At 39.3% G+C, this 57,671-nt stretch carries 48 protein-coding genes (2 of these 48 only partly in view); 33 read left to right on the top strand and 15 right to left on the bottom strand.

The window, feature by feature from the left end; translation table 11 throughout:
- Positions 1-2,010, bottom strand: partial view of an HD family phosphohydrolase gene (locus HME9304_RS13595; RefSeq protein ID WP_112379102.1) — the 5' portion only. 27 nt of this gene lie to the left of the window's left edge; only the first 2,010 of its 2,037 coding nucleotides appear in the window; the start codon lies at positions 2,008-2,010; its stop codon lies off the left edge, out of view.
- 112 nt (positions 2,011-2,122) lie between these two features.
- On the opposite strand from HME9304_RS13595, the gene HME9304_RS13590 reads away from it, so the two are divergent.
- Both HME9304_RS13590 and HME9304_RS13585 read left to right on the top strand, forming a co-directional pair.
- Positions 2,123-3,298, top strand: coding sequence for an acetyl-CoA C-acyltransferase (locus HME9304_RS13590; RefSeq protein ID WP_112379101.1), 1,176 nt, complete (start codon positions 2,123-2,125; stop codon positions 3,296-3,298).
- A 21-nt stretch (positions 3,299-3,319) separates the two neighbouring features.
- Positions 3,320-4,072: a C40 family peptidase gene (locus tag HME9304_RS13585; RefSeq protein ID WP_112379100.1), complete on the top strand. Its 753-nt coding sequence runs from the start codon at positions 3,320-3,322 to the stop codon at positions 4,070-4,072.
- 54 nt (positions 4,073-4,126) lie between these two features.
- Here the strand turns inward: HME9304_RS13585 and HME9304_RS13580 are convergent, their stop codons facing one another.
- Positions 4,127-5,395, bottom strand: coding sequence for a tetratricopeptide repeat protein (locus HME9304_RS13580; RefSeq protein WP_112379099.1), 1,269 nt, complete (start codon positions 5,393-5,395; stop codon positions 4,127-4,129).
- Positions 5,396-5,430: 35 nt separating this feature from the next.
- A complete protein-coding gene (gyrA, locus tag HME9304_RS13575) occupies positions 5,431-7,962 on the bottom strand; it encodes a DNA gyrase subunit A (RefSeq protein ID WP_112379098.1) in 2,532 nt (843 codons plus the stop codon).
- A gap of 260 nt (positions 7,963-8,222) precedes the next feature.
- On the opposite strand from gyrA, the gene HME9304_RS13570 reads away from it, so the two are divergent.
- A complete protein-coding gene (locus HME9304_RS13570; RefSeq protein WP_112379097.1) occupies positions 8,223-10,775 on the top strand; it encodes an ATP-dependent Clp protease ATP-binding subunit in 2,553 nt (850 codons plus the stop codon).
- 118 nt (positions 10,776-10,893) lie between these two features.
- Positions 10,894-11,358, top strand: coding sequence for an STAS/SEC14 domain-containing protein (locus tag HME9304_RS13565; RefSeq protein ID WP_417935234.1), 465 nt, complete (start codon positions 10,894-10,896; stop codon positions 11,356-11,358).
- Here HME9304_RS13565 and HME9304_RS13560 read toward each other — a convergent pair.
- Positions 11,355-12,893 carry an NAD(P)H-hydrate dehydratase gene (locus HME9304_RS13560; RefSeq protein ID WP_112379095.1) on the bottom strand — a complete coding sequence of 513 codons (1,539 nt, stop codon included), beginning with the start codon at positions 12,891-12,893 and terminating at the stop codon, positions 11,355-11,357. The two genes, HME9304_RS13565 and HME9304_RS13560, sit on opposite strands and share 4 nt — an antisense overlap.
- A 248-nt stretch (positions 12,894-13,141) precedes the next feature.
- Between HME9304_RS13560 and thrA the strand changes: the two genes are divergently transcribed.
- The 9 genes from thrA to HME9304_RS13515 all read left to right on the top strand — a co-directional run bounded on the left by thrA (position 13,142) and on the right by HME9304_RS13515 (position 22,469).
- Positions 13,142-15,586, top strand: coding sequence for a bifunctional aspartate kinase/homoserine dehydrogenase I (gene thrA, locus HME9304_RS13555; RefSeq protein ID WP_112379094.1), 2,445 nt, complete (start codon positions 13,142-13,144; stop codon positions 15,584-15,586).
- 2 nt (positions 15,587-15,588) lie between these two features.
- Positions 15,589-16,521, top strand: a complete 933-nt coding sequence (locus HME9304_RS13550) for a homoserine kinase (protein ID WP_112379093.1) — start codon at positions 15,589-15,591, stop codon at positions 16,519-16,521.
- Between the two features lie 78 nt (positions 16,522-16,599).
- A complete protein-coding gene (locus HME9304_RS13545) occupies positions 16,600-16,956 on the top strand; it encodes a four helix bundle protein (RefSeq protein ID WP_112379092.1) in 357 nt (118 codons plus the stop codon).
- Between the two features lie 56 nt (positions 16,957-17,012).
- Positions 17,013-18,308, top strand: a complete 1,296-nt coding sequence (gene thrC / locus HME9304_RS13540; protein ID WP_112379091.1) for a threonine synthase — start codon at positions 17,013-17,015, stop codon at positions 18,306-18,308.
- A 104-nt stretch (positions 18,309-18,412) separates the two neighbouring features.
- Entirely contained in the window at positions 18,413-19,498 is a 1,086-nt protein-coding gene (gene gcvT / locus HME9304_RS13535) for a glycine cleavage system aminomethyltransferase GcvT (protein WP_112379833.1), read from the top strand.
- Positions 19,499-20,413, top strand: a complete 915-nt coding sequence (locus HME9304_RS13530; RefSeq protein WP_112379090.1) for a glutaminase — start codon at positions 19,499-19,501, stop codon at positions 20,411-20,413.
- Positions 20,414-20,416: 3 nt separating this feature from the next.
- Positions 20,417-21,238, top strand: a complete 822-nt coding sequence (locus HME9304_RS13525; protein WP_112379089.1) for a sugar nucleotide-binding protein — start codon at positions 20,417-20,419, stop codon at positions 21,236-21,238.
- Between the two features lie 54 nt (positions 21,239-21,292).
- Positions 21,293-21,580, top strand: a complete 288-nt coding sequence (locus HME9304_RS13520; RefSeq protein ID WP_112379088.1) for a 4a-hydroxytetrahydrobiopterin dehydratase — start codon at positions 21,293-21,295, stop codon at positions 21,578-21,580.
- A gap of 178 nt (positions 21,581-21,758) precedes the next feature.
- Positions 21,759-22,469 carry a YebC/PmpR family DNA-binding transcriptional regulator gene (locus tag HME9304_RS13515; protein WP_112379087.1) on the top strand — a complete coding sequence of 237 codons (711 nt, stop codon included), beginning with the start codon at positions 21,759-21,761 and terminating at the stop codon, positions 22,467-22,469.
- Positions 22,470-22,578: 109 nt separating this feature from the next.
- On the opposite strand, the gene HME9304_RS13510 is transcribed toward HME9304_RS13515, so the two are convergent.
- The 6 genes from HME9304_RS13510 to HME9304_RS13485 are packed head-to-tail and all read right to left on the bottom strand — an operon-like array spanning position 22,579 to position 28,763.
- Positions 22,579-23,091, bottom strand: coding sequence for a hypothetical protein (locus HME9304_RS13510; protein ID WP_112379086.1), 513 nt, complete (start codon positions 23,089-23,091; stop codon positions 22,579-22,581).
- On the bottom strand, positions 23,075-24,280 hold the full coding sequence (locus HME9304_RS13505; protein WP_112379085.1) for a hypothetical protein: 1,206 nt from the start codon (positions 24,278-24,280) through the stop codon (positions 23,075-23,077). The genes HME9304_RS13510 and HME9304_RS13505 overlap by 17 nt, the downstream gene beginning before the upstream one ends.
- A 2-nt stretch (positions 24,281-24,282) precedes the next feature.
- The gene (locus HME9304_RS13500; protein WP_112379084.1) at positions 24,283-26,457 is read right to left on the bottom strand and encodes a type II secretion system protein GspD; all 2,175 of its coding nucleotides are present in this window, start codon (positions 26,455-26,457) and stop codon (positions 24,283-24,285) included.
- On the bottom strand, positions 26,458-27,873 hold the full coding sequence (locus HME9304_RS13495; protein WP_112379083.1) for a GspE/PulE family protein: 1,416 nt from the start codon (positions 27,871-27,873) through the stop codon (positions 26,458-26,460). It abuts the gene before it with no gap.
- Positions 27,874-28,404: a hypothetical protein gene (locus tag HME9304_RS13490; RefSeq protein WP_123877506.1), complete on the bottom strand. Its 531-nt coding sequence runs from the start codon at positions 28,402-28,404 to the stop codon at positions 27,874-27,876.
- Positions 28,356-28,763 (bottom strand): general secretion pathway protein GspG, encoded by a 408-nt coding sequence (locus tag HME9304_RS13485; protein ID WP_112379081.1) that lies wholly within the window; start codon positions 28,761-28,763, stop codon positions 28,356-28,358. Before HME9304_RS13485 ends, HME9304_RS13490 begins: the two co-directional genes overlap by 49 nt.
- Before the next feature lie 559 nt (positions 28,764-29,322).
- Here HME9304_RS13485 and HME9304_RS13480 point away from each other — a divergent pair.
- The 20 genes from HME9304_RS13480 to HME9304_RS13380 all read left to right on the top strand — a co-directional run bounded on the left by HME9304_RS13480 (position 29,323) and on the right by HME9304_RS13380 (position 54,317).
- Positions 29,323-29,898 carry an OmpH/Skp family outer membrane protein gene (locus HME9304_RS13480; RefSeq protein WP_239023281.1) on the top strand — a complete coding sequence of 192 codons (576 nt, stop codon included), beginning with the start codon at positions 29,323-29,325 and terminating at the stop codon, positions 29,896-29,898.
- The gene (locus HME9304_RS13475; protein ID WP_112379080.1) at positions 29,888-30,502 is read left to right on the top strand and encodes a hypothetical protein; all 615 of its coding nucleotides are present in this window, start codon (positions 29,888-29,890) and stop codon (positions 30,500-30,502) included. Before HME9304_RS13480 ends, HME9304_RS13475 begins: the two co-directional genes overlap by 11 nt.
- 2 nt (positions 30,503-30,504) lie before the next feature.
- Entirely contained in the window at positions 30,505-31,104 is a 600-nt protein-coding gene (locus HME9304_RS13470; RefSeq protein WP_112379079.1) for a hypothetical protein, read from the top strand.
- A 17-nt stretch (positions 31,105-31,121) separates the two neighbouring features.
- Complete coding sequence (locus HME9304_RS13465; RefSeq protein WP_123877503.1) at positions 31,122-36,755, top strand: hypothetical protein; 5,634 nt, start codon at positions 31,122-31,124, stop codon at positions 36,753-36,755.
- A gap of 38 nt (positions 36,756-36,793) precedes the next feature.
- Positions 36,794-42,721 (top strand): RHS repeat-associated core domain-containing protein, encoded by a 5,928-nt coding sequence (locus HME9304_RS13460; protein ID WP_112379077.1) that lies wholly within the window; start codon positions 36,794-36,796, stop codon positions 42,719-42,721.
- 471 nt (positions 42,722-43,192) lie between these two features.
- A complete protein-coding gene (locus tag HME9304_RS13450; RefSeq protein ID WP_123877500.1) occupies positions 43,193-44,509 on the top strand; it encodes an RHS repeat-associated core domain-containing protein in 1,317 nt (438 codons plus the stop codon).
- Positions 44,510-44,520: 11 nt separating this feature from the next.
- Positions 44,521-45,036 (top strand): PH domain-containing protein, encoded by a 516-nt coding sequence (locus tag HME9304_RS13445; protein ID WP_112379074.1) that lies wholly within the window; start codon positions 44,521-44,523, stop codon positions 45,034-45,036.
- Positions 45,020-45,877: an RHS repeat-associated core domain-containing protein gene (locus tag HME9304_RS13440; RefSeq protein WP_112379073.1), complete on the top strand. Its 858-nt coding sequence runs from the start codon at positions 45,020-45,022 to the stop codon at positions 45,875-45,877. Before HME9304_RS13445 ends, HME9304_RS13440 begins: the two co-directional genes overlap by 17 nt.
- Positions 45,878-45,881: 4 nt before the next feature.
- Positions 45,882-46,379 carry a hypothetical protein gene (locus HME9304_RS13435; RefSeq protein WP_112379072.1) on the top strand — a complete coding sequence of 166 codons (498 nt, stop codon included), beginning with the start codon at positions 45,882-45,884 and terminating at the stop codon, positions 46,377-46,379.
- Between the two features lie 57 nt (positions 46,380-46,436).
- Complete coding sequence (locus HME9304_RS13430; RefSeq protein ID WP_112379071.1) at positions 46,437-47,360, top strand: RHS repeat-associated core domain-containing protein; 924 nt, start codon at positions 46,437-46,439, stop codon at positions 47,358-47,360.
- The gene (locus HME9304_RS13425) at positions 47,360-47,599 is read left to right on the top strand and encodes a hypothetical protein (protein WP_112379070.1); all 240 of its coding nucleotides are present in this window, start codon (positions 47,360-47,362) and stop codon (positions 47,597-47,599) included. The genes HME9304_RS13430 and HME9304_RS13425 overlap by 1 nt, the downstream gene beginning before the upstream one ends.
- Before the next feature lie 37 nt (positions 47,600-47,636).
- Positions 47,637-48,143, top strand: a complete 507-nt coding sequence (locus HME9304_RS13420; protein WP_123877494.1) for a hypothetical protein — start codon at positions 47,637-47,639, stop codon at positions 48,141-48,143.
- Between the two features lie 257 nt (positions 48,144-48,400).
- Entirely contained in the window at positions 48,401-49,021 is a 621-nt protein-coding gene (locus tag HME9304_RS13415) for a hypothetical protein (protein ID WP_112379068.1), read from the top strand.
- Positions 49,022-49,270: 249 nt separating this feature from the next.
- The gene (locus HME9304_RS13410; protein WP_112379067.1) at positions 49,271-49,987 is read left to right on the top strand and encodes a hypothetical protein; all 717 of its coding nucleotides are present in this window, start codon (positions 49,271-49,273) and stop codon (positions 49,985-49,987) included.
- A 2-nt stretch (positions 49,988-49,989) separates the two neighbouring features.
- A complete protein-coding gene (locus HME9304_RS13405; protein WP_123877491.1) occupies positions 49,990-50,682 on the top strand; it encodes a fibronectin type III domain-containing protein in 693 nt (230 codons plus the stop codon).
- Positions 50,679-51,134, top strand: a complete 456-nt coding sequence (locus HME9304_RS13400) for a hypothetical protein (protein ID WP_112379065.1) — start codon at positions 50,679-50,681, stop codon at positions 51,132-51,134. Before HME9304_RS13405 ends, HME9304_RS13400 begins: the two co-directional genes overlap by 4 nt.
- Entirely contained in the window at positions 51,131-52,396 is a 1,266-nt protein-coding gene (locus HME9304_RS13395) for a hypothetical protein (protein ID WP_112379064.1), read from the top strand. The genes HME9304_RS13400 and HME9304_RS13395 overlap by 4 nt, the downstream gene beginning before the upstream one ends.
- A gap of 23 nt (positions 52,397-52,419) precedes the next feature.
- Positions 52,420-52,722 (top strand): hypothetical protein, encoded by a 303-nt coding sequence (locus HME9304_RS13390; protein WP_112379063.1) that lies wholly within the window; start codon positions 52,420-52,422, stop codon positions 52,720-52,722.
- Positions 52,709-53,176: a PulJ/GspJ family protein gene (locus HME9304_RS13385; RefSeq protein WP_112379062.1), complete on the top strand. Its 468-nt coding sequence runs from the start codon at positions 52,709-52,711 to the stop codon at positions 53,174-53,176. Before HME9304_RS13390 ends, HME9304_RS13385 begins: the two co-directional genes overlap by 14 nt.
- A 1-nt stretch (position 53,177) precedes the next feature.
- Positions 53,178-54,317, top strand: a complete 1,140-nt coding sequence (locus HME9304_RS13380; RefSeq protein ID WP_112379061.1) for a type II secretion system F family protein — start codon at positions 53,178-53,180, stop codon at positions 54,315-54,317.
- 133 nt (positions 54,318-54,450) lie between these two features.
- On the opposite strand, the gene HME9304_RS13375 is transcribed toward HME9304_RS13380, so the two are convergent.
- The 5 genes in view from HME9304_RS13375 to HME9304_RS13355 are tightly spaced (at most 22 nt apart) and all read right to left on the bottom strand, a layout consistent with a single transcriptional unit that may run on beyond the window.
- Positions 54,451-55,233, bottom strand: coding sequence for an ABC transporter permease (locus tag HME9304_RS13375; protein ID WP_112379060.1), 783 nt, complete (start codon positions 55,231-55,233; stop codon positions 54,451-54,453).
- Positions 55,226-55,930: an ABC transporter ATP-binding protein gene (locus HME9304_RS13370; protein WP_112379059.1), complete on the bottom strand. Its 705-nt coding sequence runs from the start codon at positions 55,928-55,930 to the stop codon at positions 55,226-55,228. The genes HME9304_RS13375 and HME9304_RS13370 overlap by 8 nt, the downstream gene beginning before the upstream one ends.
- A complete protein-coding gene (locus HME9304_RS13365) occupies positions 55,917-57,164 on the bottom strand; it encodes a nitrous oxide reductase family maturation protein NosD (protein WP_112379058.1) in 1,248 nt (415 codons plus the stop codon). The genes HME9304_RS13370 and HME9304_RS13365 overlap by 14 nt, the downstream gene beginning before the upstream one ends.
- Entirely contained in the window at positions 57,164-57,457 is a 294-nt protein-coding gene (locus HME9304_RS13360; protein WP_112379057.1) for a cupin domain-containing protein, read from the bottom strand. Before HME9304_RS13360 ends, HME9304_RS13365 begins: the two co-directional genes overlap by 1 nt.
- 22 nt (positions 57,458-57,479) lie before the next feature.
- Positions 57,480-57,671, bottom strand: partial view of a nitrous oxide reductase accessory protein NosL gene (locus tag HME9304_RS13355; protein WP_164674843.1) — the 3' portion only. 234 nt of this gene lie beyond the right edge of the window; the window shows 192 of its 426 coding nt (coding positions 235-426); its start codon lies off the right edge, out of view; the stop codon is at positions 57,480-57,482.

Below are 57,671 nucleotides of genomic sequence, written 5' to 3'. Positions count from 1 at the left end.
ATAAATATTGGTCAATTTTTGCTTTAAAACCTTTTTGACCATCTCTATTTCTTTCAATGTTATATTTGCATTTAAGAATTGATTGGCCTGCATCTGACCTTTTACTATTTTCTCTACAAATTCATCGATAATTGTAAAAGTTGGATTTTTCAAACTTTTGGAAGCAGCTTCAACGGAATCGGCCATCATTAAAATAGCAGTTTCCTTAGAAAAAGGTATTGGTCCAGGGTATCTAAAGTCTTCCTCATTAACATCGTTTTCCAGTTCCTGTTGTTTCTTATAAAAGTAAAAGACCAAAGTAGTTCCATGATGCGTCCGCAAAAAATCTATTATTCTGTCGGGGATTTTATTTTTTCTAGCTATTTCAATTCCCTTTATTACATGATCTATGATGATTTTGGCGCTCTCTTTTGGTGGTAGGTCATCATGGGGATTTACATTGGTAACTTGGTTTTCCGTAAAAAAAGTGGGCTTTTGCATCTTTCCAATGTCATGGTACAGTGCTCCTACCCTAACCAACATGGCATTGGCTCCTATTTCATTTGCCGCGGCCTCTGCTAAATTGGCAACTTGTAAAGAATGGTGAAAAGTTCCTGGTGCCTTATCGGATAGCTCTTTTAATAATCTTGAATTGGTATCCGAAAGTTCCAATAAAGAAACATCTGATATCAATCCAAAGATTTTTTCATAGATATAAATGAGTGGTTGCGCAAAGAGAGTCAATAGTCCGTTCAAGACAAAAATGCCAAAAAGTATCCATTCTATATTTTCAAGATTCCCTTCATGAATTGCATGAAACGCAAAATAACCAATGATATAAATTAGTGTAATCTGACCTACCGAAATAAATAGATTGGCACGTTTGTAAAGTTCTGATGCAGTTAAAATTGTAACGATACCTGCTATTATCTGCAAAAAGATATATTCAAAACTGTTAGGCACTACAAAACCTAATATAAGTACGGTAAGTACGTGCACGAACAAACCCAACCTTGCATCAAAAAAGTTTTTCAATATCAACGGTAAAATACATAAAGGAACAACATATACGTAGCTCTCATTATTTTTAACCATTAGCGTTGTAGCAAATACCATCAACAGAATATTTACAAAGATGAAAGTGACCTTATTGTTGTTGTTAAAGATTTCACTACGGTATTTTTTTATAAAAAGAAATAGCATTATCAATACCAATGCTACCAATATAATGTAGCCCAAAAGAATAAAATAAGAATTGTTGCCGTTCCACAGTTCAGATTCATACTCTTCTTTTAATGAATTGAGAATTTTAAAGTTCTCCGCTTCAACCACCTCTCCTTTTGCCACAATAAGTCTACCCTCGGAGATTTCACCTCTTGTAACAGAGATTTTAGAAAGTTCTTCTTCCAAGGCCTTTTCAGTGAGAGCTTTGTTATAAAAAGCATTTGCTTTTAGACTTTTGTCCACCGCTCGTCCAATAAGATTTTCCGATAGGATTTTCTTGTTACTTAGTATTTCTGTAAGATTTTGTTTTGCCTCATCTAAATCTAAGAGGTTGTTGGAAACCATTTGTTTGGCTTCATTGTTTTCAACAAGTAAAATAGAATTGGAAACTGGTTTTTGTTGAAATACTCCAATTTCATAAATATCATCTATAGTTTCCGAGGCTGTATTTTGCAACAATTTTTTCTGTGGGTCAGAATTGGAACTTTGTGCTAGTAGGTCTTTCAATTCTTTTTCTAACTCCTTTTTTATTTCCAATGCTACAGAAGCATCATAATCATAATAATCAGCTTTGTTGTTTTTAATGGCCTGTCTTTCTTGCGATAGTTCTTCTTCGGTCTTTTTTAAGGAAAAATCTATTGGTGCATATAAGTTTTCATACTGCCAAGGCTTTCCTTTTTGAAATTCATATTTGAACTTTCCTCCCTTGGGGAAAAAGAATACGATAAGGGCAACGGAAACTAAATAAAGAAGATACTTATAAGCAATTGATTGATTTTTATAAACATTGTCCAAAGTTTTTCCCATTAGATGCGCAGTTGTGTTCAAAAATAGAAAATATAAATAAGAAGTGTGCCCACTGTCATGCATGCATCTTTGTGTTTAATTTTAGTATTTTCGCAACAATAAATATGCTTATATGGATCAAGTTGTAATTGTTTCTGCCGTAAGAACCCCGATAGGTAGTTTTATGGGTGCACTATCAAATGTTCCTGCACCAAAATTGGGCGCCATAGCAATTAAGAGTGCTTTGGAAAAAATAGGTTTAAAGCCAGAACTAGTAGAAGAAGTGCTGATGGGCAATGTTGTACAGGCAGGAACAGGGCAGGCACCTGCAAGACAAGCTGCCATATACGCAGGTATTCCAAATACTGTTCCGTGTACTACTATAAATAAAGTTTGCGCATCTGGGATGAAGGCCATCATGCAAGCAGCCCAATCCATTGCATTGGGAGAAAATTCTATTGTGGTTGCGGGGGGAATGGAAAATATGAGTCTTATCCCTCATTATTCTTACATGAGGAATGGTCTAAAGTTTGGACCTGCCACAATGATTGATGGAATGCAAAAAGACGGTTTGGTCGATGCTTATGATCAAAACGCCATGGGTGTATGTGCCGATGCATGTGCAGTTGAACACAACTTCAGCAGGGAAGACCAAGATAACTTTGCTATCCAATCATATGAAAGATCTGCGAAAGCATGGGAAGATGGAAAATTTGACAATGAAGTAATCCCAGTAGAGGTTCCACAACGAAGAGGTAAACCGGTAATCGTAACCAAAGACGAAGAGTTTACCAACGTTAAAATGGAAAAAATTCCTGCGTTACGACCTGCTTTTACAAAAGATGGTACAGTTACGGCAGCAAATGCATCCACTATAAATGATGGTGCAGCAGCTGTAGTACTCATGAGCGCCAAAAAAGCTTCTGAAATGGATATTAAACCCTTGGCAACCATAAAAGGCTATGCCGATGCGGCCCACGAACCGGAATGGTTCACAACAGCACCTGCAAAAGCTTTACCCAAAGCATTGGATAGAGCAGGCATATCGATAAAAGAAGTAGATTATTTTGAGTTTAATGAAGCATTTTCAGTTGTTGGACTAGCAAACATGAAGCTTCTAGGATTAAATGACTCCAACGTAAATGTTAACGGTGGTGCTGTTTCCTTGGGCCATCCACTTGGTTGTTCTGGAGCAAGAATCACGATTACGTTGCTTAATGTCCTTGAACAGAACAATGCTAAATTAGGAGCTGCAGCCATTTGCAATGGTGGTGGTGGTGCCTCTGCAATTGTTTTAGAAAGAAATTAATCCAACCAAGTCAAGAAATAAATGCGATATGGTGTTTGCCATTTAAGTATTGTTCCTATTAGAATTCTTCCAGACGATAGTGAAGAAATCATTTCACAACTCTTATATGGAGATTATTTTAAGGTTTTGGAAAGCAGAAAGAAATGGAGCAGAATTCGTATCTCCCATGATGCTTGCGAAGGTTGGGTAATTAACGATCAATTTACCAATATTCTTGAAAGTGATTTTCAAAAATTGGATGCAACTCAAAATCATAAATTCTCATCTGATATAATTTCGCACATTGATACAGAAAACGGTTTATTTATACCTATTATAATGGGTTCCATTGTTTCCAGTTCGCAATTCTTAAAGCATAAATTTGAGGGAGAACATATAAAAGGGAAGAAACCAAAATCAGGTTTGGTGGATACAGCACTTTTATATCTTGGAGCTCCATATATGTGGGGTGGAAAAACGCCTTTTGGAATTGATTGTTCCGGATTGACCCAAATGGTATACAAAGTAAACGGATATCAGTTAAAGCGGAGTTCAGCAGAACAATCAAAACAGGGGGAGGCCTTAAGCTTTATTGAAGAGAGCGAACCTGGGGATTTAGCTTTTTTCGACAATCCAGAAGGTATAATTGATCATGTTGGAATTATTTTAAAGGATAATTATATCATTCATGTTCACGGTCATGTACGTATTGACAGAATAGACCATACGGGAATATTCAATACTCATGAAAAACGCTACACCCATAAGCTCAGAGTAATTAAAAAGGTAATCTAAAAAAAGCCCTGATGGTTTTCATCAGGGCTTTTTTTAGATTATGGGAAATACTTACTATTCTTCTCCCATTAGTTTTTTCATGCGCATAAAATTTTCCGTATCCCCAAGCGCACCATAGATGTTCTTTAATTGAGATAATATACCTTGATTATCTGGATTGGTTTTTAAAGCATCCTCCAGTATTCTTGCACCCTCTTGAAACAAATCGTCCTTTTTTTCCTTCAGTTCTTCATATCTGGCGATATCCGCTCTTGAGTTTCCTAAGGCGTTCATTTCATCAATAAGGGCATTGCCCTCATTAACGTAAGTTGTTGAAAGATTCAGAAGGGCGTTGATGTAACCTGGGTCTATAGCCAATGTTTTCTTATAGGCATCCCTAGCCTCTTCCAAATTACCTTGTTCCATATTAATAACACCGATGTTATAGAGTAAATCAGCATTATCTGGAGCCATTGCGGAAGCTTCTGCCATCAACTCCTTAAATTTGTCTTTATCGCCCATTGCATAATGTAGATTGGCCTGTCCCAAAACAAGGTTTACATCATCAGGTTCAACGGCCCTGGCATCTGCATAAGCGGCCAATGCCTTCTCATTGTCACCCAATTGTTGGTAAATGAGTGCAATATTCTTTACAATTTCAGATGTTTTGGAAGGTGTTCTTTCTTCTTTTGGATCCTTGTGGGTTCCTGCCTTTACATATAGGTCTCTTGTAGTTTTATCCATTGTTTCAACCTCACCGCTTTCAATATTTATGGCGGTATAGGTCACTCCGCTCCCATCATAACCTATTTCTTTTAATTCATTGTAGTACGTAAGTGCCTTATCATAGCTCTGACCGTTTACTGCGCTACTAGCCGCATAATATAGATAAATGGTATCTTTTGGACTCAGTTGATAACCCAAATATAATTTTTCTGCTGCCTCTTCAAATTTCTTGTTGTTATTATCCTCTACAGCTGCATTCACCAAATCCGCGGTCATTTGGGATAAACTTTGTGCAGCAACAGTGGTATATTTTTCCTTTCCACTTGCTTCTTCAATAGAGATTACTTTCTTATAGGAGTCAATTGCTGGTTGAAATGCAGTGGCATCTCCTTTTTTAGCAAGGTCTGCATAAATATTACCCCTTACGGCATAATATTGTGCCTGTGTTTTTTCATCAGCCGCATCAATTAGCGACGCAGCTCCCTCAAGTGCAGTTTTAGCACTCGCGGAATCACCATTTTTTAATGCCTTTTCCGCTGCTTTTATTTCATTCTTTTGGGAGAATCCAATCATGGAAACTCCTAGGGTGAGTAGTAGTATAAAAACTTTAGTCTTCATTTTGAAATTGATTATAATTATTAGTGTTTATTGATTTATTCTTTTGTTTCGTTGGTATCATTATCAATTGCCGTGCCATCTTCACCATTAACCTCTAAATCAAGAATATCTGTTTCTTCAACTGCATCTTCATCCTTCATAACTTTTGCTACGGCAGCAATAGAATCACTGTCCTTAAGATTGATAAGCCTGACACCTTGTGTAGCTCTTCCCATTACACGAAGATCTTCGACACTTGTACGAATCGCGATTCCAGACTTGTTTATAATCATCAAATCATCTGTATCCGATACATTTTTTATAGCCACCAAACCACCTGTTTTATCAGTAATGGAAATAGTTTTTACACCTTTTCCACCTCTGTTGGTGACCCTGTAATCATCAATAGTGGAACGCTTTCCGTATCCATTTTCAGAGACCACAAGGATATCGTCCTCAAAATTATGGACAGATACCATTCCTATGACTTCGTCTTTATCATTGGCCAGTCTAATACCCCTAACTCCAGAGGCATTTCTTCCCATGGGCCTGGTTTTGCTCTCCTCAAAACGTATTGCTTTACCAGATTTTAAGCCCAGCAAGATTTGGCTGGTTCCCGTTGTCAACTTAGCTTCGAGCAATTCGTCTTCATCTTTAATGGTTATGGCATTGATCCCATTTTGGCGTGGTCTCGAATACTGCTCCAAAGATGTTTTCTTTACGTTTCCTTTCTTTGTTGCCATGATTACATAATGACTGTTCACGTAATCTTCATCTTTCAAGTCTTGGGTACAGATAAAAGCCTTGACCTTATCATCTTGCTCTATATTGACCAAATTCTGAATGGCCCTTCCTTTAGAAGTTCTACTGCCTTCTGGAATTTCATATACCCGCATCCAGAAGCATTTTCCTTTCTGCGTGAAGAACAACATATATTGGTGATTGGTTCCCACAAACAAATGCTCTAAGAAATCCTCATTTCGTGTTGAAGAGGCTTTTTGGCCGACCCCTCCCCTATTTTGGGTTTTGTATTCGGTAAGAGGAGTTCTTTTAATATAACCGGCATGGGAAATTGTGATAACAACTTGCTCATCAGGAATCATGTCCTCGATGCTCAAATCGCCACCTGCGAAATTTATTTCCGATCTGCGTTCATCACCATATTTTTCCTTGACCTCCAAAAGCTCATCAGTTATGATTTGCATTCTACGGTCTTTTCTAGCAAGGATATCTTTTAAATCCTCTATGGTTTTCAACAACTCATCATATTCTTCTCGAAGCTTATCTTGTTCTAAACCGGTAAGTTGTCGCAATCGCATTTCAACAATGGCCTTTGCTTGGACCTCTGTAAGTTTAAAACGCTCCATCAGGCTATTTCTGGCCTCTTCCACATTAGAGGAAGCCCTGATTATCGCTATTACCTCATCAATATTGTCAGAAGCAATAATGAGACCTTCTAAAATATGTGCGCGATCTTCTGCTTTTCTAAGGTCATATTTGGTCCTACGCACAACAACCTCGTGCCTATGCTCTACAAAATGGTGGATAATCTCCTTCAGGTTGAGCAGTTGTGGTCTTCCTTTAACTAGAGCAATATTATTTACACTAAAAGAAGATTGAAGTGCTGTATATTTATAAAGCGTATTAAGAACAATATTTGGAATTGCGTCACGCTTTAAAATGTAAACGATTCGCATTCCCTTTCTATCGGATTCATCACGTATAGTGGAAATTCCTTCTATTTTTTTATCATTGACTAGGTCGGCCGTCTTTTTTATCATATCAGCTTTATTGACCTGATATGGTATTTCGGTAACGATAATGCACTCTCTGCCTTGAACTTCTTCAAAAGTGGCCTTGGCCCGCATCATTACCCTACCCCTACCTGTATGAAAGGCTTCTTTAACACCATCATATCCATAAATAATACCACCTGTTGGAAAATCAGGGGCTTTTATATGGGTGATCAATTCATCTATTTCAATGTCACTATTCTCAATATAGGCAATAGTTCCATCCACTACTTCTGATAAGTTATGAGGTGGCATATTGGTTGCCATACCCACTGCAATACCGGATGCTCCATTGACCAATAAATTTGGTACACGGGCAGGCAGTACCGTAGGTTCTTTGAGCGAATCGTCAAAATTTAGCTGGTGATCAACCGTGTCCTTATCAATATCCGCCAACATCTCATCAGCGATTTTACGCATACGTGCCTCCGTGTAACGCATTGCTGCAGGACTATCGCCATCCACAGAGCCAAAGTTACCTTGGCCATCTACAAGCATGTACCTTAAACTCCATTCTTGGGCCATACGCACCATACTGTCATAAACAGATGTATCGCCGTGAGGGTGGTATTTACCCAAAACCTCACCAACAATACGTGCAGATTTTTTATGTGAACTAGATGATCTAACACCCAATTCGTGCATTCCAAATAACACTCTTCGGTGAACTGGTTTAAGTCCGTCCCGCACATCTGGCAGGGCACGTGACACAATGACCGACATTGAATAATCAATGTAGGCAGATTTCATCTCATCTTCAATGTTGATAGGAATTAACTTTTCGCCTTCCGCCATGCTAAAATCTTGTTGCTTTTGTGGTTAAAATATCATGGCAATATACGCAAAATCACACCTTTCAAAACACTTGTAACTTACTTTATTAAAAAAATTATCAACAGTATTACTCTCGATCTCAAAATAATAATAAAGCTTTGTTAAACAGCGATGAAAGTGCTCTTTATTTCGACAATTAATACTAGTTTATCGAATATGGGTATAGTATTTGACTACGGTAACAATACTTTTATTAATTTTAATTGCTGAAAAGGAAACGTATGGATGATAATTTTTCCCCTAGAGTAAAAGACGTAATAGCGTATAGCAAAGAGGAGGCCCTTAGATTGGGACATGATTTTATAGGAACCGAACATTTAATGTTGGGGCTGTTAAGGGATGGTAATGGCAAGGCAATAAATATTCTTGATGCATTGGATGTTGATTTAGACCACCTTAGAAGAAAGGTTGAAATCTTAAGTCCTGCCAATCCAAATACGGGAACAATACAAAAAGATAAAAAAAATCTGCACTTAACAAGACAAGCAGAACGAGCTCTTAAGACAACTTTTCTTGAAGCTAAACTTTTTCAAAGTTCCTCAATAAATACTGCGCACCTTTTGCTATGTATCCTTAGAAACGAGAACGATCCCACAACAAAGCTTTTACACAAGCTTAAGGTTGACTATGATAATGTTAAAGAGCAGTTTAAATCCATGATTACAAGTGATGATGATTATTTGGATTCGCCACAAGCCGAATCATTTTCAAGTGACCCCGAGGATTTAGGAGATTCAAAAGAAGGCTCTTTTGGTTCTGGATCTTCACAAAAAGGAACAAAAAAATCCAAAACTCCTGTTCTGGATAATTTTGGGCGCGACTTGACCAAATTAGCTGAGGAAAATAAATTGGACCCTGTTGTTGGACGGGAAAAAGAAATAGAAAGAGTTTCTCAAATTTTAAGTAGAAGAAAGAAAAACAACCCATTATTGATTGGCGAACCCGGTGTGGGCAAAAGTGCCATTGCCGAAGGCTTAGCCCTTAGAATCATAAATAAAAAGGTCTCCAGAATTCTTTATAATAAAAGAGTCGTTACGTTGGATCTTGCATCATTGGTCGCAGGTACAAAATACCGTGGGCAATTTGAGGAACGAATGAAAGCGGTAATGAACGAACTGGAGAAAAATGACGATATCATTTTGTTCATTGATGAGATACATACCATTGTGGGTGCAGGTGGTGCCACTGGAAGTTTGGATGCATCAAATATGTTCAAACCGGCACTTGCAAGAGGTGAAATTCAATGTATTGGTGCTACCACTCTCGATGAATACCGCCAGTACATCGAAAAAGATGGTGCTTTGGAACGTCGTTTTCAAAAGGTAATGGTAGAACCTACCACCGTTGAGGAGACCATTGAAATCTTAATGAACATCAAAGGTAAATATGAAGATCACCATAACGTAAATTATACGGATGAAGCTATTTTGGCCTGTGTAAAATTAACGAATCGTTATATGACCGATCGTTTTTTGCCGGACAAAGCCATTGATGCACTTGACGAGGCAGGTTCAAGAGTACATATCATAAATATGGATGTGCCAAAACAAATATTGGAGCTTGAAAACCAGTTAGATGATGTTCGCGAACTCAAGAACAGTGTTGTCAAAAAACAAAAATATGAAGAAGCTGCAAAACTTCGTGATGATGAAAAACGTCTAGAAAAAGAACTGGCTTCTGCCCAAGAACACTGGGAAGAAGAAAGTAAACTGCACAGGGAAACTGTTTCCGAGGATAATGTAGCCGATGTAGTTTCAATGATGAGCGGCATACCCGTAAATAGGATAGCACAGACCGAAAGCAACAAATTGGCGGAGTTACCCGAGTTGATCAAAGGATTTGTCATAGGACAGGACAATGCTGTGTCCAAAGTTGCAAAAGCAATTCAGCGCAATAGAGCTGGGCTCAAAGACCCCAACAAACCTATTGGTTCCTTTATTTTCTTGGGACAAACGGGAGTGGGCAAAACACAGTTGGCAAAAATTCTCGCAAAGGAACTTTTTGATTCCGAAGATGCACTTATAAGAATTGATATGAGCGAATACATGGAAAAGTTTGCCATATCGAGATTGGTTGGTGCACCTCCAGGATATGTTGGATATGAAGAGGGTGGTCAATTAACTGAAAAGGTCCGCAGAAAACCGTATTCCGTTATTTTATTGGATGAGGTCGAAAAAGCGCACCCAGACGTTTTTAATATGCTTTTGCAAGTTTTGGACGATGGCTTCCTTACGGACAGTCTCGGTAGAAAGATAGACTTTAGGAATACAATAATTATAATGACCTCAAATATAGGAGCCAGACAATTAAAGGATTTTGGACAAGGCGTGGGGTTTGGAACAGCAGCAAAAAAGGCCCAGGCCGATACACATCAAAAAAGTGTTATTGAGAATGCTCTTAAAAAAGCGTTTGCTCCGGAATTCTTGAACAGAATTGACGATGTTATCGTATTTAATTCTTTGGAAAGAGAGGATATTCATAAAATTATAGATATTGAACTTGATAAACTATTCGGCAGGATCAAGGATATTGGATATACTCTTGATCTTACTAAAAAAGCGAAGGATTATATTGCTGAAAAAGGTTTTGATAAACAATACGGTGCAAGACCCCTTAAAAGAGCAATTCAGAAGTATATTGAAGACGCTCTAGCTGAAGAAATCGTAAACTCGAAGCTTGAAGAAGGTGATAGTATTTTTATGGATTTAGATGAGAAAAAGGAAGAACTCACTATTAAAATAAAAAAACCGGAAAAAACGCCAAAGGCAGAATAATCAAAATAATTCCACTATAAAAAATGCCGACAAGTTTGTCGGCATTTTTTGTTTCCTTACCAAACTTGCCGTACAAACGATATTTGCGCCTTTAATCTAATATTTTTCAAACCCTCTTATGTTACACATATTTTCGTCCACGAGACACTATAATTATTTGGGGATGAAAATTGCTTCTACGAAGAAAGCCAATGTTCTGCGCGAGTACCAATTGGATATCGGTAGTATTCAAGTTTTTGATGACTACATGGTTTCTACTTTTGAGGAAGGCGCCACTTTAACGCTGGAACGAGCGTATCAAATTATCGGTATATCCGAAATACATTTCAGGGATAAAGATTTTGGATATATAAGCCTTCGTAAGAATTCATACGCTGTAGACCCAACAATCTATAATTACTTGAGAGGGTTGGAAAATTTAAAGGCGTTTGCCATTGTTTCCAAAAAAGAAATAGACATGCACAACTTTAAGATAGAGAAGCTATTCTATAAAAAGAATATGGAGTTCTTTATTGAATATGATAATGCATTGGTATGGGTCAAAAAAAGATTGAAAAGAAATAAAAAGAAAACTTCAAGTTAGGTTTCTTTTCTAATGGGAACATCTTCAGGAGATTTTAATATCTCAATATAGGCCTTCCCAATATTTTCAATTATTCCGGAAGCTTTTAAAGATTCGTAACCTTTTGAAGTCACACCGATGTCACCAGCTAGACCGTGAAGGTAAACTCCAAAGATAGCAGCATTTAATGGAGTATATCCTTGGGCTATAAGACCCGTTATCATACCTGTCAAAACATCCCCGCTTCCAGCAGTCGCCATGCCTGGATTCCCTGTAGTATTCACAAAGCCCTTATCCTTGTGGATTATTATGCTATGCGCACCTTTAATAACTATGATACAATCATTTTCCGTAGAAAAAATTTTTGCTTTTTCAAGTTTATCAAAATCATCTGACCATTCACCTATCAAACGCTCCAACTCCTTTGGATGAGGAGTTAACACCGAATTTTTAGGGAGGTATTTCAGCAAGCTCGGTTGCTTTGCCAATATATTGAGTCCATCAGCATCTATAACTAAAGGAGCTGTATTTTTTCTTAAGAAAAATTCAAAGGCTTTTTGGGTAATTTCCTTGGTTCCCATCCCCATACCTACCCCAATAACATTAGGTGTAAATGAAAGGTCAATTGCTGATATATTTTCATCATCGTCGTCAGTCAGAACCATAATTTCCGGCACCGCGGTCTGTAACGAATGATACCCGCATTCAGGAACAAAAGCTGAAACCAAACCACAACCAGTGGATAAACATGCATTGCTAGCCAATTGTACCGCTCCAATTTTCCCGTAACCCCCACCAATAATCACAGCATGCCCATAGGTACCTTTATGCGAAAACTTTGTTCGCTGTTTATACATGGGCAATACTTCATTTTTACCAATCAATTCATAATCTGTTGCTGTCGCATCCAAATATTCGGGATCCAATCCAATGTCAAGGATTTCCCATTGGTTTTGATAGATTCCTGTTTCGGGAAGAAAAAATACCAATTTAGGGACTTGAAAACTGAGTACATAGTTTGCCCTAATCACGTTTTCCGTATCCCATGGAATTCTATGGCATGGCAATCCAGACGGGATGTCCACGGAAAGTACAAATGCAGACGAAACATTAATGTGTTCTATAAGTTTTGAAACCCAAAAATGTGGTGCTCTGTTCAATCCTATTCCAAAAATAGCATCGACCACGATATCATCTGGTGAAATGTTCGGTAAAGCACTTTTCTCTTTGATGAAATTCGGCCATATTTTTCTGTCTTTTAACCGTTCAAGGTTCAGAAGAAAGTCCTTGGACCGTTTCTCACTATAATTCACGACATGAACTTGAATGGAATAATCATTTTCTTTGAGATGCCTTGCAAGTGCGATTCCATCACCTCCATTGTTCCCAATGCCACAGAACAATTGAATATTTACATTGGCACCTTGCAACCTAGAATGTATCCAGTCAAAGATTCCAATAGCAGCCCTCTCCATAAGCTCATCGCTACGTATTCCCTGTTTTTTAATTGTGAATTTATCAGCTTCATAGATTTGTTTTGCAGTTAAAATTTTCATTCAATAAGAAAAATTGATTATTACTATATATTTCGCAAAAATTTTAGAATGATTTGGGAAAGCAATCAAAAGTACTACATTTGACATCCATATTGAATTATGCAAACTAAACAAACGGATATAAATACACCATTGATGAAATCAATTTCATCCATCTTCGCTTTTACTACCATTACCCCTTTGGGGTAATTGCATAATTGTTTCCGTCCGTCCATTAATCATATTATTTTTCCATATACCGATCACACATGAAAGTCTTAAAATTTGGTGGCACTTCCGTAGCCAATCCAGAAAATATTAATCAGGTCAAAGCCATAATTCAAAACGAAGCTTCAGAAAAAATAGCTGTTGTAGTATCTGCTTTTGGGGGGGTGACCGATTTATTGCTGAATACCTCTGAATACGCCTCAAATCAGGATTTATCCTATAAAAAAGGGTTTAAAGAAATTGAGGATAGGCATTTTGAAACCATAAGGAAGCTTATACCTGTAAAAGAACAAAGTACGATTTTGAGCAAGGTAAAAAGTGATTTGAATACTCTTGAAACACTATTGGAAGGCTCATTTCTAATTGGCGAACTTACCCCAAAGCTATCTGATAAAATAGTGAGCTATGGTGAGCTGTTATCCTCCTTTATCATTGCAGAGTTTTTTAAGGCCGAAGGGCTGGATGCTGCGTATAAGGATACACGGGAACTCATAAAAACAGATGCGAATTTTGGAAAAGCAAATGTACAATTTGATACCACTGTCCATAATTGCAATGCTTATTTTAAAACGGCACAGCAAAGGATTACGATACTACCGGGATTTGTATCCTCAAGCGGTGCCAACGATTCCACTACTCTGGGAAGAGGAGGCTCGGACTATACCGCAGCAATTATAGCAGCTGCGGAGAAAGTGGATATCCTAGAGATTTGGACAGATGTAAGTGGTATGTACACAGCTAATCCAAAATTGGTGAAACAAGCAAAGTCAGTATCCCGATTAAGCTACGAAGAGGCCATGGAGCTTTCCCATTTTGGGGCCAAAGTACTATATCCGCCTACAATTCAACCTGTATTGAACGAAGGAATCCCAATAGTGATAAAGAACACGTTCAGCCCTGAGGACGAGGGAACCCAAATTACCAAAAACACCAATGGTAACGGAAAAACCGTTAGGGGGATAAGCCATGTGGGCGGGATTAGCCTGCTTTCTTTGGAAGGTCCCGGTATGGTAGGTATTCCTGGAATATCCAAACGTTTTTTTGAAACACTTTCCCAAGAGGATATTAGCGTAGTTCTTATTACGCAGGCTTCATCGGAACATTCCATCTGTGTTTGTATTTCCGATACTGATGTGGAAAAGGCGGTCAATAGCGTAAACGATGCTTTTACCTACGAAATAGCCAGTCATAAAATAAAGCCAGTAATCGTGGAAAAAGACTTGGCCATTGTTGCTTTGGTCGGCGATAACATGAAAAGTCATCAAGGATTGAGTGGTAAAATGTTCAGTACACTTGGAAAAAACAATGTCAATATAAGAGCTATTGCCCAAGGGGCATCCGAGCGTAATATTTCTGCAGTAATTCTAAAAAACGATGTAAAAAAAGCACTTAACGCACTACACGAAATATTCTTTGAAGAGAATATAAAGCAGCTCAATTTATTTGTTATGGGTGTTGGAAACGTCGGCTCAAAATTTCTTGATCAAATAAAACAACAAAGAAAATACCTAAAGCAAGAGCTCAAGTTGAATGTACGTGTCATTGGAATAAGCAATTCCAGAACCATGTATTTTGATGAAGACGGTATATCTTTAAAAGATTGGGAATCGAATCTGGCAAATGGAAAAAAAGCGGACAAGTCTTTGTTTTTTGATAAGATAAGGGAGTTGAACTATCGTAACAGTGTATTTGTTGACAATACCGCTAGCGAGGAAGTTTCGTTGAGCTATGCCAAGTATTTGAAGAACAGTATTTCCGTTGTTACTTGCAACAAAATTGCCTGTTCTTCCGATTATACTTATTATAAACAACTTAAAAAACTTGCAACACAATACAATTCCCCTTTTTTGTTTGAAACTAATGTTGGTGCTGGGCTTCCAATCATAGACACGCTAAAACATCTAATAGCTTCTGGAGATAAGGTGAACAAGATACAAGCTGTTCTATCGGGCAGTTTAAACTTTATCTTTAATAATTTTAATGATTCGGTCTCCTTTCACGATATCGTAAAACAAGCGCAGGAAGAAGGATATACCGAGCCCGACCCGACCATAGACCTCAGTGGCGTCGATGTTATGCGAAAAATTCTCATTTTGGCACGGGAAAGTGGTCACCAGTTGGATATGAATGAAATCGTAAGTGATTCGTTTTTACCAGAAGAAAGTTTGAAAACGAATTCTAACGATGAATTTTTTGAAACATTGAAAAAGAATGAGACTGAATTCCAAAAAACCTATAAAGATGCCAAGGACGAAAACAGTAAACTGAAATACGTAGCACAGTTTGAGAATGGAAAAGCTAAAGTGGGACTTCAAAAAATACCTATCGGACATGATTTTTATAATCTAGAGGGAAGCGACAACATTGTCCTGTTCTATACCGAACGCTATCCAGACCAACCCTTGATCATAAAAGGTGCCGGTGCCGGTGCCGAAGTTACTGCATCTGGTATCTTTGCTGATATTATACGAATCGGAAACTTCTAATAATGGAAGAACTAAAGGTTTTTTGTCCGGCGACCATTGCCAATGTTTCTTGTGGATTCGATGTTTTAGGATTGGCATTGGATTCCGTAGGGGATGAAATGATTGTAAGGAAAACTTCGGAAAAAGGGGTATTCATTACTAAAATAAAAGGACAGCAACTCCCAATGGAGACCAATAAAAATGTTTCCGGTGTAGCAGGATTGGCGTTATTGGAAAAGAGCGATTATCAAGGTGGATTTGAAATAGAAATAGACAAAAAAATCAAACCAGGTAGTGGAATCGGAAGCAGTGCTGCAAGTTCGGCAGGGGCAGTGTGGGCCATGAATCAGCTTTTAGGCAAACCTTTTTCAAATCTGGAATTGGTCCAATTTGCCATGCAAGGTGAAAAATTGGCAAGCGACGTTGCGCACGCAGATAATGTGGCACCTGCCATTTATGGTGGATTTACATTGGTTCGAAGTTATCAGCCTTTGGATATTATTTCAATTCCCACACCTGAAGAATTATTTGCCACCGTAATTCATCCGCAAATAGAAATAAAAACATCGGATTCCAGAAAAATCTTAAAGACTACCATTACGCTGGAAAAAGGTATCCGACAATGGGGCAATGTTGGTGGACTTGTGGCCGGGCTTTTCCAGAACGACTATAGCTTAATAGGGAGGTCGTTACAAGATTATATCGTTGAGCCCATACGTTCTATTTTGATTCCAGGTTTTGATGCAATAAAAATAAATACTAGAGAAGCTGGAGCCTTGGGTTGTGGCATTTCTGGTTCTGGCCCATCGATTTTCACATTGAGCAAAGGTGAGCATACCGCTTTACAAGTAGCCGATGCTATGAAAGAAACGTATAAAGCTATAGGTGTTGATTTTGATATTCATGTGTCGAAGATCAATGTGGAGGGGGTGAAAAGGATGACCGATGACCGATGACCGATGACCGATGACTGATGACTTATAGCACTAAAAATTAAAAACGAACTACTACGACCTCAAATAAAACTTTTATGAATGGACAAGTTTAAATTCGAAAAGCTAAATATTTGGCAAAAGGCTATGGACTTTGGAGAAGTAATTGACCGACTAGCCCTTAAATTTCCTGAACGAGAAAAATTTAATTTAGCATCGCAAATTTGTAGAGCCTCTGATTCAATAGCTTTAAATATTTCCGAAGGTTCAATTGGGCAATCAAATCCCGAACAAAGAAAGTTTATGGGGTATTCCATTCGTTCATTAGCCGAGGTAGTAACCTGCTTATTCAAAGCAAAAAGAAGAAAATACATTGACGAAGTCAAGTTTGTCGAACTATATAATGAAGCATTCCATCTTATGAACATGATGAGTGCCTTTAAAAAAAATATTAAATGATTCTTTATAGATTCTTCCGTCATTTGTCATCCGTCATTCGTCAATTTTAAAAGTCAATGAAATTCTACAGCTTAACTAACAATCACAATCAAGCTTCGTTCAAAGAAGCCGTTATAGCAGGAATCGCTCCAGATAAAGGACTCTACTTTCCAGAAAAAATTACTCCGTTAGCGGCAGATTTCTTTGAGAAGATCGAGACCTGTTCCAATCATGAAATAGCTTTTAGGGCAATTCATCAATTTGTGAGTGCCGATATCCCAGATAGTATTTTAAAGGATATCTTGAAAAACGTTTTGGATTTTGACTTTCCCGTGGTAGAAATTCAAGAAGATATTGCCACTCTTGAGCTATTTCACGGCCCTACTATGGCCTTTAAAGATGTTGGTGCACGATTTATGGCCAATTGTTTAGGGTATTTTTCCAAAAATGAAAGCAATGAAGTCACTGTTCTTGTTGCTACTTCCGGTGATACAGGAGGAGCGGTAGCCAATGGTTTTTTGGGAGTAAAAAGAGTAAATGTGGTCATACTGTACCCCAGTGGTAAAGTAAGCGATATACAAGAAAAACAGCTCACCACTTTGGGACAAAATATCATTGCAATGGAAGTTGATGGTACTTTTGACGACTGCCAAAAGATGGTAAAATCCGCTTTTTTGGATGCTGAAATTACGGCTTTAAAAAAATTGACATCGGCCAACAGTATAAATGTAGCGAGATGGCTACCACAATTATTTTATTTTTTATTCGCCTTTAAACAAGCTAAGTCCAAAGGCAAAGAAATTGTTTTCTCCATACCGTCCGGTAATTTTGGAAATGTTTGTGCTGGAATGGTGGCCCAAAAAATGGGTATGCCCGTCAAACACTTTGTAGCAGCTACTAATGTCAATGATGTGGTTCCAAAATTTATGCATAGTGGAGCTTATAATCCAGTTCCTTCAATAGCAACGATTTCCAATGCTATGGATGTTGGGGATCCCAGCAACTTTGTACGCATAAGACAACTGTACGGGAATGACCTTGTAGAGCTCAAGAAAAATCTTTCCTCTTTTTCGTTTTCAGATGAAGAGACCAAAGATGCCATGAAAGAAATCTATTCCAAATCCGAATACGTGGTGGACCCCCATGGAGCGGTGGGATATCTTGGTTTAAAAAAGTACCAAAAAAAGAATCCAAATACATTCGGAATCTTTTTGGAAACGGCCCACCCAGTCAAGTTTTTAGCTACTGTGGAAGAAACATTGAACATATCTCCAAAAATTCCCCCTCAAATCCAAAAAGTAATAAACAGGGAAAAAGAATCCATTAAAATAAATTCATACGAAGGGTTAAAAACCTATTTGATGGGTACATAGGAATTTAAAATTTTGATTTTCTAAAAGTTTGTTCAAAATATTACTTGCAATTAAGGTACATCTTAGGGTGAATTCAATAAATTTATCCAAATAAAATGGAAGTAATGAATACAACTGCTTTAACCGATACACATATAGCCTTAGGTGCGAAAATGGTTCCCTTTGCAGGTTATAACATGCCTGTTTCTTATGAAGGTGTAAATATTGAACATGAAACCGTAAGAAAGACCGTTGGTGTATTCGATGTATCACATATGGGCGAATTTTTAATTGAAGGGCCTAAAGCATTGCAACTGATACAGAAAGTTTCGTCCAACGATGCCTCCAAACTAGTGGTCGGAAAAGCACAATATAGTTGCTTGCCAAACGAAACAGGAGGAATCGTTGATGATTTGATTGTTTATAAAATAAAGGAGGAAACCTATCTTTTGGTCGTAAACGCTTCCAATATAGAAAAGGATTGGAACCATATTGCAAAGTATAACGAAGCTATTGGAGCAACAATGCGAGACCTTTCCCATGAATATTCCTTACTGGCAATACAAGGCCCAAAAGCTGTCGAAGCCATGCAATCATTGTCTTCGATTGACCTTTCACAAATCAAGTTCTACAATTTTGTCGTAGGTGATTTTGCAGGAATAGACCATGTTATCATTTCAGCAACAGGCTATACTGGTTCAGGAGGTTTTGAAATTTATTGTAAAAACTCGGAAGTCAAACAGGTTTGGGACAACGTTTTGGAAGCAGGTGCCGATTTTGGAATCAAACCAATAGGACTGGCCGCCCGCGACACCCTACGCTTGGAAATGGGCTACTGCCTCTATGGAAATGATATTGATGATACTACATCTCCTTTAGAAGCTGGGCTGGGATGGGTAACCAAATTCACTAAAGATTTCGTGAACAGTGATGCCTTGGCGCAACAAAAAGCAGAAGGCCCAAAAAGAAAGTTGGTAGCATTCCAGATTGCCGAAAAAGGTATTCCCCGAAGCGGTTATGCCATCCTAGATGAAGAGGGGAACGAAATAGGGAACGTTACTTCGGGTACGATGTCGCCATCACTTTCAAAAGGTATCGGTCTAGGGTACGTTTCTATAGAACATTCAAAAATCGATACCAAGATTCAAATCAGGATAAGAAAAAACCAAGTGCCCGCCACCATAGTAAAATTGCCATTTTACAAAGTATAAATGCAAGACTTTCAATCCATATTGAATAATATTCTCAAAAAGGCCAAACAGCAAACGGTCAAGGGTAAGGTAGCCGACTACATTCCAGAACTATCAGGTATCGACCCGGATAAATTTGGCATTGCCGTTTTGGATAGTGAAAGAAACATATGCAGCACGGGTGATGCAAAAGAACAATTTTCGATACAAAGTATTACTAAAGTATTGGCCTTGTCCATGGCAATGTCACATGTGGGAGAAGCGTTGTGGAAACGTGTCGGTGTCGAGCCTTCGGGAGATCCGTTCAACCATTTATCACTCCTGGAAATGGAGAACGGTATACCAAGGAATCCACTTATAAATGCAGGAGCGATAGTGGTTTGTGATATTTTGGTTTCAAGACTTGAAAATCCAAAGTCTGAATTTCTAAAATATGTACAAGATATAGCAAACGACCCAACTATAACATACGATAAAAAAGTTGCAAAATCAGAAAAAAGAACAGGATACAGAAATTACGCCGCCGCCAATCTCATCAAATCTTTTGGAAATCTTGAAAACGATGTTGAAACGGTACTGGATTTTTACTTTTACTCCTGTTCGTTGCGTATGTGTTGTGAACAGTTGGTAAAGGTTTTCTACATTTTCATGAACAGGGGCAAATGTCTTAGGAACAATACCCATCTTACATTAACGCAAGTAAAACGTATCAATGCCATTATGCTCACTTGTGGGTTCTATGACGAAGCGGGGGAGTTCGCCTTTGAAGTGGGCCTCCCGGGAAAAAGTGGTGTTGGCGGAGGAATCGTAGCCTTGCTACCCAATAAATTTTGTGTCGCGACATGGGCACCAGGATTGAACGATAAAGGAAATTCCAAGCTCGGCATGTGGGCTTTGGAAAAACTAACGACCGAAACAGGTTTGTCAATTTTTTAATATTTGAACAAAAAAAAGATACTGATACTTGGGGCTAGCGGTTTTATAGGCAATGTTATCTATAAAGAACTATGCTCCTATTTTAATACCTACGGCACCTATTTTTCGAACAGGTCTTTTTCTGATAATCAACAATTTTACCGATACGATCTGGAAGAAGACGATATTTTCCAAATCCTTGACAAAGTGAATCCAGATTTTATAATTTCTGCTTTACGTGGAAATTTTGGGGCACAGGTTCAGGCGCATCAACATGTGATGGAATATCTCATTCAACATAAGTGCAAACTCTATTTTATATCATCGGCCAATGTTTTTGATGCCTACAGTAAATTTCCTTCCTATGAGTCCGACAAGACCCTATCGGAAAGTGTATATGGCAGGTTGAAAATCAAAATAGAGAATATGATGATGCGTTTGCCAAAGGAAAAAACCGCGATTCTAAGAGTTCCAATGGTCTTTGGGAACACATCGCCCAGAATAAAGGAAATCAAATCCAGCCTTGAAAACAATGAACCTATCGAGGTTTTTCCAAATCTGATCATCAACGTCACCAACGACGACAGGCTTACCCAGCAAATCCATTATTTGATCAATAGGGACAAGACGGGAATTTTTCATTTGGGCAGTATTGATCTAATTCAGCACGAAGAATTCATCAAAGAAGTCATCAAACGTATTGGAAATTACCACCCAGTGCTCAAACGAGTCTTTACTACAAATGAGGACAGGTATTTAGCGGCACTACCGAAAGACAACAAGCTACCAAAAAATTTAAGGATAAGCTCCCAAGATATTATTAACCATCACATTACGGTTGATTAACTTTACGGGAGCAAGCATTCTAACTCGATCATTATTGATAAAAAAACACAGGCCATGGAAAAATTAACCGAGACACAAATCAACGAATCATTAAAACAATTGGAGGGATGGGCATTTGATGGTGAAACCATACACAAATCGTTCAAGTTCAACGACTTTAAGGAAACCTTTTCCCTAATGACCCAAATTGCGTTTGAATGCGAGGATTTAAACCATCATCCCAACTGGGAAAACGTATATAACAATCTTACCATAAAATTAAATACCCATGATGCCGACGGAATAACAAAAAAGGATTTTGAATTGGCAGACGCTATTGAGAAAATTATTAAAAATAAGTGAAAATTAAGTTACTGTTTTGAATAGCGTTACGTAGTAGCGGTTCGGCAGTGAAAGTTCTAAGTTCAACAGTTTAATTTTGTATACCCTCATTAATTTAAACTTTTGTAGGCTTGTTCTTGATACTTGAACTTGAACTTTTTTAACTTTAGCCACTTTTTACTTTAATAACCGATTACCTATGGGAAGAGCATTTGAATTTAGAAAAGCACGGAAAATGAAACGTTGGGCGGCAATGTCCAAAGCATTTACCAGAATTGGAAAAGACATTGTTATGGCCGTTAAAGAAGGTGGCCCAGACCCAGATGCCAATTCAAGGCTACGTGCGGTAATTCAAAATGCAAAGTCCGTCAACATGCCCAAGGACAATATTGAACGTGCCATCAAAAGAGCGTCCGATAAAAATCAAGGGGATTATAAAGAGGTTTTGTTTGAAGGCTATGCGCCCCATGGCATTGCCATACTCATAGAAACAGCTACCGATAACAACACAAGGACTGTTGCCAATATTCGCAGCTATTTTAATAAATGTAACGGTAGTCTGGGTACCTCAGGGTCCGTAGAGTTTATGTTCGACCATACCTGCAACTTCAGAATAGATGGCGAAGGTATCGACCCTGAAGAATTGGAACTGGAGATGATAGATTTTGGTGCCGAAGAAGTTTTTGTGGACGAGGATGGTATCCTGATTTACGCTCCTTTTGAAAGTTTCGGTGATATCCAAAAAGAACTGGAATCCAGGGAAATCGAAATTCTCTCGTCCGGATTTGAACGTATTCCCCAAGTTACCAAAGAGCTTTCCGAAGAACAGGCAGCCGACGTAGAAAAACTCTTGGAAAAAATCGAGGAAGATGACGATGTTCAGAACGTGTATCATACGATGCAGGAATAAACTCTTATTAGAACTCTTTTTTCTTGACAGAACACATCTATTTTGTTCAATGTTGGATGTTTAAAATAATGATTCCTTAAGAATTGGTTTTCCAGATGAAATAGAGCTTTTATTGAATATGCTCCAAAAAAACAAGTGCCTGCAAATAGTTCTTTCCACTTCGATGGTCCTTTTTCTTTTCAAAGGAAATATGTGAAACCGCTCCAAAACTCCCTTGTTTTTCCAAAGCATATACGACTTTGAGTATATCCAAAAAGTAGCCTTCCAAGGTGAAAATATGGGTTTTGTTTGTTGAATTTTCTTGCCGAAACAGATGTGGCGACCTAAACTCAATGATTTTTACCATGTTTATCGTAGAAATACGATTTAGATATTTAATCAAATGATTCTGCCGAGAAGAAGTAGCAAGGTTCAACTCCTTAAACTTTAAATCAATATCCTTTTCCTTATTTGAAAGTCTGTGAAGCTGTCCTGGGATATTCATCGATACCTCTTGTCTGCTTTTGAAAGAAAGGAGCTGGGCCCTAAGCTTCATGGTTTCTTTAACGGCTAAAAAATAACTCAAAAAAAGCATCACCAAAAAACCTCCCAAAAGTACCCTGTTCCTATTGTTCAGCTTCATGGATTTCAATTTTTACGGTAAATTCATCAGAAGTTTTTGATACATAGCCATAGTGAAGAATTTCAATTCTTGCTATCCAATCTTTCTGCTCCAAAGCATCCGTCCATTGGGCAAATTGAGTTTTGTCGTTGGAATATCCAGAAACAATAATACTGTTTAGTTTTAATTCAATTGACTTATGTTCTTGAACAGGTCTTTTTAAAGGCTGGTACTCCATTTGATCTAATTGGATAGTAACAGGAAGCTCATTGGCAATCCTATCCATATAAAAAGTGGATCTTGAGCTTTTGGTACCTAAAATCATATTAAGCTTTTCTTCCTTTAAGGCAACTTCGTCTTCTAGCTTCCTTAGTGTAGAAATCTGTTGTTCTGAGCTTGAGACCGATTCCGCAGATGTTACTTGAGCTTTATAATGTGTATAGCATAAAAAATTTAAGAACAGGATTCCCAAAACAATCCCCAATCCCCATTTAAACCCAAGATTGTAAAAATGATAGTTTAAAAAATTATTCTCAAGTTCTTTATTGAGCGTAGTAACGTTTGATTTTTTTTCTGAACTTATAAAATATCCTAGAAAAGCGGAAAACGATAATAGACTTGTACTGGACATGTCCAGGCCATTTATTTCAATGTTATAATGCTGAGACGGACTATCAGGTTCAAATTCATACCCACTATCATCTAATTTCTTTATCCTAAAATTAGAACCTTGAATATTGGAAGCCTGAAAGTAGGGTATAGTTGTTCCTATATCCGAAATGCCCAAAGAAATCCTCATCGGTACAATGTTATGGGTTTCCAATTCTGACAACAAATTATTTACGTATTCTCTTTTGCCTATGGAAACCATCCCAAGATTTTCCACAGCTAAAATTTCAAAATAAAATTTATGCAAATCCAAATTTGGGAACGCTTGAATCACCTTTTGTTCTATATCTAATTTAGAATCGGGTAAAGACCATTTTTTTAGAATTTGCGAGGAGTTTATTGCTATTGAAAGCATATCCGTTTTTTTAATATGTGGTGCAACCTCTTGGATAGTCCCAAATAGCATTTCGGATACTACATGGATTTCATTCTTCTTCATCTTTAACTCGGTCAAGGAATAGAAAGTATGATTTTCCAGCTCAAAGATTTCCAAACCTTTAAATGAAAAGCCTTTAATGATATACTTAATCCAATTTTCCAAGTCTAATAGATAACGGTCGGTTTGATCAATATCGTGAGTTTCTGTTTGGTATCCTCACGTTTCCTTTTACTAAAAAGCCACTTGAGAACAGGTATTCGGGCCAAAAGAGGAACGCCACTGCCAGAATCATTCTTTATCTTTTCCTCTAGTCCCCCTAATATGGCCAAGTCCTGGTTTTGCATTCGTATAATGGAACTGAACTCTCTTGAGGTCAGTCCTGGAGGAGCATCCTCTTCAATACGCTCTCCACTAAAATCCGATTGAACCACATTGATTTCAAGGGTCACTTGACCATCACCGGAAACCAATGGTTTTATACTTACTCCCAACTCGGCATCGATCGGGGCATAATTCCTTACTTCTGAAGTTGTAGGTATCTGGGACCCAAAAAAGTTCTGATTGGTTATCACATAGTATGTAGTTTCACCTATGGAAAGGTTAGCTCTATGTCCATTGAGTGTAGATAGTTTGGGAGTAGAACGAATCTTGATATTCCCATTTTCCTCCAAGGCTTTGATAGTAGCGAAAAAATCAGGTACTACCTTCCCAATATTGAAAGATCCAAATCCATCGAAACCACCAATGACCTTGTTCACGGTCTTGGCTCCAAGGGTCAGGTCTGTTTCTGGAAAGAGTTTACCCTTGGTTTCCAGAGATTCATCACCAATGCCCCAACTGATACCTGTTTCAACAATAGATGATTTTTTCACCTCAATAATCATCACTTCGATTAAAACTACGGGTACAGGTCTATCAATCTTTTTGATAAAATTTTTAAAACGTTCAATGTTTGCTGCGGGACCGCTTACCAAGAAGCTATTGAGCTCAAAATCCACCCTAACGTCGAGATTGGATTTGATTTCATCAGGTAAAATGTTGACCAAAGCTTCAGCACCGTTCCGAAAATTTTCAAATCCATTGTTGCTCCTTGTATTTATCGTTCTCTGATTATTAAGGTTTTGGGATCCACCCTGAAAATTAGAACCTTGGCCATTCCCAAAATAATTTATGTTCCCCGTATTCGTTCTTCCGGCACTTCGATATCCTCCTGAATAAGACTGGGGGTCACTCATCAATTCCACGGATCGGTGCATCATCTGAACAATCTCAACTTTCCGTAGGCTCAACTGGTCTACTGTACCAAAAAAGTAAATATTGTTTTCTTTTTTATATGTAAAATAGGTGGGATTGGCACTGTTTGGGATTTCATTAGTGCCACTAGTGTTACTAAGGTAGCCACGTCGTTGACCGCTTTCCAATGGTAAGCCGATATTTTCAGTTTGCTTGCTTTCGAAAATATAGGACAGCAGATCGTCAAAATGAATATTTTTTGCATTAAAAGTTACCTTGCCCGCATTTTCCAAGGGCGTGGCGGTATAAACGTCCAATTTCAAATCTTGACTTAGAGCATCTAAAATCTCGACAATAGGCGAATCATTGAAATCCACGTTAAGGATTTTATTTACGGTATCCAATACCATATAATGTATTCCTTTTTTAAATAGTCTTGGTCCAGAGTTACCCGTTGATTCGTCCAAAGCACTAAAAAGATAAAACCCGTCCCTTGACTTGGAATGGGCCAGTCCATTAAGCTCAGCAACTTTTTCCATAGCGGTATCAAAGGAAACATTATTCAGAAAAATGTTCAAGGGCCTTTCTTTGAGATTGTTGGCATATAACAAGTTCTTACCGAAGACTGCCATGATTTTCCGGAATACCTGCTCAAGGGGAATATTATCAACGTCTAAGCTGACCATATTCGTGGAAGGGTCCGATTTTACTAAAAACTTTTTTTCGACCACTTCTGGAGGGGGAGGCAGATAGCGCTTTACGGAAAGAATACTTCCAGTAAAATCTATTGTTAGGTCATATTCCTTACAGAGGAAAATAAGAAGATCTGAAACAGTGACGTCAGTAAAATTGTTGACGATATTGATATTGGAGATATTGTTGGAAACACTTAGGTTTAATTTGTGAACTCTGGCAACGGCAATCAATAAGTCAGGCAGTGTCACTTTTGAAACATTTATCTCTAATTTTAAAGTTTCGTTATAGGCTGGATAATCAGCTGCCAAAAGATCCAGATTATTCTTTATAGTCTGAATCCTATTAGTATCATATTGTGAGAAGATCACAGTATGGAGAAATAAAAATATTATAATTATAGATCTTTTCATTTATCGACTACTTAATAAGGAGTAGACCTCTTCAATGGAAGTAATGCCATGTTCAACCAAATCAATCGCATTGGTTTTTAGCGTTGGGATATCATTATGATTTAAATAACTATCTATTTGCAGTTTGTTTTCCTTTATAGATATCTCCAAATCCTTATCAATGGCAAGGATTTCGTAAATGGCTTTTCGCCCTTTGTATCCTGTATGATAACAATCATTGCACCCTTTTGCAACAAAATGGTGCTTCAGATTTTTGGGAGCGGAAAAATCAGCCGGAAAAGTATCTTTATTGACTTTTATCTTCTTTTTACAGCAACTGCACAGTTTTCGAACCAAACGCTGGGCAATGCTCATATTAAGGGTGTTGGCGATCAAGAATGCTGGCACCCCCATGTCAATCAATCTGGAAACAGTACCCCATGCCGAGTTTGTATGTATGGTGGAAAGCACCAAATGACCCGTAAGTGCGGCCCTGATGGCCATATTTGCAGTTTTGACGTCCCTAATTTCGCCTACCATAATAATATCTGGGTCCTGTCTTAAGAAAGTACGCAACGAACTGGCAAAATCAAGGCCGATGTTCTCCTTCAATTGCACTTGGTTGATCCCTTCCAGAGTGTACTCTATGGGATCCTCTATGGTAAGTATGTTTGAAGTGCCATCGTTCAATATTTTTAGCGTGGCGTACAAGGTCGTTGTCTTACCGGAACCGGTTGGCCCCGATATCAGTACGATGCCATTTGGTTTCTTTATACCATTCTTGTATCGGACTAAATCTTCGGAAGTCATTCCAAGTTCTTCCAGATCTACAATTGCTGAATCCCGACTCAAAATTCTCAAAACCAATTTTTCACCATGTAATGTTGGTAATGAAGAAACCCGTATATCGAAATCTTGCCCATTGGAGTTTACACTAATCCTCCCGTCTTGTGGCAACCGTTTCTCCGCAATGTCCAGATTGGCCCTTATCTTTATTTTGTTGACCATGGTAGGATAATCCTTAATAGGAATGGTGTAATATTCCAATAATTTGCCATCCATCCGTAATCTAACCCTACACCTGTCCTCATAGGGTTCAAAATGAATGTCGCTGCTCCCTATACCTTTGGCCTCAAGCAATATTCTTTTCAAAAAATCCTTCGAATATCCTAGTTGGGATATTTCCGTCTTTGCATGTTGCCTGTAGTTTGCGGTCAAATATTGCTGCATTTCTCCCGTTTGGCATTGCTCTAACAAAACATGGGAATTCAGAACAATGTTAAGCTCGGTCAAAAGTTCCTGTAAGGATTCACTATCGGTCTTAAGCCGAAGTGTATCCCCCTCGATACCCACCGGCACGATTCTATAGTGAAAGGCTTGATCAGCAGAAATACGCTGTTGTAGATGTGGCGCTATTTTATAGGAATTGTTCTGCATTTAGATTGAATAGAGCGAAGGAGTGTTTGGCAAAAATGCCAGAAGCAGTACGCTAATCAGAAAAATTCCCATAAACCCTGCCAAGGGAACCGTTTTTGCCTGAGTGAACATTTTTAGTATGATGAAGGCCAACAGAGAAAAAAGAATGGAACCCACAAAGAGAATAATGAAGGTTACCGTTGGAAAACCCAGGGCGAAGGCATATATAAAGAGCATATCGCCCAAACCAAAGCTAACATTCAAAAACTCTTTTTTAAAGACAAACTTGGTAATGGTCCAGAGCAGTGCCAATACACAACTGACCAATACAATGTTGTTCAATGCGAAGAAAACAAAGTGGTCAAATCCCAATCGGTGTGCATGCAGGCAAGCCAACAATACACCGATAATTGGGAAGCATATCCATATAACCTCTCTATCCTTAAAGTCTTGAACTGCCACAATACCGCAGCCCATCATGGTGAGCAGTTGAAGTATAAACACTAGTCTTTGATTATCTGTTTTGGGTTGCCGTTCTCGTCTATTTCCCATACGTTTAAGATACCATCTCCATCAAAATCTGTAACCGCTTCGGCCCTGGCCTTGAACGTAGCATCAGTAGCCGCCAATATCTCGTACCTATAGTTTGCCGTACCATTTTCCTTTACGGTCCTAGGGGGAACAAAGTCAAGCTCACCGATATCCTGGGTGAACTTACTGTACATATACCGATGTGTTGTCTGGGAATTGTAAATAGCTTTGAGCTGGGTCTGCGCCTCAATGCTCTTTGCCTTGGATATCAAGGGCATAAGGTTCGGCAAGGCCAACAATAGTAAAATACCGATGATGGCCAAGACTATCAGGGTTTCCTGAAGGTTAAGGGCATGCACCCTTTTTTGCAAAAAATGCATAAGTATAGGTTAACATTAGTAAAGATTTGGGGTTAAAAATCAAAATTGGCAACGAAGATTGATTTTTTTTTTTGAAAATGAAAATTTATTTACAAGAGTATCAGTTCTTGCCAAAAAAAAATTTACGTGTTAAAAAAAATTATATATTTGGCGGGATTTCTTACTAAGAATTAGAATTTCAGCATAGCCCCAAATCATTTTAAGGTAATTACAAACTTAACCGCAGGGCTATGTACTCTTCTTTCTTCAAATTATTTTTCCATATTGGGAAACCGTATTTCAACGAAAAATACCGAATTGTTCGTTCAAAATTGAACGTTTTCAATAAACGGTGATGTATCAGGTGTCCACTAATGCTCAGGTATGGTTCATCCAAACTGAAATCGAATATTCCCAAAGGTAGGGAAACCCTTCTATAACCAATTTAAGATTACTCCTTGTACAATCGATACTCGGAAATATCACTTTAAAATCAAAAAAAAGAAAAAGCAAGTTCGTCTACAGAAAATATAAATTTTTAAAAAAAATCTATCAAATACATACTCCCAAACACAAAACCATGAAAGAGAAACCTACAGCAAAAAGCAACGCAGCCAACTCCATGGGTAAATTGGCAACACCCATTTCCATCTTGGCCCTTATAGTAAGTGTATCCACATTTTTTATTTCGCATTCTGAATCGGACCTGGCCTACGTGGATGTCAACAGACTCCTTGAAGGTTATGATAGGACCAAAGTAGATCGAGAGAATTTTACCAAAAAAACTGACATAATGAAAGCCAATGTGGACAGTTTGATGGTCGACTGGCAAAATGAACTGAAAACCTATGAAAAAGAGCGATCCTCCATGACGAAGAAGGAATTGGCCCTTAAACAGGAACTGCTACAGAACAAGCAGCAACAGATTAACAACTACCAACAAGCAGTTCAAAAACAGATCCAGGAAGAAGATCAAAAAATGACCCAAACGGTCGTAAACGATATCAATGCCTATGTAAAAGAATATGGAAACGACCACGGCCACCGAATTATTTTTGGAGCGCAGGGCAGCGGCAATATCATGTATGCTGAAGAAGAAACTAATTTGACTGAAAAGGTTTTAAAGGGTCTGAACGAGCAATACAATGGTAAATAAATCCCTAAAGGTTCTGATTTTCATACTCTTGGTATCGATGGTGTCCTCCTGTAGATCAAAGTCATTTGATTCCAAGGAAGCGCTGTTGGTTTACCTCAAGGACACTGATAACGGTTATCATTTTCAAAAGTCCATTAATGGAATCGATTATTCGCTGACCTACAGGCCCACAGATTTAATGGTTTTGCAATCCACGGAGGACGGACCCCAAACGGATAATGTAGCTGAATTCAGAAAAAAGTATGCGGACTATCTTTATTTCAACTTGGGCATGAGTGCCAATGGAAAGGAACTGTTAAGCCACAATCTGGGAAGCCGTGCCGAGTTCGGTGCTATGGTCAACCAATTGGCCTTTGGCATGGCGGAAAAAGTAAATCTTATCGGTCAACAACGGGATACGCTGCCTCTATTGGATTATGTGTTCCCAAGAACGTACGGTATGGGGAACCGCACAAATATGCTGTTGGTCTATGAAAGAAATCCCAAGGCAATGCAACAGGACTATATCCTTTTTACCATTAGGGACCTTGGGTTTGGCACGGGCGAAGTGTCTTTTAAAATAGATACCAAAAAAATTGAATACCAACCCCAGTTGAAGTTTTAAATATGAAGTTTACAATACCCTTGCTCTTTACACTGATAATTTACGTTCCAATGGCAAATGCCCAGAAAGATAGGGCAGAACTTATATTAAAAAACGGCGCCAAATTGGAGGGCTATGCCGTTCTAAAAAGCTTGGACAAGATCAAGTTCAGAAAGCAAAAGAAGGCCGATAAAGAATTCTACACCTTTGATAAAGTGGATACCTTGAAAATTTACGATGATTTTGAACCCAAACTTTATATTCAAGCAAAAGTCAAGGATGAAGAAAAACCAAAAGTCTTGAAAATAGTGGATATCGGAAAAAATCTAATCTATTACCGTAAAATTTCACAAGGATACGGGGCACCAGCTTTTATGCCGGGCGGAAACATGCCCATGACCGTAGGGGGATTTTACAATGTGACCAATTCCTACGTAAGAAAACCTGATGAGGATGAAGTTACCTATTTGGCATCCACCAATTGGCTTTCCGGAAATTTTAAAAATGCCGCATCCGAATACTTTGCGGATTGCCCCAATCTCGTAGCCAAAATAAAGAACCGGGAACTCAAAAAGAAACATTTAAAAGAAATCATAACCTACTATAATTCCAAATGCGAATAAGCCAAAATCATTCCAGAATGAAAATGAAAACCAATAAACCAGCCCACAGGGTCATTGCCGTATTCCTGACATTGAATTTTTTAATGACACTGTTGCCGATCAACCTGCTGTATGCCTCCAACAATGGACCCAATGCCCCCGAAGCGGCAAGTTTTGAACCCGTGGACGCCACCGATATGGTGAACTTGGCCACTGGGGATTTTAGTTATGTGCTGCCGTTGTTGGATTTGGACGGATTCCCTGTGACCATGTCCTATCATGCAGGAATTCCATTGGACATGGAATCCAGTTGGGTAGGATTGGGATGGAACTTGAATACTGGGGCAATCAACCGTGCCGTAAGCGGAACACCTGATGATTGGAAAGATGGAAATTCCTTGGATTTTATTTTCTATGAGGATAGCCAAGAATCTTATGCAATAAACGTAGGTGTTGGGTTTTCAGAAGCTGCTGGGGTCGGGGTAGGGCTTTCTTGGGGTTCCAATAAAAGTTTAAGCGGTTCTGTGTATGCCAATTTTGGTATCGCATCGGCAAATATAGGCACTGACGGCAATTATAGTGTAGGTGTAGGACTGGGGAAAGATGGTTCCAATTATGGTGGCTCTATGTCCATTTCTGGAAACGTAAACGAGAGTGGAGTGAGCTTTGGGGTTGGAGTAAGAGCAAAATCAAGTTCAGGGGCCTTTACAACTATGGGATATAATTTTGGATCGAATTCTTTTTCAATAGGTGCTGGATTCAGCAATAATCAAGCTACTGATAAAGGACAGGCTGGTGCTTCGGGCAACTTATCCATGTCCAATTTTTCTGCTGGGGACTTTGATATCAGCAGTAAGGGTTTCTATATCCCAATAAGTCTAAAACTATTTCATTTTGGGTTTGGTTATAGAAAAGTTACCTACAAACTGGATAAAGCATATCCAAGAACTGGATTTGGTATCCTTTATACTTCTGACGCCATAGAAAATACTCCTGATAACCCAGACGATACTTTTGAAGATTTACAACATAGGTATTATTATGGTGATGCCTATGAAGAGGCTATTCCAGTATTCCAAGATGAATTTGTTGCGGATTATAAAGGAAACAGGGAAAAAGTGAATTTCTCATATGCAAGCTATGATTCTTATGAAGTAAATGCCCCAGGCATTTCGGGAATGGTACAGCCTAAATATTTTCAAAATGCAACCTTAATGGGTATGGGTTATTATGGTACCGACCCTAGTAATAGTGAGTATAAAATGAGTGTCTATTACCATAATGCCAATGGAAATACAACTTCAAAAACTTTTGGAACGTCCACCTTGGGCAACTCCGAGGACATCAAATTTTATTTCAATGGTCAATTTACAGAGGATTTTGGCATCAGAAACAAATTATTGTCATTTGTAAATAATAATTTCAACAATTTTGGGAATCTGCTTGGATCACAAAACGACGAAAACTCTTCTTATAAAAACAAGATTGAAGAAAGGCAACGTTCGGGAAATTACGTAGAAGTATTTACCAATCAACAACTTTATGAGAATGAATCATCGAATATTTTGTATCCAGAGACATTTAGCAGATATACCTACGGTAATTTTGACCCAAATGGTATCGGGGCATATAAAATAACAGCACCAGATGGGAAAACATACCATTACTCTTTGCCAGTCTACCACTACGAGCGTATTGAAAGGACTATACTTAAAGACAATTCAGAGAATCATGTTAGTGAAAAACGCCAGTTCACCCCGTTTGCGACTCATTGGTTATTGACCGCAGTAACAGGTCCGGACTTTATCGATAAAAATGGTAATAATAAACCTGATATGGACGATTATGGCTATTGGGTAAGATTAGATCACGGACAATGGACCGATGGGTTCGTTTGGCGCTCGCCTTATCAGGGTAATAATTTCAACACCAATACGGTAGGTGATATTGGAGAAAAAGATTTTGGTAACTATCAATTGGGTCGTAAACAAATTTATTATTTGGACAAAATCGTGACTCGGACAAAAACCGCCTATTTTGTCAAGGATGTTCGTTATGATGCTACTGGCGCTTACGGGGGCAACAATGGCAAAGACCTGGAAACTACCTCTGCATATAATTTTAAGTTCAATGGACCCCCAGTTAAAAATGTAGTCGATGGAGGAAATGTGCCTGTTGCAGAGGATATCAATTACCCAAGAGCGTATCAGCTACGATTGGACCATATAGTAGTGGTAAATTCAGGAAGTGATAACTTTAATAAAGTACGTGTAGGCAACTCAAATTTGAGTGAAGGAGGATGTCTACCGGGGTATTCCAAACTTGCAGTTGCCGACCCTTATAACGGTGGTAGTTTTACACCCCAATTTGGGGCTGCCAATTATCAGGTATCGAATGAAGATAATATTTACGATGTACTGGACTTTGAAACGTTCGACTATCAAAAAGCGGTAAGGGTTATCCAATTGCAGCATAATTATGATTTGGCACAGGAATCTCCAAGTTCTGTGTATTGTACCAATAATATACGCTCAGGAAGACTCACTTTGAACAGTATACAATTTAGAGGCAAGAACAATACAGAATACATGCCCCCATACACTTTCTCATATAAAAATGAGATGGATTATCCCAATCTGCCTCCACGCCATAAAGTCGAGGACCAGCTTGTCGTGGATTATGCCAAAGATCCTTGGGGCTTTATCGATGAAAAGTATGTGGCCAATTTGAACAACTCATCCAACCACAAACTTTATGGCCCTGATAACTGGAGTCTTACCCAAATCAAGACCCCATTAGGTAGTGCCATAAATATAGAACATGAGGAAGATGACTATTATATAGAGGCTTTTTCCCGAAAATTTTGGCAGGATAATTTGCAGATTGCCGTAACGACGGACGGAAATAATATCCCGAACAGCTATATGTATTTCCATATAAAAAATATGGATGATCTTAGAGAAGATCTTATAACCAATTTCAATAATTATTTTTCAATTGGTGAAAAAGCCTTTTTTGATCTTTGGTTGGTAAGAACTTATGATAATGGTCTTTTTTCTGAAGATGATTTGGGAGGAGTAGATTTACCAAGCAAATATGACTACGAAGTTACTGTCGATCAAGTTTCCGATGACTTTTTGGTTTTAAAGGTATACAGAGACCCTTTTAATCCATTGATAGTCTGCCCTCCTCCTGATCCTTTTGGCACACAGTGTGATGAACAAGCCGTAGTCAAGAAATCATGGGATGGAATTAGTCCCATAAATTATTTTGCTAAAAAAGATGGCGTAGGGAGTAATATTTATGAGGTGAAACCTAGAGGCGTTTATCTATATAGTGTTGGAGATGGCGCCAATCGTCACGTTATGAGCTATAAACTTCTCGCCAACAAGGTAGATCGTGACCTTACAGGAGGTGGACTACGTGTCAAAAATATTGTGCTAGAAGATGATATGGGCAATGAATACAAAACAGCCTACTACTACAACAAACCCGGTACCAACAATGACCCAGAGCATGATAACTATATGTCATCGGGCATTACCTCTTTTGCACCAGAGCGAGGACTTAAATTTGTACCATACCAGCCCGAGTTGCCAAGTCCCGGTGTTATGTACGAACATGTGACCATGGAACCCTTTAATGTAAATGGTAACTCTATAGGAAAGACTCAATACGAGTTTTTTACATTACAGCCCCTATTTGACATATTTAATCCAGAGCTTGAGATGAAAGATAGGGATGATATGCCCATTTTTAATTCTCAGGTATTTGATAAAGGATTTGGTGAAGAATGGATATCCAATATCAAAGCTTACGCGAAAATAATAGATTTAAAGATAAACACCTCCCATATCGGACAGTTCAAATCTGTAAGCCAATACAATCGTTTTGAACAGCTCATATCAAAGACTACCAATAATTATGTAAGTGGAGAAGATGCTAAATTGATTGACGGTCGGGGGTCGGTGAGGGAATCCTTTCAGACTATGAAGTCAGTATATTTAAAAATTGAAATTCCTTTTCAAAATGACCAAACAATAGTGAAAAAAAGGTTAATATCCATTTCTTCAAAAGAAGAGCTCTCTAGTGTGTTAAAATCTGTACACACTGTTAGTAACGGATTTGAAACTATAGAGGAATACTTTGATGCCGACCCCAATACTGGAGCTTTTAAAACGACCGAAACCAAAAGATCCGATGGTACCCAAATGAGAACAACTAAATTGCCCGCCTACACCAAATACCCGGCCATGGGCAGCAAAGTGGACAACCCCACCAACAAAAACATGCTTACCCAACAAGTAATGAGCGTGACCGAAATTGAAAATGGAAACAATAGCTGGGAAAAAATCGCTGCGAATATCACCACATGGAATCCAGAAACGTATGAAGTTAGCACGTTTGTAGGAGAGTTTCCCAACGAGGTTGAACTGACCCAGTACTTTGATGTATGGCGCAAGCATAAAACCTTTACATGGGATGGGGAGACCAGTACCGAGGGTTACTTTACCAATTACACAGGTGAGGATGATGGCTTTGATTGGTCCGATCCAGAAATTGTACAGCCCAGTCAATGGAAACAGCTCTCCGAAGTCACCCAATACGACCAGTTTTCAAACCCACTGGAAATTAAGGATATCAACGGCAACCTGGCATCAACAAAAATGGGCTACAAAAACAGTAAAACTATTGCAGTATCCAATGCAAGTTATGACGCTGCTTTTTATTCCGGAGCCGAAGATCATGACGGCCAGGGCAATTTTGGAGGCGGCGTCGATAAAGGTACTGCGACAATCGTCGATGACGCCCACACAGGAGACCATGCCCTGTCAGTTTCCAATGGGCAAACGGGATATAAAGTTACCGTTAACCATGGCGAATCACCAAAACCATATAAAATATCCGTATGGGCCAAAAACGGCAACCATACAGATGTACGGGTTAACGTAGGGGGCAATATTATAGCACACAACCCATTAGAGGAAGTGCAGGCCGGTAATTGGGTGCTGTTAAATTTTTACAAGGAAGTCACTTCCGGTGCCCAAGTTAATGTAACCACAAACGGTGGCAATGTAATCGTGGACGATTTTAGGATCCACCCCATCGAAGCTTCAATGACCTCCTATGTTTACAACCAGTGGGATGAACTTACGGACATTCTAGGGCCCAACAACTTGGCCACTAAATATGAATATGACGAGGCTGGAAGATTGTTGCGCATTTACAGTGAGATAGAAAACATAGATCAAATTCTTGCCGGTGGCTTTAAAAAAGTACGGGAGTACGCCTATACGTATAAGGGCGAGCTTGCCCCCCCAGAAGAGGAAAATGACCCGCTTTCTTTAACTCTTGGAATTGACGACCCCAGTTCCGAACAGGCCAAAGTCATTGCCAGTGCCAATGGAGGTAGCGGCCAATATGAATACAAATGGTCCGTAAAGTACTGTAACGATGGTGATGCTGGGTGCCCTGGAGCCTTAGAACCTAACTACGATCCTAATTGGTCGGTCTTGGACTCAAGGAACATTAATACAAATTGTACCAAAAGAGCGGTTTATTGGTGTATTGTAAAGGATTTGGTCACACAACTAACCGCTCAAGCCCAAGGCAACCACAAACGTACTGGATGCGGCGGTGGCGGTGGCGGTGATGATGAAAACCAACTATAAAAAGTTAAAACAAAAATATATACCCAAACAAACACATTATGAGACTTAAATTAGTTTTAACTACTATCCTATTGGCAGGTATTCTGCTGGCAAAGGCCCAGGTGACGCCAGCAGAAAAACAGGCGCTGCAGGACCTCTATAATGCCACAAACGGCCCCAATTGGGCCACGGAAACGGATAATTTTATAGGAGACGAATGGGATTTTAATGATATCGTTACCAACGATTGGTACGGGGTCACCGTACAAAATGGCCATGTAACGGAACTTGATCTGGAATTCAATGAGCTAGAGGGAATTATTCCTCCCAGTATTGGAGACTTGGTTCATCTTACACTGCTCAATCTATCATTAAACGAACTCTCTGGAAGCATTCCCAGCGAAATTGGGAATTTATCAGAATTAGAATTTCTATATCTTTTTTGGAATAATTTGAGCGGTCCCATTCCTCCAGAACTGGGCAATCTTTTAGCTTTAAGCAAACTTAGGCTCACCAGTAACGACCTTACAGGTCCCATTCCTCCAGAGTTGGGCAATCTGGAAAGCCTTACCACACTCAGCCTTGCCTCCAACAAGCTTAACGGTTCCATTCCCGCAGAACTGCTGAACAATCTTTCCAACCTATTATATCTTAGTCTACAAAACAACATGCTTAGCGGTCCTATTCCCCCAGGGCTGGAAAATTTGACGAATTTGGTGACACTTACCCTGCAGACCAATGAATTTGATGGGACAATACCTCCTGAATTGGGAAACCTCCAAGACTTGGTGGACCTGAAGCTCGGAGGAAACAATTTATCGGGCAACATCCCACCGGAGCTGGCAAACCTAACGAACCTCTCCCAACTCTCATTGGTCAATAATCTTCTTGAAGGGTCAATTCCTTCAGAACTCAGTCAATTATCGAATTTGTTTTCTCTTTCGTTCTATAACAATAAGCTTAGCGGACACATACCTTCCGAACTGAGCAATCTTTCGGTTGTTATTTTCGACGTTTCCAACAATAAAATTGAGGGTCCGATACCCCCGGAACTGGGAAACTTGTCAACACTAGTATATCTTAATCTTCAGGATAATCTAATCGATGGGCCTATACCTGCAGAGCTTGGAAATCTTTCCAACTTGGAACAGTTGGATATCAATTCCAATATGCTTAGTGGACCCATTCCCCCTGAACTGGGTAATCTTATTAACTTAGAAAGACTTTCACTTCATAATAATTCGCTAAGTGGAAACATCCCTATGGAATTGGGCAATCTTTCCAATTTGGCAAGTCTTAGTTTTCAATCCAATGAACTAAGCGGGACCATTCCACCGGAACTTGGTAACTTATCGAACCTGAAATATGTTTCTTTACGCCACAATGCATTGGAAGGTGCAATTCCTCCAGAACTGGGAAACCTAAATATCCTCACAACTCTTATCCTTGATAATAATAATTTAAAAGGTGCAATTCCTCCAGAACTGGGAAACCTAAATATCCTCACAACTCTTATCCTTAATAATAATAATTTAAGCGGTAACATTCCCCCAGAAATAATCGACCAGATTCCCATCTCATTTTTCTCGACCGAAAACAATAAATTCGATTTTGGCAACTTGGAATACACTTATCAGAACTTCAATGGAAATTCATTAAGTTACGACCCCCAGCAAAAAACCGATCAGCCCGAGGCACTACAAATTGTGGAAGGGGAAGACATTACTTTGACCACCTCCATATCCGGCACACAAAACCATTACCAATGGTTCAAGGATGGGCAACCCATTAACGGCGCACCGGATTCCCCAGACTACGAAATCGCCAACTCAAGCCTACAAGATGCCGGTACCTACCATTGCGTTATGACCAGCGACATCATAGACGACCTCGTCCTTATAAGACACAATATTGACTTGACCGTGGATGAAGATCCAAATCAACCGGAACAGCCAGAACAGCCGGAACAACCGGAAGAGGAAAATTGGAACATCATCACCGTTTGGGATTATGATATGGAAACCAATCTTAGGGGAAACACAAGAAGATATTATAACGATCTGGGCAAGCACGTACAGACACAGAGTTGGGATGTGGTCACCAATGCCATCTGGGGCCAAGTGACCCTCTATGACTACCAAGGAAGGGCGGCCCTGTCCACCCTGTCCGCACCCTTGCCCGGACAGCTTCAGTTTCAGTACCATCCCTCCATAATTACGGATGACCAAGGTGGGGAATACAATACGGCAGACTTTGATATAGACCTATTTGATCCCAGTGCCGTGAACGGCGACGGGCCACTGGCACAATATTATAGTGGGGCCACCTCGCACCAATATCAAGACGTTACCCCCTACCCTTTTTCACGCACCGTTTTCAGCGAACTCAATCCCGGTACCGCCCGTGCCCTTGTCGGTGGCAATAAAGTGGACACCAATAAAGATAACAACATAACACCGGAGGATGGATGGGCCCAAGCCTATAGCTTTACCATGCCCGCCTCCGATGAACTTTCCATGGAAACGGCCTTTGGGGAAGCCCAAGCCAAAGGGGACACGGACTATACGAAACTAAACACCCTAAAGACCGTTACACGCGATGTACACGGGAACGAGAGCGTAGTCTTTCTGGACACCGACGGAAAGCTGTTGGCAGCGGCAAGGTCCGGCGATAACGGAGAGGTCTCCGAACACATGATCCCTATAGGAGCCCAAGGCTATGTGGACATTCATATTCCCCAAGGAGTGGATATGGGAATATGGGTCAGTGACGATAGTGGAATCACAGTTTACAACCTGATTACCGATGCGTTGGAACAGACCCCCATGGGCAACCTCCCCCCGGGTTTTTACAGGGTGGCCGTGGATGAACCGGAAAACTATGAGCCAAACACCATTTTTGTAAGGTACTTTGTCAATTATTACGATTATAGTCTCAACAAATACGATAAAGCAAACAGGTTGGTGGCATCTTACCAGCCCATTGAAGATGCAAACGGGGACAGACTGGTCACCACCTACGAGTACAACACCTTGGGGCAGCTTTTACGTACCACCAGCCCGGATGAGGGCACCGCCGAGTTCAAATACCGCAACGATGGCCAGATACGCTATTCGCAGAACAGCGAACAGGCATTGGCGGACGAAGTATCCTATACCGATTACGACAATTTTGCCCGCCCTGTGGAAAGTGGGGTGCTTGTCAATGTCAATTTCTCCAATTTGGACCCTGATGGCTCCCTGCCACAGGCCGTTAAAAAAGAGACCATGGCCACAAGCTATGACTTTTTGGATACGGAGGACAATAATTTTTTGGTCAACCTGGACCCGGACCACCAGCACCCCTCCTTTTTGGCGGGCAACGTGGCCAAGACGGCCAATGACCGATCCACCACCTATTACAGTTATGATGGCTATGGCAGGGTAAAGTGGCTGGTACAGGATATTGAAGGGCTCGGGCCAAAAACTATCGACTATGCTTACGAACCCCTTACCGGGCAGGTACAAAAGGTCATCTACCAAAAGGGCCAAGAAGACCGGTTTGTCCATCGCTATACCTATAACGACCGGGGCCAACTGGTACGGGTGGAAAACTCCGTGGACGACAATACTTTTGAACTGCACACAGAGTATCTTTACAACGATGCCGGTACCTTGGTGCGTAAAGAAATTGCCGATGGGGCGCAAGGGCTGGACTATGTGTACAACCTTGCCGGGCAGCTCAAGAGCATCAACCACCCCTCGCTAGATCCCGCACAGGATCCCGGTGGTGATGCCAACGACCTTTTTGGCATGCAGCTGGACTATCATTTGGGCGATTACCAACGTACCGAAAACAATAACATTATTACCGCTACCCAAGGCAACGACCAATTTAACGGCAACATTAAGGGCATACGGTGGCAGACCCAGGTCAACGGCTCACAGGAAAGCCAATATGTATACAGCTATGACCGAAACAACTGGCTCACCGCGGCCGATTTTGCTCCCGGTGCAGATAATGACAATGCATATGATCTAGGGAACATTACCTACGACGCCAACGGCAACATACTGAGCTTGTTACGGAACAAGGGGAACAACGGGGGCAAGACCCATATGGACGACCTTACCTACAATTACGACATAAAACGGCCCAACAGGCTAAGCTGGGTGGACGACGATGCCGGTGACGTGGACGGTGCGGACGATCTGGGCGATCAAAAAAGTGGAAACTACATGTACAACACCATAGGGCAGCTGGTGCGCAACACATCTGAGGATATTGCCTATATTTATAATGCCAGCGGACTGGTAACGGAAGTGCAGAAAGAGGGTGAACCCCTGGTAAAGTTCTTTTACAACGACAGGAACCATAGGGTGCGCAAGGAAAACTATGAAAATAATATATTGACGGGCAGCACCTACTATGTACGCGATGTGGCGGGACAGACAATGGCGGTGTACAGCGATGCAGGGGGCAATTTGGTTCTGGCGGAACAGCCCATTTATGGTGCAGGACGCGTGGGCGTTGCCTACAACGGAGCGAACAACGCTAAAAACTATATTTATGAACTTACGGACCACTTGGGCAATGTACGAGCAGTATTTATGAAAAATGGAAACGATGCCAGTTTGGAGGGATACACCGACTATTACCCCTTCGGTATGCCAATGCCGGGCAAGAGCCTGCTGGGAGCCGAGGGCTACAGGTATGCCTTTCAGGGACAGGAAAAGGACCCCGAGACCGGGAAGGATGCCTTTGAGCTGCGGTTGTGGGACAGCAGGATTGGGAGGTGGTTGACGACGGATCCTTATGGACAATATAGTTCGCCATATCTAGGGATGGGGAACAATCCTATCTCAATGATTGACCCAGATGGTGGTTTTGCCGACGGATGCTGTGATGACGATTGGGTTACCACGGGCCCGAACCAATTGGACGGTGTAACAGTTTTAGGTATTGATAAATCTGGAATGAGCGATACAATCAACACCATTGGAGATGCGAATAACCTTCTAAGTTTAAGTGTTGGCACCAGTAATTTATTGATGCCCTTGGACAGTTACACAAACGCATTAAAAAGCAATAGATTTATTGCTAATTATGGTGGTCAAAATTTATCATGGAACACAAATTTTTATGGAAACCAGTCCGTATCTAGAAGTTTGGTGAACCAAGCAAAAATCAATACCCAAGTGTTGGGAGCGGTTGGAAAAGGTTTAGATATAGCAGGTAAAGGATTTTTCTATACACAAACTGCAGTAAATCTTTATAACTTGAACAAAGCACCAACTGTCGAAAATGGTATTACATTTACACAAAATACAAGTTTAGGTGTAATCGGTACTTTTGGAGGCCCTGCGGGGTTTGCCATGGCAGTAAGCGTTGAAGGAGTTAAGCTATATGCTAATAGCAGTATGGGTCAAGCTCACACAAGAATAATGCAAAATGCCGTGAAAAAAGCCGAGGAAGGTTATGTTGTTACAGGTAGAAATGGTAATAAAAAAAGAATTAAACCCATGTTTCCAGGCTCTTGTTTTGTTAAGGGGACTAAAGTGTTGATGTCAGATGGTAGCGAGAAGAATATAGAGGATATTGTTGTGGGGGATGAAATTATGAGCGTTGATATAGATATGATGATTATCGAAAAGGATATTGTTGTACAAATACCCGATTATGTTAAAAAATATCGAAAAATTGTGGCTACGTTTTCAAACGGGACAACAAATGACTTTTCACCTGCTCATCCATATTGGGTGATTGATAAGGGTTGGTGTGTTTTTGACTTGAAAGAGGCCGAAACCGAGTTGTCATTTTCTGTTAAACAGTTAGAAGCAAATGATACGGTTTTCTATTACGATAATGGAACACTAAAGAGAGCTATTATAAAAGAGTTGAGAGATACAGGTGAATATGTGGATATGTACAATGTTGAATTTGTAGAGAAAAACCATACATTCTTTGCTAACTCGATATTGGTTCACAATAAAAGGATTGATGATTAATGTACCGTTTCACGTTTTATTATATATATAGGTCATTGCTGAACTCAAAGAGTTTAACCCCTGTCACCACATCCGCAATGATAATAGGGGTTTTGATGGTCTTTGTTTTTTCTTTGTTGGATTTTGTAATTGACAAATTATTTGGGGCCAGCTTTTTCGATTATGTAGGTAAAACTATCTATATTATAGGGTTTATCTCTTTGATGGTGATAAATATTGTATTTGTTTATACCAAAAACAGATTTCAAAAAATCATCTCTCATTACGAGAATCAATCCGATGATGAGCATAGAAAAAATAGCAGGGTTTTATTAATCGTTATTATAATTCTTTTTTTATTGACCTTGGTAGTGCCTTTTTTAAGGTAGTCTTCACAACGAAACCCGATAAAACTTATAGATTAACCACGGCAGCGATGCCGGTGACGTGGACGGTGCGGACGATCTGGGCGATCAAAAAAGTGGAAACTACATGTACAACACCATAGGGCAACTGGTGCGCAACACATCTGAGGATATTGCCTATATTTATAATGCCAGCGGACTGGTAACGGAAGTACAAAAAGAGGGTGAACCCCTGGTAAAGTTCTTTTACAACGACAGGAACCATAGGGTGCGCAAGGAAAACTATGAAAATAATATATTGAAGGGCAGCACCTACTATGTACGCGATGTGGCGGGACAGACAATGGCGGTGTACAGCGATGCAGGGGGCAATTTGGTTCTGGCGGAACAGCCCATTTATGGTGCAGGACGTGTGGGCGTTGCCTACAACGGAGCGAACAACGCTAAAAACTATATTTATGAGCTTACGGACCACTTGGGCAATGTACGAGCAGTATTTATGAAAAATGGAAACGATGCCAGTTTGGAGGGTTATACGGACTACTATCCTGGCGGGATGGCGATGCCCAGCAAGCAGATACAGGACGCAAACGCGTATAGATATGGGTACCAAGGGCAATATGCAGAAAAGGACGAGGAAACCGGGTTGAACGCTTTCGAGCTCAGGATGTACGATCCGAGGATAATGCGGTGGCTCTCCCCCGACCCCTATGGGCAATACAAAAGCCCCTATATAGGAATGGGCAATGACCCTGTCAACCGTGTAGATCCGGATGGCGGTATGGACTGCCCGAATCCGCCCTGCCAGAACGGGAATAGCATTACCGAAGGGTTCACCTTGGCCGAGGTTACGGTAACTGCCCCAAATATCTCGAATGGCATGCAAAACAATTTTGCGTTACAATCCCAAATGAACAATTCCTTTTTCAACATGAACGACATCAACAGAGGACTAATGGGCGCAAAGGCCATAAATGCAACATACGGCACCATATTGAATGACTATTTGAAAGAAAGCCTTAGAGCCAAGAGCTTGACGGAGGTCGCTACAAAGGAGCTAAGGGCAGTGCAGACTGGAACAAGAGCTCTAGGAAGGACTTTAAATGCCGTGAGCTTTGTTTCAAACACTGCTCAATTGGTCAATGGAGATATCGGAGTAGGAAGGTATTCCTATAGAACGGTCGGGATAGGCTCATCGATTTATGTGACCTCCATATATGGTGGTTTGCCGGGCCTTACGGTAGGCTTGATCTATGCAGCCGGAGAATATACCTATGATGGGATTATGTACGACAGGGCCTATAACGTAGAGGCCAAAGCAAGCGATGTACATATGGACATACACGGGAACGTGGAGCAGAACACCCAGAGCCTGTCCTCGGAAAATCTTGAGTACTATCTGTCAGGTGGGCAAATTAATAGTAATAATTTTAACTATTTTTAGAACGGACAGTTTTGGAGTTTACTATTTCTAACCATCGAAAATACAGGTATTTATATAAACCATTACTTATTGGTTTAGCTATAGACCTTATTCTGTTAATTATAGGTATTTGGTATTACGACCTAAATTTTGAAAAAGCTTTAAAAGTGCTTTTGGCTTTACTAGTTGGTCAGTCAATTCTATCCTATATCCCCTTGTTGACATTTTACTGGAACTATTGGAAAGAGAATAAGGATTCAGTTTTAGAGATTAACCCAGATTCCGGGACTTTTGTTTTCACCGGCGAAAAGAAAATTATTGAATTTTATAGGGAGGACATTGAAAAGGTCATCCTGCACATGTCCATACCTGCCCGTCACGGGAGGACCATAATTCTGTTCTGGCACGATTTCTTCTACGCAAAAATTTTCACGGCCAAAGGGGACATCATCGTGACCTGCCTGCTCTGCGACACGATCACCGAATACGTCCCGGAGGACAAGGTGGAAAAAACAAGTTCACATTTTGCCCATGCGTTTCCAAAGTAGTGCCTTCTGGATGCCCATGCCCTCCAAGAGCCTGCTGGGAGCCGAGGGCTACCGCTACGTGTTCCAGGGACAGGAAAAGGATCCCGAGACTAGGAAGGAGGCCTTTCAGTTAAGATTGTGGGACGGTAGGTTGGGCAGGTGGCTCACCACCGACCCTATGGGCGAATTCGCAAGTCCATATCTTGGAATGGGCAACAACCCGATTCTTTATGGAGACCCTGATGGTAGGGACATTATCATTCTCAATTCAAGTATGGCTGTTGCCGGTCTTGGCCACATGGCCGTCTTAATAGGGAATGATAAAGATGGTTGGAGATATTATTCTAAAAATGGAACAGCCTCACACGGTCTATATGGTATATCCGACAGTCCAAATGACGGAGCAGGGGCTTATGGTCCAGATAATTTATCGGGCAATGACTTCAGGAAAACAGGATTGACCGCATCACAAGTGATGCGGATTGTAAACAATCGCTATATGGAAGACCATCCAGATGGGGAACGATATGATAATTATATAAGAGTCAATACTACACCCCAGCAAGATGCATTGGCAGCAGAGGCAGCATACGCACAAGTATATTCATATTATTCAGTGAGCCCGGGACTTTACAATAATGGGGATGATTGTGGTGGTTCTTGTCTTGATGTCGCACAAGATGCCCTAAGGGCAACAGGGAAAAATTTCACAAGGCCCAATTTCGGGAACATTCTACCAAACGAATGGTTCATTAATTTTGGCTGGTTCAACAACAATGGAATGTACAATTTGGTACCAAGTCCTTTGACTCCGTCAGTGGAAGTTGGGCGAGGATATTTTGGGGCCCCGATAAACGATTGATTACATGAAAGGTAAAAAAATATTCTTGAAAATATTGGTAGTAATGGGAATTTTATTACTGGCTCCCATAGGTCTATATCTATATTTTACAGGAGGAAAAGGAGCCTATAAAGTAGGAGGAGGATTAGGGTATTCAAGAACCATTAAAGAATCCAAAGATAGAGGGGTATTCATGTATGAACTGGATTACCAAATAGACCCTGATACAATTAAAATCAATGAAGGTGTCACTTTTTTCATTGAAAAAGGCTTCAGGTATGGGGAATGGCGAGCTAGCGACACTGATAGCTTGAGGGGAGATGAGAACTTTAAATACCAAACAAATACTGATTTTAAGGGAATAAACAATGTATACATAGGAAAGTATCGTAGTGTTGGAGGGGGAAATAGATTTATAGAAATCCCAGATACAATTTATAGAGGAATATACACCTTAAGAAGCCCCCCGCACGATAGCATCTATGAAGTGGGAGAACTTAAACTGTTCAAGAAAAAGGAGTAAGTAAATTTAAACTATGTCTCGATTGGTAAATTCTTGGGCAACGTTAGGGCGGTCTTTATGAAAAACGGCAACGATGCAAGTCTTGAAGGTTATACGGATTACTATCCTTTCGGGATGCCCATGCCCGGAAAGAGCCTGCTGGGGGCTGAGGGCTACCGCTACGCGTTCCAGGGACAGGAAAAGGACCCAGAAACGGGGAAAGAGGCCTTTGAGCTACGGTTATGGGACAGCAGGATTGGAAGGTGGTTGACAACGGATCCTTATGGACAGTACAGTTCTCCTTATCTAGGGATGGGTAATGATCCAATAAATGGAATCGACCCTGACGGGGGCTGGAAATGGAAACTTTTTGCAAAATGGGCAAGGAATAGAGCCATAAAGGCAGGGCTTGAAGTTGGTGAATTGTACAAAAGCGGAGGAGAATGGGGCTTCAACACTTCCTCTGTTACCAGTGGGTTTACAACAGATGCCGATGCAACAGTAACTTTCAATTTTACAAATGCTTGGAAAAATGATCTACCTGCAACTATAACCGCACATGAACCTAACTGGGCGGAAAATTTACAAACCTTTGCAGAGTACAACCCTGCACTTAATCAAGTGCCAGGAGGTAAAGTTGGTTTTGATTTGGTTTATGGTATCGCTGATGATGCATATGTTTATGGTACAAGAAACTTCACAAAAAACGGTGGAAGGCATTTGACAGGTTTTGGAGCTACACCCAAGGAAGAGTTCAATGCAGGACTAAATACTTTTTTGACTTTTACACCTAGTCCTTTAAAAGGTTTTAGGGTTACAGGGCCCAAATTGAATGTTGCTACGTTCGGCACTACTTTTAAGGGGACATTCTTGACCAAACTAAGCCCAAGAACAAGAGGAGATATAATTATCAATATAAACAAAGCCACCGACCAAATTCATGGAAAGAGACTAATGAATACTTTAAAATCACAGGCCGAAAAATTAAACAATAATAACTAATGGATATTTTTCAAATAATTTTTGGAAGATTTGTTGTTGAACTTATAGGTGCTTCTATTAGGTATGTTGTTGCCAACATCATAAACAAAATCAAAGGGAAAGATTTTAAACCGTTCTCCAAATTTTGGACTCCAGACGGTAGTAAATACAAAAAACTTGAAACAGAATCTGCGAATAGAATTGCAGCTCTTTTTGTTTTTGTAATTCTCTTAGTATTAATTTTTCATTTTGGACAGTAGCGGATATGCTAAGGAAGCAACTGGCAAAAGTAAATTCTTGAATAAACTAGTATGCAACATAACCGAGGATATTGACTATATGTACAGTACCAATGGCTTAGTCACCGAGGTACGGAGCAGCGGCGACCCCGTGGTGAAGTTCTTTTACAACGACAGGAACCAAAGGGTAAAGAAGGAGCACTATGCCGCGAACAATTTCCACTATGCCACCACCTACTACGTACGCGACGTGGCGGGGCAGGTCATGGCGGTATATAACGACGCCACGGGAATCCTTAACCTTACGGAGCAGCCCATCTATGGGGCGGGAAGGATCGGGATAGCCTATAACGGTGCGAACGACGTTAAAAATTATGTGTATGAAATGACCGATCATTTGGGCAACGTTAGGGCAGTATTTATGAAAAATGGAAACAATGCCAGTTTGGAGGGCTACACGGACTACTACCCCGACGGGATGCCCATGCCCGTAGTAATCAAAATCAGGTTATGGAAAGTAGACTTTTATAGCCAATTGAGTATTGAACCTAAAATTTTATCCTGATTATCTATTCAATCCCATAAGGATTTCCATACTTTGTAATTATTGGTTAAATTTCTTAATAAATGAAGATGTTCCGACAGGATTTAATCAAGATATAAAGATTACCCGTAAACCATCATAGGCCAAATATCAATTCATACGGCACATCCGTAAACTATACTCCTACACTTAACAATCAGATAGGTATACTTGTAAAAAAGAGATGATTCACTATATGCGAATCATTTTACAGACACTAATACCATTAAATTAATTGAATGAAGATTGTTAAAATCACCCTTCTGTTTATTGCGGTTTCTTCTTTAACAAATTGTGCATCCGGCTACAAATTGATCGAACCAAAATCCATTAACTATATTTCAATGAATGAAATTGAAGATGTCAGACTTGAATATAAATATGACTTACTGGATAAAAAGTATGCAAAAAAAGAAACAAAAAAAGGAGTGAAACTAGTAGCTATTAAAGTCACCAATAACTCTGAAAAAGATTTAATGTTCGGAAGAGATATAAAATTGAGTTATGAAAATGAAAACGAAGTCTATGTAATGGAAAACCAAAAAGTATTTAAAACACTGAAGCAAAGTCCTGCTTCTTATCTATGGTATCTACTTTTAACACCTGTAAATTTTTATGTAACAGAAACCAATTCAAATGGTTTTCAACAGGAAAGGAGTTCTACACCAATCGGATTGGTTTTAGGTCCAGGTTTGGCAGGGGGAAATATGATAGTAGCAGGTTCGGCCAATAAAAAATTCAAGGAAGAAATGTCGGAATACAATATAAACGGAACGATTATAAAAAATGGTGAAACTAAATATGGATTGATCGGAATAAAAACAGATTCTTTTGATGCACTAAAGTTGAAAATTGAATAAAAACATTATACATCAACGCGTAACAATGATTGCTGCGAATCAGACTATGCACAAATTCACTCGAAGTTGTTGAAGTCAATGTTAAACGAAAAGTCCATATATAGAACAATAATTTAACATTGTAGTCCACGAGACAACTAATTTTGAATTTTTTTTGATAAAATAGGTCACCGACGGTTTCCCTTTTGTTTTCTTGAACAGCCCTTTGCATAACTAAAAAACATTAAAATCTCAAACAGAATCCTACTTATGAAACCTATATTCACTGCCATACTCATGACATGTGTGCTCTATGGCTGCGGTCCTTTGGGCCAATTGAAAAAAACAGATGCTCAAATACCCTTCATCGGTGCTATTGGAAAGCACAGTTCCGTTTTTTTTACAAAGAATTTCCAAAAGGTGGGAGAACCTACTTTGGGAGAACCTATACCTATCACTATACAGTCCCTACCCCTCAGTTCTTCGATGGCAACCAAGTACAATAGGTATGAAAACCAACGTGGAAAAGAACCTTTGTTCAACAAGAAGGACACGATAACCGTCCAAACCCGATACTTCCAAGCACAGATCAGCGATGCTATTAGCCTTACTAATCAATTAAATCATCCAAACAATCGAAAAGTTAAAGAGTATCTCCAGAATGATAAAGATTTACTGATTTTGACAAGTATCTCCTTTATAACAGATATTGAGACAGAACAGCGCATTAGGACTGCGGAACATTCCTTTGTTGATGAGATAGATGGGGCTTTAACCTTGGTACTTCAAAATGGTAGGATAAAAACCCAGATTAACTTGTCCTCCCTTCAGGTTTTTGACTTCGAAACATCTGGACTTTGTTGGAAAAAAGACAAAAGAAACCAATTGCAGATTGCGGCAATACTAGTCACGGGAAATTCCTGTCCCGGAAAAACGGAGAAAGATTCAAATAAATTGGCCATAAAACGCTCCCACTTAAAATTATGAACATGCGAAGAATTAATCATAGCATCATGGTGGCAGTCCTTATTTTGGTAGGTTGCGAAGATATTTTGGAAGAACCGGATATTTCTGGGCAAACCGTCACGATTCTGGCTCCAATGGATGACAGTATATTAACTACCAATACCGTAGGTTTTCATTGGGAAATTGTAGAAGATGCCACATCTTATAATGTCCAGATTGCCACTCCAAATTTTGAAAATGCCATCCAACTGGTTTTGGACAGCGTGGTAGCTGTGGATACCTTGGGCCAAGTGACTACCCGAATCGATAAAAATCTAAAAAATGGTACATACCAATGGCGCATTAAGGCATTTAATAGTGGTTTTAAAACCGGTTATACCTTGACCTCTTTTCAAGTCAACGGGAATAAAGATTTGGATTTAGTACCACCCAATATACCTCAACCGACTGCCCCTGCGAATGAAATTGTCCAAGCCGAGAGCGAGGTAAATTTTTCTTGGATACGAGAAGAAATTTCTGGTACGGCCGAACGGGACAGTATTTTTATTTTCACTGATGATTCACTGCAAATTTTGGTCACTAAAGCTTTAGGTGCAAACAAAGCCTATAGCACTATTCTAGCAGAAGGAACTTACTATTGGTTTGTACAGGCGTTCGATACTGCTGGTAATGAAAGTGATATAAGTAAGACTTTTAATTTTACCATAGGCAATTGAAAAAACAGACGAGGACATACCTGCTTCTTGGCATAGTAGTGATTGTATGGGGAATTATAGGTTTCAAAGTGGTTGGCGTCCTTTCGCCAGAACCCAAGCCCATAGTAGTTACAAAACCTATTCCCAAAATGCAAAAACCCGAAAGAAAAAAGGATACGTTCAGTTTGATAGCCAATTATCAAGATCCTTTTTTAGGAGTCTCACCTTCTCTGAAAAAAACCGTGAAAAGAACTATTAAAAAGACTCCAATGGTCAAAAAGAACATTGTGTACTCGGGTATGGTTTCCCAATCGGGAACCAGTAAAGCGCTATACTTTGTATCTATTGATGGAAAACAACATATTATCTCAACAAAAGAAGAAATAGATGGTGTTAAGCTATTACGGGGAAATGGCGAACACATTATCCTAAAGTACAATGGGATTATGGAAACTATTGCATTGACAGAATGATCTGGCCAAAAAAAGTCAAAGCAGGTGCACTGCAGTTCGTGCTCTTTATCGGTACTATCATAGCAGTATTACTATTGTCGTTTGTGCTGGTCTCGTATTCCCATATGCTTTTTAAAAAAAAGACAAATACTACCATTGCTTTGATACAGACTACTGACCAAAAGTTCGAACATCTCTTTACAACTTCTTCCTCCCAAGAAGCTTTTAAAAACCCAAAAAATAATACTTTGGGTATAAGGACAAATGTTCAAAGTAGTTATTGGGGACTTATGGAATTGCGTAAGGTTACCTCTAAAAAAGGAAAGCTTACGTTCACAAAAATAGCCCTGATGGGAAATGCCGAAAAAGAAAAGCCTGCCTTATATCTAAAGGACAATCAAAGACCCATGGTTGTTGCAGGAGATACCAAAATTATAGGGACATCCTATCTTCCCGAACAAGGTATCAAAGTTGGGAATATAGGTGGGGACGGGTATACAAAACCCCAATTGGTTTATGGAAAACAACTCCGAAGTAGGTCAAAATTACCTCAATTGGGGCAAACGGTCAAAAATCAGCTTAGCCGACTAGCTTATCCTTACTTTGAACCCAGAGGAGTTGAGGTGAAATATAAAAAAGGTATAGTGCTCAAAAACAGCTTTATGGAAGAAACCCTAACCATCAAGGGCCACTCTTTAAATTTGGAAGAATTGGAACTCACTGGTAACATAACAATATGGGCTGCCCGTAAAATAACGGTTCATAATTCTGCTAAGCTGCAAGATGTAGTTTTGATAGCACCTTATATTGAAATAGGCGATGGAGTACAGGGATATTTTCAGGCCATTGCCAGCGAACACATTAAAGTGGGCAAAAGCTGCCATTTGGATTATCCTACCGTTTTGGCTGTCAAAAAAAGAAAGGTTCCAGATAATGAACGAAATCATTTTGTCGAACCTGAAATCATTTTGGGAAGTAGGTCATCGATATCAGGGATGTTGCTTTATCTGGATGAAAATAAAACGAAAGCGTTAAAGGCCAACATCAAAATAGAGGAAAATGCAAAAGTGACTGGCGAGGTATATTGTAGGCAAAACTTGGAACTTAAAGGAAGCGTTCACGGGAGTGTGATCACTAATTTTTTTATCACATTGGAAAACGGTAAAATCTACCAAAACCATCTATTCAACGGAAAGATAGAAGCTTCACTCCTACCGCAGGAATACGGGGGGTTGTGCATCGAAAATAAACCTGCCAATCAAGTAATGAAATGGTTGTATTAAATCGATTAAAATCATCAACATTGATGGAAACCCTAGTGGCCACTGTACTCATTGTTATCGTATTCATGGTTGCAAGTATGGTACTCAATTCGTTGTTTGTAGGAAGTTTTTTGCATAATGAAAATCAGGTACGCGAGGAACTGTTACAGTTGCAATACCAATACCAATATGGAAAACTGGAAATCCCCTATAATGATGAGGTTGGGGCTTGGAACATAGCGGTCAAAAAAGAAGACTGGGATACTTTCAACAACATTATCTTTTCAGCTTCCCATAATGAAAGTAACGCAAAAATAACCTTTGAAGTTCTGGATGAATTGGATTAAAAAAACAAAGGCGTTTACTTTAAACGAAATGGTGGTAGTGTTGTTGATTACCACCTTGGTAGTGGGTATGGCTTTTAGTGTGCTCAGATTGGTACAACAGCAGATACATGGCATATCAGTTAATCATCAAAAAAATACAGAAATCAATTTATTTCGGCAAAGTCTTTGGATTGATTTCAATCAGTTTGATACTGTATGGTGGAATGCCAACCAACAGCAATTGTGGTTCACTAATGAAATCAGGAAAACAGCTTACAAATTTCAAGATGAATTTGTGATTAAAAATAGAGACACTTTCCACATCAAAATTATGAACAAGTCCAGTTATTTTAATGGTGAATCTAAATTCTCCGGCGAGATTGACGCTATAGATATTTACATGACTGGAGAAATTGATGCAAAACGGATTTTTGTGTTTAAAAAAAATTCGTCGACCAGCTATATAAACCAATAAGATGGGATTCAAATTAGAACCGACCTTAAAATCTGAAACAATAGGGAAGTCCGAAAAAAAGGGACTTGAAAAGTTGTTAAAAAGCGAAATAAATCTTTTTGGGACTTTTTTCAACAACAAACGAAAAGAAGAGTTTTATAGTGAAATAGCCTTGCTTTTAAAGGCTGGAATACATCTACGTGAAGCTCTTGAACTTCTCAAAACAAATCAAAATAAAGAAAACTTACAACAATTTTACTCCCAAATGTTGGATGAGCTGGAAGCAGGCCAAAGTCTTTCTGAAATCCTAAGAATTCGGAAGGAATTCTCCGAATATGAGCAGTATTCAGTACAAATTGGTGAGGAAAGCGGAAATTTAGTGAGAATTGTCCATGAATTAGCAACTTTCTTCGTCCAGAAAAATGAGCAAAGACGGAATTTGGTCAATGCACTGACCTATCCCCTTATTATTTTGTGTACGGCTATCTTGGTTGTCGTATTTATGCTACGCATGGTGGTACCCATGTTTGAGGATATTTTTAGACAAAATGGAGTGGAATTGCCAACCATTACGCAATGGATTATTTCAATTTCCAATTTCATCAAGAACTATGGTTTGTTTATTCTCTTGATCTCAGCTTTACTGATTATCCTGAGAAAAACAATTTTAAAAATAGGGAAACTTCAAACAAAGTGGGACTATTTTGTTCTCAAAACCCCTTACGTGGGGAATTTTATCCGTTCCGTTTACTTAGCTCAGTTCACCCAGGCCATGGCCTTGTTAACAGCTTCCAAAGTTCCTATGCTCTACAGCATCCAAATGGTAAAGCGAATGATCAATTTCTCACCATTGCAGAATACGCTTAAAACCATGGAAACTAAAATGATGCAAGGTACAAATCTTCATGAAAGTTTTAATGGAAACAATATATTCGACAATAAAATGGTATCCTTGATCAAAGTAGCTGAGGAGACAAACCAAACGGAGTTCATTTTTGAGAAACTTAACCAACAATATGTTTTGGAGGTTCAACAAAGGTCAAAATTATTAGCAACTATAATGGAACCTTTGATTATAGTCATCATAGGAATATTTGTTGGTGTAATTTTGGTATCCATGTACTTACCCATGTTTAAACTGAGTGCTGTTCTTGGTGGCTAGTTCAAAGTAATTTTTTATTAGAATCTGCATAATGGAAATAGAATTAAAGCTTTGTAAAGAAACACGCTATTTCAAATGTCCTAAATCCAAGATATTGTGATAGTCGCTATTCTACTGCTAGAATTTAACTACATCAGAAATCTTTTTTCCTGGATTTAAAAATCAGCCGCCAGATGGGTAATAGTGTCCAAAGCACCAACATAGCAATCGAAACAATCAAACCCTGTTGTGTTCCGAAAAAGGTTTTGAAAACTGCCCCTGTATATCCCAATAATGCAGAAATATCAAGTTTTAATAAAATCAAAATTCTTGAAAGGTCGATTGGGTTCAATGTTGTAGCGACTATTGAGAAGGTGTCCAATGGATATTCCTCAAAAACGATAAGCGACATCAGAAAAAGCCCATCATAGATTACGGCCAAAAAAAGCCAAAGTAGAACGGCATATCCGAAACCCTTTATTTTATTCTCATTAGAAAGCCCTATGTTAAAGGAAAGTGCCGTAAAGATGAAGGTCAAAAACGCTCCTGTAACCAACAACAGTGAAAAATCGAAAATAGCATTGCTCCTCAAAAGTCCGTACAAAAGAAAGGGAATACCAAGACCTAACAACAGACTAAGTGTTAACGAACCTGCCACTCCCAAATATTGACCCAGAAAAATTGAGGAACGTTTTATGGGCTGTGCCAATAATAATTCTGTAAATTCTTTGGAATTATAGTAATACATAATCCCAAAAATAGTCCCGATAAGCGGTACCAATACAATTATGACATTCATTAAAGTAATTATAGCCTTGGAAACATCATTATTCAGAAACAACAATACAAACCCTAGGCACAGATAAAAAAGAAAGTATACATAGCTCCATCGGCTACGGATAAGATCATAAAAACTATACTTTAAGATTTTAAGCATTGGCGACAGTTAGTGTGGCAATTGCACGTTCTACATCATTTTGGCCGGTTTGTCGTTTCAGGTCCTGAATACTTCCTTTAAAATAAATATTCCCTTCCAGCAGATAGACAATTTCATCAGCTACCTCTTCCACAAATTGCATAATATGGGAGGTGACCAAAATGGTCTTTCCTTTTGTTTTTTCTTTCTGAATCAGTGCTTTCAACCTTATTAAGGCCGCGGGATCCAATCCTGTCGTTGGTTCGTCCAAGATGATCAAGGGACTATCGAACATGAGCGTCATGACGATATTCACTTTTTGCTTTGTTCCACCGGATAATGTAGCTAAACGTTTATCTAAAAAGGGTTCAAGTCCAAAAAGAGAGACCAGCTTCTTTTCCTCGCTAGGTAGTTGTCTTAGGTCCTTTATCATTCTGATCAGCTCTTTCACCTTAAGGTTTCCTGGAAAGTTTGCTATTTGTGGCAGATATTCTATTTGCCTACGGTACTTCCATTGATTTTTTATAGCTGTTCCTGAAATGGAGATGCTGCCCTTATTGGGAATCACCATTCCCAAAATACTTTTGATCAAAGTGGTTTTACCCGAGCCGTTGGGTCCCAGGATAGCTATAATACCACCTTTTGTTATTGAGAGGTTTAGGTCTTTCAGAACCTCGTTCTTACCAAATTTCTTATGTAGGTTTTCAATCTCTATCATGGTATCTTTTCATTCTTGGATGGGCATCCAAAAGTTTGTCAGGTGTAAAAACAGGCGAGACCTTCTCTGAAAAATCGATAATATCCATAAACAGGCTACGCAGCAATACAATGGTTTCGGGAGTGCGGTTCACAATATAGGAGAACAGTTTTACAGGTCTATATGGCACATCCCCTATCCCGTTTTTGTCCAAATCATATCCTGTATAATTGCTCCAATAATTTTCATCAAATACATTGTCGTTCAATTTACTGTTGTACGAGATATCAAAACTGTTGTTCAAAAAATTATTGTTCTTAAAACTATTGGTATAGCATGCTCCTAAAATTTTGATGGCCCACCCATTTCTTATAAAATCATTATTGCTATAGGTTATCCTATTGGAGCCTTCTATATTGATGCCTACCGTATTTTCTTCAAAGGTATTGCCCGATATTTCACCGTCGTTGATTTCCTTCAACAATATTCCATAAGCAGCCGTGCCCCAGTTTTTCCGAAACGTATTATCCAACATTTTTATATGTTTGGAGAACATGACCGCAACTCCAGCACCGTTATTCTCGAAAGTGTTATTGGTATAGACATCATGGTTACTGAACATAAAATGGAGTCCATATCTAAGGTTATTGGTACTGCTGTTATTGTTGATGGTAACGTTGTCCGAGAATTCGAGGTAGATACCATCGCGGGTACCTTGAACAATATTACGGTCTACAGAAACATTGTGGGAGTACCACAATTGGATTCCATTACCGGAATTATACTCGTCTTTGGCATCACCAATAATCTTATTGTGATATACTTTTCCGTTATTGGATTTTTCCAGATAAATCCCGAAAAATAATTTTTCCAATACGAGATTCTGGATTACAAAATTTTCACTTTTCACCACGCGTAATGCTGCATAATCTGTTGTGTAACTGATTCCGACATTTATAAGAAAAAATCCATCTACAGTAACGTTATCCGAAATGATTCTGATTATCTCTCCCTTTTTTTCTCCATCTACAATGGGATAGTTTTCACCTTTTAGCGTTAAGGGCTTGTCAATAACAATATTGAATTCTTTATAAGTTCCTTTTTTAATGAGAAGCGTATCATAATCCGATGCCACCCCTATACCCTCTTTAATGGATTTTATGGAACATGTTGGGCAGACCACTATGGTTTTACCATATGTTTCTCGATTACAAAGTAGAAGAAATGAAAATAAGACAATGTAGGTTTTTAACATTAGCGGATAATCAAAAATTTAGAATCTTGTAATGCTTCTACCCAATGTTCCGTGTTTTTGGAGAAACTTATTTTTTGCTGGCTTTTTAAGCCTATAGTATTTTTTTCAATATAAAAGGTGATGTGTCCTTCCATTACTATCAAATGGGCATCTTTGGGCGATTCATGTGCTGGGAATTTAGCTCCTTTTTCAAGACTGATGCTCAAGATTTCGAATTCATCATTCTTTACCAGTTTTTTTATCTGAAGCCCTTCAAATTTTTGAATCATCATTGTATTATCAGTTTCGATCATACCATTCGAATTTTACTATAAATTACTTAAACCTTTGTTTGAGCTGCTGCCAAGTGAACAATTCCCCATCGCCATGTTTTTCAAGTACTGCTCGTGCTTCATCTTTGGTTGCGAATGCGGTTAGATATTCACCCATAGGACTGGGTATGGCTTTGGAAATTAAAAATGTGGCTTCGGTTACAGCAATAAGTTTCCCTGGGGCATTATAATCGTT

It is taken from the genome of Flagellimonas maritima (assembly GCF_003269425.1).
GTDB classification, from domain to species: domain Bacteria; phylum Bacteroidota; class Bacteroidia; order Flavobacteriales; family Flavobacteriaceae; genus Flagellimonas; species Flagellimonas maritima.
This window is presented reverse-complemented; position numbering and strand designations above follow the sequence as displayed.

Excerpts from the sequence above, each read along its gene's own strand:
- HME9304_RS13405 (WP_123877491.1), top strand. The coding sequence starts at position 49,990 with ATGCGAAGAATTAATCATAGCATCATGGTGGCAGTCCTTATTTTGGTA.
- HME9304_RS13385 (WP_112379062.1), top strand. The coding sequence starts at position 52,709 with ATGAATTGGATTAAAAAAACAAAGGCGTTTACTTTAAACGAAATGGTG.
- HME9304_RS13490 (WP_123877506.1), bottom strand. The coding sequence starts at position 28,404 with ATGGGAAATAGACGAGAACGGCAACCCAAAACAGATAATCAAAGACTA.
- HME9304_RS13430 (WP_112379071.1), top strand. The coding sequence starts at position 46,437 with ATGAAAAACGGCAACGATGCAAGTCTTGAAGGTTATACGGATTACTAT.
- HME9304_RS13545 (WP_112379092.1), top strand. The coding sequence starts at position 16,600 with ATGGACAAGTTTAAATTCGAAAAGCTAAATATTTGGCAAAAGGCTATG.
- HME9304_RS13465 (WP_123877503.1), top strand. The coding sequence starts at position 31,122 with ATGAAAATGAAAACCAATAAACCAGCCCACAGGGTCATTGCCGTATTC.
- HME9304_RS13370 (WP_112379059.1), bottom strand. The coding sequence starts at position 55,930 with ATGATAGAGATTGAAAACCTACATAAGAAATTTGGTAAGAACGAGGTT.
- gyrA (WP_112379098.1), bottom strand. The coding sequence starts at position 7,962 with ATGGCGGAAGGCGAAAAGTTAATTCCTATCAACATTGAAGATGAGATG.
- HME9304_RS13450 (WP_123877500.1), top strand. The coding sequence starts at position 43,193 with ATGTACAACACCATAGGGCAACTGGTGCGCAACACATCTGAGGATATT.
- HME9304_RS13410 (WP_112379067.1), top strand. The coding sequence starts at position 49,271 with ATGAAACCTATATTCACTGCCATACTCATGACATGTGTGCTCTATGGC.
- HME9304_RS13475 (WP_112379080.1), top strand. The coding sequence starts at position 29,888 with ATGGTAAATAAATCCCTAAAGGTTCTGATTTTCATACTCTTGGTATCG.
- HME9304_RS13570 (WP_112379097.1), top strand. The coding sequence starts at position 8,223 with ATGGATGATAATTTTTCCCCTAGAGTAAAAGACGTAATAGCGTATAGC.
- HME9304_RS13435 (WP_112379072.1), top strand. The coding sequence starts at position 45,882 with ATGAAAGGTAAAAAAATATTCTTGAAAATATTGGTAGTAATGGGAATT.
- thrC (WP_112379091.1), top strand. The coding sequence starts at position 17,013 with ATGAAATTCTACAGCTTAACTAACAATCACAATCAAGCTTCGTTCAAA.
- HME9304_RS13520 (WP_112379088.1), top strand. The coding sequence starts at position 21,293 with ATGGAAAAATTAACCGAGACACAAATCAACGAATCATTAAAACAATTG.
- HME9304_RS13380 (WP_112379061.1), top strand. The coding sequence starts at position 53,178 with ATGGGATTCAAATTAGAACCGACCTTAAAATCTGAAACAATAGGGAAG.
- HME9304_RS13480 (WP_239023281.1), top strand. The coding sequence starts at position 29,323 with ATGAAAGAGAAACCTACAGCAAAAAGCAACGCAGCCAACTCCATGGGT.
- HME9304_RS13495 (WP_112379083.1), bottom strand. The coding sequence starts at position 27,873 with ATGCAGAACAATTCCTATAAAATAGCGCCACATCTACAACAGCGTATT.
- HME9304_RS13390 (WP_112379063.1), top strand. The coding sequence starts at position 52,420 with ATGGAAACCCTAGTGGCCACTGTACTCATTGTTATCGTATTCATGGTT.
- HME9304_RS13530 (WP_112379090.1), top strand. The coding sequence starts at position 19,499 with ATGCAAGACTTTCAATCCATATTGAATAATATTCTCAAAAAGGCCAAA.
- HME9304_RS13560 (WP_112379095.1), bottom strand. The coding sequence starts at position 12,893 with ATGAAAATTTTAACTGCAAAACAAATCTATGAAGCTGATAAATTCACA.
- HME9304_RS13460 (WP_112379077.1), top strand. The coding sequence starts at position 36,794 with ATGAGACTTAAATTAGTTTTAACTACTATCCTATTGGCAGGTATTCTG.
- HME9304_RS13550 (WP_112379093.1), top strand. The coding sequence starts at position 15,589 with ATGGAAGAACTAAAGGTTTTTTGTCCGGCGACCATTGCCAATGTTTCT.
- HME9304_RS13425 (WP_112379070.1), top strand. The coding sequence starts at position 47,360 with ATGGATATTTTTCAAATAATTTTTGGAAGATTTGTTGTTGAACTTATA.
- HME9304_RS13440 (WP_112379073.1), top strand. The coding sequence starts at position 45,020 with ATGCGTTTCCAAAGTAGTGCCTTCTGGATGCCCATGCCCTCCAAGAGC.
- HME9304_RS13565 (WP_417935234.1), top strand. The coding sequence starts at position 10,894 with ATGTTACACATATTTTCGTCCACGAGACACTATAATTATTTGGGGATG.
- HME9304_RS13375 (WP_112379060.1), bottom strand. The coding sequence starts at position 55,233 with ATGCTTAAAATCTTAAAGTATAGTTTTTATGATCTTATCCGTAGCCGA.
- HME9304_RS13500 (WP_112379084.1), bottom strand. The coding sequence starts at position 26,457 with ATGAAAAGATCTATAATTATAATATTTTTATTTCTCCATACTGTGATC.
- HME9304_RS13580 (WP_112379099.1), bottom strand. The coding sequence starts at position 5,395 with ATGAAGACTAAAGTTTTTATACTACTACTCACCCTAGGAGTTTCCATG.
- HME9304_RS13485 (WP_112379081.1), bottom strand. The coding sequence starts at position 28,763 with ATGCATTTTTTGCAAAAAAGGGTGCATGCCCTTAACCTTCAGGAAACC.
- HME9304_RS13415 (WP_112379068.1), top strand. The coding sequence starts at position 48,401 with ATGAAGATTGTTAAAATCACCCTTCTGTTTATTGCGGTTTCTTCTTTA.
- HME9304_RS13470 (WP_112379079.1), top strand. The coding sequence starts at position 30,505 with ATGAAGTTTACAATACCCTTGCTCTTTACACTGATAATTTACGTTCCA.
- gcvT (WP_112379833.1), top strand. The coding sequence starts at position 18,413 with ATGAATACAACTGCTTTAACCGATACACATATAGCCTTAGGTGCGAAA.
- HME9304_RS13510 (WP_112379086.1), bottom strand. The coding sequence starts at position 23,091 with ATGAAGCTGAACAATAGGAACAGGGTACTTTTGGGAGGTTTTTTGGTG.
- thrA (WP_112379094.1), top strand. The coding sequence starts at position 13,142 with ATGAAAGTCTTAAAATTTGGTGGCACTTCCGTAGCCAATCCAGAAAAT.
- HME9304_RS13585 (WP_112379100.1), top strand. The coding sequence starts at position 3,320 with ATGCGATATGGTGTTTGCCATTTAAGTATTGTTCCTATTAGAATTCTT.
- HME9304_RS13590 (WP_112379101.1), top strand. The coding sequence starts at position 2,123 with ATGGATCAAGTTGTAATTGTTTCTGCCGTAAGAACCCCGATAGGTAGT.
- HME9304_RS13395 (WP_112379064.1), top strand. The coding sequence starts at position 51,131 with ATGATCTGGCCAAAAAAAGTCAAAGCAGGTGCACTGCAGTTCGTGCTC.
- HME9304_RS13360 (WP_112379057.1), bottom strand. The coding sequence starts at position 57,457 with ATGATCGAAACTGATAATACAATGATGATTCAAAAATTTGAAGGGCTT.
- HME9304_RS13515 (WP_112379087.1), top strand. The coding sequence starts at position 21,759 with ATGGGAAGAGCATTTGAATTTAGAAAAGCACGGAAAATGAAACGTTGG.
- HME9304_RS13365 (WP_112379058.1), bottom strand. The coding sequence starts at position 57,164 with ATGTTAAAAACCTACATTGTCTTATTTTCATTTCTTCTACTTTGTAAT.